At 71.3% G+C, this 56535-nt stretch carries 54 protein-coding genes and 1 pseudogene; 33 read left to right on the top strand and 22 right to left on the bottom strand.

Annotated features, from left to right (window positions below):
- Window positions 1–12 precede the first annotated feature (12 nt).
- A complete protein-coding gene (locus AB0E90_RS46795; RefSeq protein WP_360419344.1) occupies window positions 13–678 on the bottom strand; it encodes a response regulator transcription factor in 666 nt (221 codons plus the stop codon).
- An 83-nt stretch (window positions 679–761) separates the two neighbouring features.
- On the opposite strand from AB0E90_RS46795, the gene AB0E90_RS46790 reads away from it, so the two are divergent.
- Entirely contained in the window at window positions 762–2168 is a 1407-nt protein-coding gene (locus tag AB0E90_RS46790; RefSeq protein ID WP_360419342.1) for a HAMP domain-containing sensor histidine kinase, read from the top strand.
- Window positions 2169–2232: 64 nt separating this feature from the next.
- Here AB0E90_RS46790 and AB0E90_RS46785 read toward each other — a convergent pair whose 3' ends face one another.
- Entirely contained in the window at window positions 2233–2940 is a 708-nt protein-coding gene (locus AB0E90_RS46785) for a phosphatase PAP2 family protein (RefSeq protein WP_360419340.1), read from the bottom strand.
- 96 nt (window positions 2941–3036) lie between these two features.
- Between AB0E90_RS46785 and AB0E90_RS46780 the strand changes: the two genes are divergently transcribed.
- Together AB0E90_RS46780 and AB0E90_RS46775 are read left to right on the top strand one after the other, a co-directional pair.
- Window positions 3037–3402: a BlaI/MecI/CopY family transcriptional regulator gene (locus tag AB0E90_RS46780; protein ID WP_360419338.1), complete on the top strand. Its 366-nt coding sequence runs from the start codon at window positions 3037–3039 to the stop codon at window positions 3400–3402.
- The gene (locus AB0E90_RS46775) at window positions 3399–4286 is read left to right on the top strand and encodes a M48 family metalloprotease (RefSeq protein ID WP_360419336.1); all 888 of its coding nucleotides are present in this window, start codon (window positions 3399–3401) and stop codon (window positions 4284–4286) included. Before AB0E90_RS46780 ends, AB0E90_RS46775 begins: the two co-directional genes overlap by 4 nt.
- On the opposite strand, the gene AB0E90_RS46770 is transcribed toward AB0E90_RS46775, so the two are convergent.
- From AB0E90_RS46770 to AB0E90_RS46760, 3 genes are all read right to left on the bottom strand, one after another.
- Window positions 4287–5105 carry an alkaline phosphatase family protein gene (locus AB0E90_RS46770; protein ID WP_360419334.1) on the bottom strand — a complete coding sequence of 273 codons (819 nt, stop codon included), beginning with the start codon at window positions 5103–5105 and terminating at the stop codon, window positions 4287–4289.
- A gap of 62 nt (window positions 5106–5167) precedes the next feature.
- Window positions 5168–5812, bottom strand: coding sequence for a VTT domain-containing protein (locus AB0E90_RS46765; protein WP_360419332.1), 645 nt, complete (start codon window positions 5810–5812; stop codon window positions 5168–5170).
- 245 nt (window positions 5813–6057) lie between these two features.
- A complete protein-coding gene (locus tag AB0E90_RS46760; protein ID WP_360419330.1) occupies window positions 6058–6321 on the bottom strand; it encodes a three-helix bundle dimerization domain-containing protein in 264 nt (87 codons plus the stop codon).
- Between the two features lie 392 nt (window positions 6322–6713).
- Between AB0E90_RS46760 and AB0E90_RS46755 the strand changes: the two genes are divergently transcribed.
- Window positions 6714–7790, top strand: coding sequence for a M35 family metallo-endopeptidase (locus AB0E90_RS46755; RefSeq protein ID WP_360419328.1), 1077 nt, complete (start codon window positions 6714–6716; stop codon window positions 7788–7790).
- A 314-nt stretch (window positions 7791–8104) separates the two neighbouring features.
- On the opposite strand, the gene AB0E90_RS46750 is transcribed toward AB0E90_RS46755, so the two are convergent.
- Window positions 8105–8557 carry a hypothetical protein gene (locus tag AB0E90_RS46750; protein ID WP_360419326.1) on the bottom strand — a complete coding sequence of 151 codons (453 nt, stop codon included), beginning with the start codon at window positions 8555–8557 and terminating at the stop codon, window positions 8105–8107.
- A 400-nt stretch (window positions 8558–8957) separates the two neighbouring features.
- The gene (locus AB0E90_RS46745; RefSeq protein WP_360419324.1) at window positions 8958–9710 is read right to left on the bottom strand and encodes an ABC transporter permease; all 753 of its coding nucleotides are present in this window, start codon (window positions 9708–9710) and stop codon (window positions 8958–8960) included.
- A gap of 106 nt (window positions 9711–9816) precedes the next feature.
- On the opposite strand from AB0E90_RS46745, the gene AB0E90_RS46740 reads away from it, so the two are divergent.
- From AB0E90_RS46740 to AB0E90_RS46725, 4 genes are all read left to right on the top strand, one after another.
- Complete coding sequence (locus AB0E90_RS46740) at window positions 9817–10197, top strand: hypothetical protein (protein ID WP_360419322.1); 381 nt, start codon at window positions 9817–9819, stop codon at window positions 10195–10197.
- 52 nt (window positions 10198–10249) lie between these two features.
- Window positions 10250–10936 carry a response regulator transcription factor gene (locus AB0E90_RS46735; RefSeq protein WP_360419320.1) on the top strand — a complete coding sequence of 229 codons (687 nt, stop codon included), beginning with the start codon at window positions 10250–10252 and terminating at the stop codon, window positions 10934–10936.
- Entirely contained in the window at window positions 10933–12318 is a 1386-nt protein-coding gene (locus tag AB0E90_RS46730; protein WP_360419318.1) for a HAMP domain-containing sensor histidine kinase, read from the top strand. The genes AB0E90_RS46735 and AB0E90_RS46730 overlap by 4 nt, the downstream gene beginning before the upstream one ends.
- Before the next feature lie 114 nt (window positions 12319–12432).
- Window positions 12433–13659 (top strand): hypothetical protein, encoded by a 1227-nt coding sequence (locus AB0E90_RS46725; RefSeq protein ID WP_360419316.1) that lies wholly within the window; start codon window positions 12433–12435, stop codon window positions 13657–13659.
- Between the two features lie 88 nt (window positions 13660–13747).
- Here the strand turns inward: AB0E90_RS46725 and AB0E90_RS46720 are convergent, their stop codons facing one another.
- From AB0E90_RS46720 to AB0E90_RS46710, 3 genes are all read right to left on the bottom strand, one after another.
- On the bottom strand, window positions 13748–14995 hold the full coding sequence (locus tag AB0E90_RS46720) for a HupE/UreJ family protein (protein WP_360419314.1): 1248 nt from the start codon (window positions 14993–14995) through the stop codon (window positions 13748–13750).
- On the bottom strand, window positions 14992–16113 hold the full coding sequence (locus tag AB0E90_RS46715) for a DUF3500 domain-containing protein (RefSeq protein WP_360419312.1): 1122 nt from the start codon (window positions 16111–16113) through the stop codon (window positions 14992–14994). The genes AB0E90_RS46720 and AB0E90_RS46715 overlap by 4 nt, the downstream gene beginning before the upstream one ends.
- 282 nt (window positions 16114–16395) lie before the next feature.
- Window positions 16396–17106, bottom strand: coding sequence for a hypothetical protein (locus tag AB0E90_RS46710; RefSeq protein WP_360419310.1), 711 nt, complete (start codon window positions 17104–17106; stop codon window positions 16396–16398).
- Between the two features lie 149 nt (window positions 17107–17255).
- Here AB0E90_RS46710 and AB0E90_RS46705 point away from each other — a divergent pair.
- Window positions 17256–17512: pseudogene (locus tag AB0E90_RS46705) on the top strand (Sir2 family NAD-dependent protein deacetylase); the annotation flags it as partial.
- Window positions 17513–17533: 21 nt separating this feature from the next.
- Here the strand turns inward: AB0E90_RS46705 and AB0E90_RS46700 are convergent.
- Window positions 17534–21721, bottom strand: coding sequence for an NACHT domain-containing protein (locus tag AB0E90_RS46700; protein WP_360419308.1), 4188 nt, complete (start codon window positions 21719–21721; stop codon window positions 17534–17536).
- Window positions 21722–21863: 142 nt separating this feature from the next.
- Between AB0E90_RS46700 and AB0E90_RS46695 the strand changes: the two genes are divergently transcribed.
- On the top strand, window positions 21864–23564 hold the full coding sequence (locus AB0E90_RS46695; RefSeq protein ID WP_360419306.1) for a rhamnogalacturonan lyase B N-terminal domain-containing protein: 1701 nt from the start codon (window positions 21864–21866) through the stop codon (window positions 23562–23564).
- A gap of 76 nt (window positions 23565–23640) precedes the next feature.
- Here AB0E90_RS46695 and AB0E90_RS46690 read toward each other — a convergent pair whose 3' ends face one another.
- Together AB0E90_RS46690 and AB0E90_RS46685 are read right to left on the bottom strand one after the other, a co-directional pair.
- The gene (locus tag AB0E90_RS46690; protein ID WP_360419304.1) at window positions 23641–23844 is read right to left on the bottom strand and encodes a hypothetical protein; all 204 of its coding nucleotides are present in this window, start codon (window positions 23842–23844) and stop codon (window positions 23641–23643) included.
- Window positions 23841–24422 carry an alpha/beta fold hydrolase gene (locus tag AB0E90_RS46685; RefSeq protein WP_360419303.1) on the bottom strand — a complete coding sequence of 194 codons (582 nt, stop codon included), beginning with the start codon at window positions 24420–24422 and terminating at the stop codon, window positions 23841–23843. Before AB0E90_RS46685 ends, AB0E90_RS46690 begins: the two co-directional genes overlap by 4 nt.
- Before the next feature lie 98 nt (window positions 24423–24520).
- On the opposite strand from AB0E90_RS46685, the gene AB0E90_RS46680 reads away from it, so the two are divergent.
- Entirely contained in the window at window positions 24521–24910 is a 390-nt protein-coding gene (locus AB0E90_RS46680; RefSeq protein WP_360419301.1) for a helix-turn-helix domain-containing protein, read from the top strand.
- A 17-nt stretch (window positions 24911–24927) separates the two neighbouring features.
- On the opposite strand, the gene AB0E90_RS46675 is transcribed toward AB0E90_RS46680, so the two are convergent.
- The gene (locus AB0E90_RS46675) at window positions 24928–26472 is read right to left on the bottom strand and encodes an ABC transporter family substrate-binding protein (RefSeq protein ID WP_360419299.1); all 1545 of its coding nucleotides are present in this window, start codon (window positions 26470–26472) and stop codon (window positions 24928–24930) included.
- On the opposite strand from AB0E90_RS46675, the gene AB0E90_RS46670 reads away from it, so the two are divergent.
- Window positions 26473–27456, top strand: coding sequence for an ABC transporter permease (locus AB0E90_RS46670; protein ID WP_360419297.1), 984 nt, complete (start codon window positions 26473–26475; stop codon window positions 27454–27456).
- The gene (locus AB0E90_RS46665; protein ID WP_360419294.1) at window positions 27449–30430 is read left to right on the top strand and encodes a dipeptide ABC transporter ATP-binding protein; all 2982 of its coding nucleotides are present in this window, start codon (window positions 27449–27451) and stop codon (window positions 30428–30430) included. The genes AB0E90_RS46670 and AB0E90_RS46665 overlap by 8 nt, the downstream gene beginning before the upstream one ends.
- Here AB0E90_RS46665 and AB0E90_RS46660 read toward each other — a convergent pair.
- Entirely contained in the window at window positions 30427–31560 is a 1134-nt protein-coding gene (locus AB0E90_RS46660) for a glutamate--cysteine ligase (protein WP_360419291.1), read from the bottom strand. The two genes, AB0E90_RS46665 and AB0E90_RS46660, sit on opposite strands and share 4 nt — an antisense overlap.
- 723 nt (window positions 31561–32283) lie before the next feature.
- On the opposite strand from AB0E90_RS46660, the gene AB0E90_RS46655 reads away from it, so the two are divergent.
- Window positions 32284–32505: a hypothetical protein gene (locus AB0E90_RS46655; RefSeq protein WP_360419289.1), complete on the top strand. Its 222-nt coding sequence runs from the start codon at window positions 32284–32286 to the stop codon at window positions 32503–32505.
- Here the strand turns inward: AB0E90_RS46655 and AB0E90_RS46650 are convergent.
- Complete coding sequence (locus AB0E90_RS46650) at window positions 32487–32849, bottom strand: helix-turn-helix domain-containing protein (protein WP_360419287.1); 363 nt, start codon at window positions 32847–32849, stop codon at window positions 32487–32489. The genes AB0E90_RS46655 and AB0E90_RS46650 overlap by 19 nt on opposite strands.
- 109 nt (window positions 32850–32958) lie before the next feature.
- On the opposite strand from AB0E90_RS46650, the gene AB0E90_RS46645 reads away from it, so the two are divergent.
- The 13 genes from AB0E90_RS46645 to AB0E90_RS46585 all read left to right on the top strand — a co-directional run bounded on the left by AB0E90_RS46645 (window position 32959) and on the right by AB0E90_RS46585 (window position 46479).
- Window positions 32959–33798, top strand: a complete 840-nt coding sequence (locus AB0E90_RS46645) for an NAD(P)H-binding protein (protein ID WP_360419285.1) — start codon at window positions 32959–32961, stop codon at window positions 33796–33798.
- A gap of 62 nt (window positions 33799–33860) precedes the next feature.
- Entirely contained in the window at window positions 33861–36179 is a 2319-nt protein-coding gene (locus tag AB0E90_RS46640) for a DUF6493 family protein (RefSeq protein WP_360419283.1), read from the top strand.
- The gene (locus tag AB0E90_RS46635; RefSeq protein WP_360419281.1) at window positions 36176–37351 is read left to right on the top strand and encodes an SWIM zinc finger family protein; all 1176 of its coding nucleotides are present in this window, start codon (window positions 36176–36178) and stop codon (window positions 37349–37351) included. The genes AB0E90_RS46640 and AB0E90_RS46635 overlap by 4 nt, the downstream gene beginning before the upstream one ends.
- Before the next feature lie 65 nt (window positions 37352–37416).
- On the top strand, window positions 37417–37695 hold the full coding sequence (locus AB0E90_RS46630) for a hypothetical protein (protein ID WP_360419279.1): 279 nt from the start codon (window positions 37417–37419) through the stop codon (window positions 37693–37695).
- Between the two features lie 80 nt (window positions 37696–37775).
- Window positions 37776–38543, top strand: coding sequence for a hypothetical protein (locus AB0E90_RS46625; RefSeq protein ID WP_360419276.1), 768 nt, complete (start codon window positions 37776–37778; stop codon window positions 38541–38543).
- Between the two features lie 627 nt (window positions 38544–39170).
- On the top strand, window positions 39171–39959 hold the full coding sequence (locus AB0E90_RS46620) for a phosphatase PAP2 family protein (protein WP_360419274.1): 789 nt from the start codon (window positions 39171–39173) through the stop codon (window positions 39957–39959).
- 25 nt (window positions 39960–39984) lie between these two features.
- Window positions 39985–40401 carry a nitroreductase/quinone reductase family protein gene (locus AB0E90_RS46615; RefSeq protein WP_360419272.1) on the top strand — a complete coding sequence of 139 codons (417 nt, stop codon included), beginning with the start codon at window positions 39985–39987 and terminating at the stop codon, window positions 40399–40401.
- A 65-nt stretch (window positions 40402–40466) separates the two neighbouring features.
- Window positions 40467–40991: a PadR family transcriptional regulator gene (locus tag AB0E90_RS46610; RefSeq protein WP_360419270.1), complete on the top strand. Its 525-nt coding sequence runs from the start codon at window positions 40467–40469 to the stop codon at window positions 40989–40991.
- Window positions 40988–41668: an ABC transporter ATP-binding protein gene (locus AB0E90_RS46605; RefSeq protein ID WP_360419268.1), complete on the top strand. Its 681-nt coding sequence runs from the start codon at window positions 40988–40990 to the stop codon at window positions 41666–41668. The genes AB0E90_RS46610 and AB0E90_RS46605 overlap by 4 nt, the downstream gene beginning before the upstream one ends.
- Entirely contained in the window at window positions 41665–43821 is a 2157-nt protein-coding gene (locus AB0E90_RS46600) for an ABC transporter permease (protein WP_360419266.1), read from the top strand. Before AB0E90_RS46605 ends, AB0E90_RS46600 begins: the two co-directional genes overlap by 4 nt.
- An 8-nt stretch (window positions 43822–43829) precedes the next feature.
- Complete coding sequence (locus AB0E90_RS46595) at window positions 43830–44975, top strand: monooxygenase (protein WP_360419264.1); 1146 nt, start codon at window positions 43830–43832, stop codon at window positions 44973–44975.
- A gap of 111 nt (window positions 44976–45086) precedes the next feature.
- Window positions 45087–46022 carry a LysR family transcriptional regulator gene (locus AB0E90_RS46590; protein WP_360419262.1) on the top strand — a complete coding sequence of 312 codons (936 nt, stop codon included), beginning with the start codon at window positions 45087–45089 and terminating at the stop codon, window positions 46020–46022.
- Between the two features lie 10 nt (window positions 46023–46032).
- Window positions 46033–46479 (top strand): group II truncated hemoglobin, encoded by a 447-nt coding sequence (locus AB0E90_RS46585; RefSeq protein ID WP_360419260.1) that lies wholly within the window; start codon window positions 46033–46035, stop codon window positions 46477–46479.
- A gap of 58 nt (window positions 46480–46537) precedes the next feature.
- On the opposite strand, the gene AB0E90_RS46580 is transcribed toward AB0E90_RS46585, so the two are convergent.
- Both AB0E90_RS46580 and AB0E90_RS46575 read right to left on the bottom strand, forming a co-directional pair.
- Window positions 46538–47329, bottom strand: a complete 792-nt coding sequence (locus AB0E90_RS46580) for an FAD-dependent monooxygenase (RefSeq protein WP_360419258.1) — start codon at window positions 47327–47329, stop codon at window positions 46538–46540.
- Between the two features lie 126 nt (window positions 47330–47455).
- Entirely contained in the window at window positions 47456–48115 is a 660-nt protein-coding gene (locus AB0E90_RS46575) for an ElyC/SanA/YdcF family protein (RefSeq protein ID WP_360419255.1), read from the bottom strand.
- Between the two features lie 171 nt (window positions 48116–48286).
- Here AB0E90_RS46575 and AB0E90_RS46570 point away from each other — a divergent pair, with 171 nt between their 5' ends.
- From AB0E90_RS46570 to AB0E90_RS46560, 3 genes are all read left to right on the top strand, one after another.
- Window positions 48287–48676, top strand: a complete 390-nt coding sequence (locus tag AB0E90_RS46570) for a hypothetical protein (RefSeq protein WP_360419253.1) — start codon at window positions 48287–48289, stop codon at window positions 48674–48676.
- 108 nt (window positions 48677–48784) lie between these two features.
- Window positions 48785–49453: an HAD family hydrolase gene (locus AB0E90_RS46565; protein WP_360419251.1), complete on the top strand. Its 669-nt coding sequence runs from the start codon at window positions 48785–48787 to the stop codon at window positions 49451–49453.
- Window positions 49454–49544: 91 nt separating this feature from the next.
- Complete coding sequence (locus AB0E90_RS46560; protein ID WP_360419249.1) at window positions 49545–50414, top strand: LLM class F420-dependent oxidoreductase; 870 nt, start codon at window positions 49545–49547, stop codon at window positions 50412–50414.
- A 91-nt stretch (window positions 50415–50505) separates the two neighbouring features.
- On the opposite strand, the gene AB0E90_RS46555 is transcribed toward AB0E90_RS46560, so the two are convergent.
- From AB0E90_RS46555 to AB0E90_RS46540, 4 genes are read right to left on the bottom strand one after another with little or no spacing between them, the layout of a single operon-like run.
- On the bottom strand, window positions 50506–51780 hold the full coding sequence (locus tag AB0E90_RS46555) for a TRAP transporter large permease (protein ID WP_360419247.1): 1275 nt from the start codon (window positions 51778–51780) through the stop codon (window positions 50506–50508).
- Complete coding sequence (locus AB0E90_RS46550) at window positions 51777–52280, bottom strand: TRAP transporter small permease (protein WP_360419245.1); 504 nt, start codon at window positions 52278–52280, stop codon at window positions 51777–51779. The genes AB0E90_RS46555 and AB0E90_RS46550 overlap by 4 nt, the downstream gene beginning before the upstream one ends.
- The gene (locus tag AB0E90_RS46545; RefSeq protein WP_360419243.1) at window positions 52277–53266 is read right to left on the bottom strand and encodes a TRAP transporter substrate-binding protein; all 990 of its coding nucleotides are present in this window, start codon (window positions 53264–53266) and stop codon (window positions 52277–52279) included. Before AB0E90_RS46545 ends, AB0E90_RS46550 begins: the two co-directional genes overlap by 4 nt.
- An 18-nt stretch (window positions 53267–53284) precedes the next feature.
- Entirely contained in the window at window positions 53285–54067 is a 783-nt protein-coding gene (locus AB0E90_RS46540; RefSeq protein WP_360419241.1) for an aldolase/citrate lyase family protein, read from the bottom strand.
- A 119-nt stretch (window positions 54068–54186) separates the two neighbouring features.
- Here AB0E90_RS46540 and AB0E90_RS46535 point away from each other — a divergent pair, with 119 nt between their 5' ends.
- From AB0E90_RS46535 to AB0E90_RS46525, 3 genes are all read left to right on the top strand, one after another.
- Entirely contained in the window at window positions 54187–55011 is an 825-nt protein-coding gene (locus AB0E90_RS46535) for an NAD(P)-dependent oxidoreductase (RefSeq protein ID WP_360419239.1), read from the top strand.
- An 11-nt stretch (window positions 55012–55022) separates the two neighbouring features.
- Entirely contained in the window at window positions 55023–56129 is a 1107-nt protein-coding gene (locus AB0E90_RS46530) for a hypothetical protein (RefSeq protein WP_360419237.1), read from the top strand.
- A gap of 174 nt (window positions 56130–56303) precedes the next feature.
- On the top strand, window positions 56304–56535 hold a 232-nt coding region (locus tag AB0E90_RS46525), incomplete at its 3' end, for a pectinesterase family protein (RefSeq protein ID WP_360419235.1).

The raw sequence follows: 56535 nt of genomic DNA, 5'->3' as shown, positions 1-56535 counted from the left end.
ATTACTGAAGGCTCAGCCGGCGATGCGGTAACCGGCGCCGCGGACGGTCTCGATCGCCGCGGTGCCGATCTTCTTGCGCAGGTAGCCGATGTAGACCTCGACGATGTTCGGATCGCCGTTGAAGTTGGCGTCCCAGACGCTCTCCAGGATCGCCGTCTTGGTCATCGCCTGCCCGCGGTGGTGCATCAGGAACTCCAGCATCGCGAACTCACGTGGCGTCACCGCCACCGGCTCGCCCGCCCGGGCCACCCGCCGCTCTCCCGGGTCCAGCGTGAGCTCGCCCGCGGAAAGGACCGCCGGCCGCTCCGGGGCGCCCCGGCGGATGAGCGCCCGCAGCCGCGCGATCAGCACCACGAACGAGAACGGCTTGGTCAGGTAATCGTCGGCGCCCAGATCGAGCGCGTCGGCCTGGTCGTACTCGCCGTCTTTCGCCGTCAGCATCAGGATCGGCGTCCAGACCTCGCGTTTGCGCAGCGTCCGGCAGATCTCGTAACCGCTGAGGCCGGGCAGCATGATGTCCAGCACGAGCACGTCGTACGCACCGTGCGGTGTCTCGGTGGCCTGCCACAACCCGTCGACGCCGTCATGCACCAGGTCGACGGCGAAACCGGCCTCGGTCAGACCGTCCCGGATCGTCTCGGCCAGCCCGATCTCGTCCTCCACCACCAGAACACGCATGCCGTCAAGCCTGCCCGGTCCGAGGCTGAAAATGCGCTGAAGACCGGCCCCGGGTCACTCCTGGCGCGGATACCGTGACGGCCATGCTGGGTCTCCTGCGCCGCCGGCTCGGCGTACGCCTGCGGTCCGCGCTCGCCGCGGCCGTCGTCGTGGCCGTCACCTCGCTGCTGGCCGGCGGGGTGCTCCTGGTCGCGGTGCGCGGCACCCTGCTCGACAACATCAACACCGCCGCCAACGACCGGGCCGCGCAGGTCGCCGCCGCGATCAAGGCCGGCTCGGACCTCACCACGCTGGTGCGCCCGACCGCCCGGGAGCGGACGGTGGTGCAGGTGCTCGACGCGTCCGGCACGGTCGAGGCGTCCTCGGACGCCCTGACCGGCCAGGGCCCGATCTCCGCGCTGCGCCCGGCGGCCGGCAAACAGGTGCGGGAACAACGGCATCTGACCGGTACGGCGGACGAGCCGTTCCGGATCGTCGCGCAGGGCGTGAGCACCGCCTCCGGCACCAAGACCGTGCTGGTCGCGGAGTCGCTCGACACCGTCGGCGACGGCACCGAGGCGATCGTCGTGGCGCTGCTGCTGGGCCTGCCGATGCTCGCGGTGGTGGTGGGGTTCGCGACGTTCCACTTCGTCGGGCGCACCCTGCGGCCGGTCGAGGCGATGCGCCGCCAGGCCACCCTGATCACCTCGCGCAACCTGCACGCCCGGCTGCCGGTGCCGGCGGCCGACGACGAGATCGCCGCGCTGGCCGCCACCATGAACACGATGCTCGACCGGATCGAGCGGGCGTCCGACGCCCAGCGCCGGTTCGTCGGCGACGCCAGCCACGAGCTGCGCAGTCCGCTCGCCACCGTGCAGGCCAACGCCGACCTGCTGGCCGGCGCCGATCTGCCGCCGCCCGCGGCCCGCTCGGCCGCCCGGATCCGGAACGAGAGCGCCCGGATGGCCCGCCTGGTCGAGGACCTGCTGCTGCTGGCCCGGATGGACGACGTCGGCCTGCGGGGCCGCCGACAGGACGTCGACCTGGACGACCTGGCCTACACCGAGCGGGAGCGCCTCAGCCTGGAGTACCCGGCGTTGCAGGTGCGGGCGGCGGTGCAGCCGGTGCGGATCACCGGCGACGCGGACGCGCTGCTGCGGGTCGTGCGCAACCTGGTCGACAACTCGGCCCGGCACGCGGTTTCCGCCGTCACGATCAAGGTCGGCAGCAGCGAGGGGTACGCCGAGATCGTCATCGGCAACGACGGGCCACCGATCCCCGCGGGCGACCGCGAGCGGATCTTCGACCGGTTCGTGCGCCTCGACGACAGCCGCTCGCGCACCGGCGGTGGCACCGGCCTCGGCCTGGCCATCGCCCGCGACATCGTCGCCGCGCACGACGGCACGCTCACCGTCGACGACCTCGCCGAGGGCGCGGCGATGCGGATCCGGCTGCCGTTCAACGAATCTTCAGGGCCGGAGACCTACCTTTCCGCCGATGAGCGTTCTTGACCCGCAGCACCTGATCTCGACGTTCGGCCTGATCGGCATCCTGGCCATCGTCATCGTGGTCGTCTCAGTCCTGCCGATCGCCGTCGAGCTGCTCCGCTCCCGTCGCCGCACCCGGGCGGCCGGCGGCCTGCCCTCGGCGCGGTGACTCGGCGCGGCCCAGGAAATGCCGCAGTGCCAGGCCGATCGCGGGCACCAGCGCCAGCACGAACAGCCAGGCGCCGACGACGTCGGACGGCCAGTGCACGACCAGCGCGACGCGGCTCAGCCCGACCGTGAACGCCCAGGCGCCCGCGCCGAGACACAGCAGGACGCGGCTCCACCGCTGCTTCAGCAGTGGCCAGCAGATCAGCACGAGGATCAGCGCGGCGGCCGCGGAGGCGGTGCTGTGCCCGGACGGGAACGAGAAGCCCGAAGACGCGGCCAGCCGGTCGGCCGGCCGGGGCCGCGCGATGAGGTTGAGCACGACCAGGCGCGCGGCGAGCGTGACGATCATCGCGGTGGCCGCGAACACCGCCTGCCGCCAGCGGCCGAATCTGAGCAGGATCGCGCAGCCGGCCGCGGTCAGCGGGCCGAGGATCGTGGTGCTGCCGGTCGCGGTGACCGCTGCCATGGCGGCCCGCCAGAGCGGATGGGCGAGCGCCGCCGTGTGCGCCGCCCCGCTCACGAGCGCGTCGAAACTGAACAACGGACCGGCATGGCCGATCACCACCAGGGAAAGGGTGACGAAGGCCGCGGCCGCCGCACCGACCAGCCGCACCGGGGAAGCGATCATCCGCCGAGCCTATCTCCTACAGTTTGTAGGTGCTCAGGTGTCGCGGAGCGCGTGCCCGTCCGTGCGGGGTTATCCTGGCCCGGGAGGTCCGCGACGGTGAGAACCAAGGAAGGCCGACGCCCACCCGGGAGCCTGGAGGCCGCGGTGATGGGTGTGCTGTGGGCGGCCGACGCCCCGATGACGGCCACGGAGGTGCAACAGGAGCTGGGCGGCGATCTCGCCTACAACACGGTGCAGACCATCCTGTTCCGGCTGCACGACAAGGGCGCCGTCGAGCGCGACCGGGCCGGGCGGGGCCACGCCTACTGGCCGGCCAAGGACGCCGCCGCCGAGGCCGCTTCGCAGATGCAGGCCGCCCTGGCCGACCGGCCCGACCGGCAGGCGGTGCTCCAGCTGTTCGCCGCCTCGCTCGACAAATCCGACGTGGACCTGCTGCGGCAGCTGCTGGCCGACGACTCATGACGTTCAGCGTCTACCTGCCGCTGCTGCTGGCCCTGCCCCTCGCGCTGGCGGCCCCGCGGATCGCGGCGCGCGGCGCGCCCGGTCCGGCGGCCTGGACGCTGAGCGTCGCCGCCGCGGTCGTGGCCATCTGCTCGACCTGGTCGCTGACCATGCTGGCGCTGACCATGCTCGACGACGTCCCGCCGCTGGCCACGCTCGACAACCACGCCTCGCTCGAACTGCCCGAGCCGGTGCCCGGGCTGATCGCGCTGGTCGCCGGCCTGGCGCTGCTCGCCGGCGGCGTCCGGCTCGTCCGCGACGCCGGGCGCCGGATCACCACCAACCGGCGGCTGCGGGCGGTCGGCGACCCGGCCCAGCAGGAGATGGTCGTCGCCGACTGGACCCTGCCGATGGCGGTCGCCGTGCCGGGCACCGCCCGCCGCCGCGGGCATCTGCTGGTCACCACCGGAATCCTGCGACTGCTCAGCGCCGGGGAGCGGGAGGTCGTGCTCGCCCACGAGCGCGCCCACCTCGCCCACCGGCACCACCGGCTCACCGCGGTCGCCGCCGCGGCGGCCGCGGTCAACCCGCTGCTGATCCCGGTGCGCCGGGCGGTCGAGTTCCTGGTCGAGCGGTGGGCCGACGAGGACGCCGCGGCCGACGTCGGCGACCGCGACCTGACCGCCCGCGCGGTGGCCCGGGCCGCCCTCGCCGCCGCCGGCCCCGGCACCGCCCTGGGCATCGACGGCGGCGTCGCGGTGCAGCGGGTGCGCGCGCTGACCCGGCCCACTCCCGCCCCGCTGCTGCGGCGCCTGATCGGCCCGGCCCTGCTCAGTGTCGCCATCGTGGCGGTCGCCGCAGCGGCCACCGACTCGTTCGTCCACCTCGCCCGCGCCTGGCTCTGACTACTGCCAGATAGACGGCATGCCGGCACGGCGCTGGGCGAAGCCGGTCAGCGGCAGGCCGTAGATCTTCTGCAGCGTGTGCAGCAGGTCGTAGTGGTCGACCCGGGCGGAGTAACCGTCCGGCCGCACGCCCGCGCCGGCCACGATGGTCGCGATGCGGTTGCCGCCGGTCCGGTTGTCCTCGTCGAAGGTCAGCACGAACAGGCTGTGGTGCGTCTTTGCCCAGGCGACGTACGGCGCGAACTCCCTCCGCAGCCAGGCGTCGCCCTCCGCCTTGGGGCAGTCGTGCATGTCGTGGCACAGGTTCGGGATCACGAAGCTGACGGTGGGCAGTCGGCGATAGTCCGGCGGGAACGCGGTGTACGGCTGGTTCGCCGCGGCCGGGACGTTGCTGAAGTTCACCCACGGGTTGTGCCGGCGCACGTAACCCCGATCCCCGCAGCCCCGCCACCCGGCTCCGGGCAGATCCTCCGAGTAGCCGGTGAACGTGTAGCCGGCGTCGATCAGCTGCCGCCCGAGGTTCGGCCGGGCGCCGAGGTCGTGCGGGCAGTTGTTGTCGGTGACGCCCTGCGCCGAGCCGGAGAAGAGCGCGAGGTAGTTCGGCTGACTGGGGTGCGTCTCGGCGTGGAACTGGAGCATGTTCGCCGAGCCGGCGGCCAGCGACGTGATCCACGGGGTCCGCGGATCACCGACGACCGCGTCGTACCGCTTGTTCTCAAGCACCACGATCACCACGTGGTCCGGTCGCGGCGGGACGGTCGGGGCGGCGTACGCCGCGGTGCTCAGAAGGGTCGCGACGGCGACCGCTGCTGCCAGCATGGTTTACTCCCGCTATCGGTTGAATGTCGGCTTGCTCCTACATGATGTAGGAGCAAGCCGACTCAGCCCTGCGGGAAACGCCGTTCGGATTTTCTCGATCGCGAGCGCAGCAGCTCGATGCCGATCGGAATCACCGAGAGGACCACGATGCCGATCAGGATCAGCTCGATGTTCGACTTCACGAACGCGACCTGCCCGAGGAAGTAACCCAGGATCGTCACGCCGCTCCCCCAGGCCGCCCCGCCGATGACGTTGTAGAGCAGGAAGGTGCGATAGTGCATGTGGCTCGCGCCGGCCACGATCGGGGTGAACGTCCGCACGATCGGCACGAAGCGGGCGAGCACGATCGACCGCGCGCCGTACTTCGCGAAGAATTCCCGCGCCCGGGTCAGGTTCTCCTGCTTGAACAGGCGCGAGTCCGGGCGGCGGAACAACGACGGCCCGAACCGGCGGCCGAACAGGTAACCGAACTGGTCGCCGGCGATCGCGGCGACCGACACCAGCAGGCACATCAGCCACAGCGGCTGATGCAGATAGGTGCCGTCGGCCACCAGCAGCCCGGCCGTGAACAGCAGCGAGTCACCCGGCAGGAAGAAGCCGATCAGCAGCCCGGACTCGGCGAACACGATGGCGAGGATGCCGACCAGGCCGAACGTGGAGATCAGCCACTCCGGGTCGAGGAACGAGGGCCCCAGGGCCGATGTCATCACGCCGCCTCCAATGCCCGACCGCCGAGGCGGTAAACCTACATACTGTAGGAGGTAGGCGGATGGGCCCCCTCAGGCGTGTACGGGATGTGAAGCAGCAGGAATTCACCGTCGGCGCCGCCGTCGTGTGCGCGGCGGCGCTCGGGGTCGTGCTCACCTACGTGGCCACGGCGCTGCTCTCCGGCGTACGGCTGGAATTGTTCGAAGCCGTCACCTCCCTGCTCAGCCTGCCGGTCATCTCGGATTTAATGGTCCGGAACCGGATCGTCGCTGCGAACGTGGACGGTCTCGCCGCTGCGGCGCAGATCCTCGGTGACCTGTTTCTCGGTCACTGCGACCAGGTGGGAGTCGATGCTCGCCTCCTCCTTCAGGCGCGCGTAGGTGTCGTGGACACGGTCGTCGAGCTCGGCGCGGTCGACATCGGGGAAACGCTGGCCAAGGGCCTCGGCCTGGCGTTGCAAGGCAATCTCCGGGTCGACGAGACCACCGGTGGCGGCAGGTTCAGTCATCGCACACCTCATTCGTCGTCGTACAGCTTCTCCGTGTTCGACTTCCCCGTACGCTCGGCGGTCACGCCGTCGTTCGCGCAATGTTCACGTTTCCACGCACATCTGGGTGTGGCCGGAGCCGGGCAGTGTGTAGGCGGCGATGAGCCGGAACGCGTCCGGGCTGAAGGTGTCGTAGGCCCACAGTTGCTGCCAGCCCGGGTTGCAGCCCCAGATCTGCAGCGACGCGCTCGAGTCGAATCGGCGTCAAGGTATGACCCACCAGGGATGCGGAAGCCCATTGATCCGCAATGACGGTCATATAAATTGATGCACGTGATTCTAACGCATTGATCCCCGTCGTTGGCTCTAACGGGCAGGCGGCAACGGGATCGATGCCCGGGAAAGGAAACCACGTGCGCAACTCTCGACGTCCACTCTGGGCGGCGTGCCTCGCCGTCGGAATCGCGGTCCCGACCGCAGTCGCCGCCGGGGCGAACGCAGCGGCGGCCGGCACCCCCTCCGGTCTCACGACGACCGTCCAGATCGGCCAGGCGACCAGCGACGCCCTCACCGTGCGATTCACGGTGCGCAACACGTCGGCGGCACCGGTCAGCGTGCTCTCCCGTGACCTGCCGCAGGCGCACGACTCCGGAGCGATCCTGGCCGTGACCAGGAACGGTACGCCGGTGGCCTACCAGGGCAAGCTGGTGAAGCCGGCGGCGCCGACCGCGGCCGACTACACCAGCATTCCCGCCGGTGGCACCTACACCGCGACCATGGACCTGGCCGACGAGTATGACCTGTCGCAGCCGGGAACCTTCACGGTCGCGCTGGCTTCGACCCAGGTGCGTGCCTCCGCGGGCACGCTGCGGGTCAACGCCGGTCGCGCCACCGTGCGCACCAGCGCCGGCATCCGGGGTGCCGCCAAGGTGTCCAGTGCCGCGCCGACAGCCACCGAGCAGGTGAACGTCGGCGCCGCCGCGGCAGCGGTCACCCTCACCTACCGTGGTTGCACCACGAGTGAGAAGACCACGCTGAAGACGGCCATCAGCAACGCCACGACGTTCTCGCAGAAGTCCCAGACCTGGCTGGCGGCGAACCCCTCCGGCGGAGGCGCCTACACCACCTGGTTCGGCACGTACAGCTCGTCGCGGTTCTCCCGGGTGACCTCTGCCTACAGCAAAATCACCAGCGAGCTGACCAGCAAGACCGTGACGCTCGACTGCACCAGCGACGAGGACTACTACGCCTACGTATACCCGGACGAGCCGTACATCATCTACCTCTGCAACGCGTTCTGGTCGGCGCCGGCCACCGGTACCGATTCGAAGGCCGGAACACTGATCCACGAGTCGAGCCACTTCACTGTCAACGGCGGTACCGACGACCACGTTTACGGTCAGACCGCGGCCAAGCAACTCGCCGTGTCGAGCCCGGCCAACGCGGTCGACAACGCCGACAACTACGAGTACTTCGCCGAAAGCCGCTGATCCAGCCGTCAGCTCCCCCTTCTGACCGCTGTCCGTTTCCGTGTTCTTCGGACACCCCCGGTGAGTGCCGCACTCGCCGGGGCGGGAGCGAGCTGCCGCCGGGGATCGGCCAGAGCGTCCCGCCGGCTCAGGGCCGGCGGGACGCCGAATTAGGCGTCCAGCGCCGGCGTAGCCCTAGTGGTCGCCACCACGACTTACGGCTAGCCAAGATCACGTATCCGGATCTGCCGCCGATAGTTGCGCGGCAAGGGACTACCTGCAACGCCGGTTGACGACCGGCCGGGGCGTTGGCACGCACCCGAGTAATTCCTCGATCAGGGAGTGTCTCGTGGATCAGCTCGGCGTCCGCGGCGCAGGGACCGCCAGCCTTCGACGACGGCCACGAAGACGCCGAGTAGCGCCAAGACTGCGAGTGCGCCAGGAGCAGAGGTCCACACCGGGGTCGCGTAGCCGTCCTCGGTCGCGATCAGTTCCGGGTTCGTCCGGTCGGCATAGACAGTCAACTGCTGGCCCTCGCGGACCTTGTCCATGATCCAGGGGTGGCGGAGGTTCGCGCTGTGCTGCTCGCCCTGGACGGCGTAACTGACCGTGAACCAGTGGTCGATCTCGTCGTCGTGGTCGCTGATGACGACCGCTTGCGTGCGGGTGCCGTGCTCAACGACGTCCTTGCGGAGCTTGTCGTCGACGAAGAAGACGCCGGCCGCCAGCAGCCCGAAGACAACCGCGCCAAGCAACCCCCACTTCACCAGCGGCCGGTTGAAGATCATGTGCCATGCCCCCGCCGAATTGTGGTCGATGTGCTCGACCGTAGGACATCGGCGCTCCCAGCCACGCGCTGACGCATAACAGCCGACTTTAGAGATCACAAACCCTTCCTGATCTGCCGCGGATAACGCCCGCATCGCCGTTCCCCGGTTTCGCTTCCACCTCGCCCATGACGCGATCGCTCTCGGCGTACACGTAGAACTCGGTGATTTTCGAGCCCTCGTTGCTGATCGAAGAGATCGAGGTCCCGGCGGCCGCTCAGGTGGTGTCGTCGGCGCGCACCCGCACCGCGCCGCCAGCTTTTTCGCCTCCGGCGGAGGAACAAGCGGCGGCAGCCAGGACGACCACGATCAATTGAGGGGTACGCATGGGAAGCGAGCTCCTCGAGCAAGGAGGAATCTCCTACAACTTGTAGGTGTTAGTCAACCTCTCCCGCGCGATCAGCTCGATCGTCACCGCGATGGCGATCGCCTCCACCGCCAGCAGCGCCACCAGGACCAGCAGCTGGGTGGCGCCGGCCTGCAGCGCCGAACCACCGCCGAGCAGCACGCCGACGAAGGCCCCGGGCAGCGACACCAGACCGACCGTGCGGGTCTGATCCAGCGCCGGCACCAGGGCGTGCCCGGCGGTCGGGCGGACCACCTCGAGTGCGGCCTCGCGCGGCAGGAAACCCAGGGCCAGCGCTGCCTCGTACTCGCCGTGGCGGTTGCGCAGTTCGTCGAGCGCGCGCCGGCCGGCGAGCGAGGTCGCGGTCATCGCGCCGCCGATCAGGATGCCGGCGATCGGCAGCACCGCCACCTCGGTCAGCGGCACCGTCCCGCCGGCCACGACCACCACGCCGGCCGGCACGGCGCCGGCCGCGATCGGCAGGATCGCGAAGCGGGCCAGCCGCCACGAGCCGATCCGCCGGCCCGAGGTCGCGGCCGCGACCAGCAGCATCAGGGTGATGAACGCCGCGGTCGCCCACCAGGACCGGAGCACCGCCGCGATCAGCAGCGACACCACTCCCAGCTGGGCCACCGCCCGCAGCGACGCCGTCACGACCGCGCGGCTCACCCCCAACCGGCCGGCCAGCGCCGCCGCGACGGCGAGAAGAACCAGCACCGCCAGTACGGCCGCGAAGACCGGGCCAACCTCGACTGCCGCCTGGGCCACGTCGACAACTCCTTACGAATCTCTTATTCGCGCACCGTCACCGCATTTAGGAACCGCCCGCAGTCTTGTCTGCACACCCCGAGAAGCAGCTGAAAAGGAATAGATCATGAACGAGCCCACCCCGGAGGCCACGCCCGCCCCCATCGCCGAGCCCGCGGCGTTCACAGCGGCCCCGGCTCCACGCCGCTGGCGGCGCATCGGCGGGATCCCGGCCCTGGTGATCGCCGGCACTCTGCTGATCGGTGGTCTGGCCGGTGGCGGCGCGGCTGTCGCCGTGTTCGCGCTGGCCGATCAGGGCGACGGCGGCCACTCGGCCGGGCGCGGCGAATCCGGGCACGACGGCCGCGGCGACAAGAGCGACGGCAAGGGCGGCAGGAGCGGCGACCGGGACGGCGGCCGATCGGACGACGACCGGAATGGCTCGACGCCGTCGACATCGCCCAGCAGCTCCGCCCCCGTCGCCACGCCGTCGGCCTCGGCCTCCTGAACCGCTGACGGTTCCCGCCGGACGCACGGCCGCGGTACGAGAGGGTAGTTGCATGCGAGTACTGGTGGTTGACGACGACACGGCCGTCCGCGATTCCCTCGCGCGCACGCTGCGCTTCGAAGGGCACGACGTGGACACCGCGGCCGACGGCAGCGAGGCACTCGACGCCGTCCGCGGCAACGCGCCCGACGCCGTGATCCTCGACGTCAGCATGCCGGTGCTGGACGGCCTGGAGACCTGCCGGCGGATGCGCGCCGACGGCATCCTCGTCCCGGTGCTCATGCTCACCGCCCGCGACGATGTCGGCGACCGGGTCGCGGGCCTGGACGCCGGCGCCGACGACTACCTGGCCAAACCGTTCGCCCTGCAGGAGCTTCTCGCCCGGCTGCGGGCGCTGATGCGCCGCTCGCTGATCGCCGCGGCGCCCGCGCCGGAACACCTCACCTATGCCGACCTGCGGCTGGACCCGAATACCCGGGAGGTCTGGCGCGGCGCCCGGCCGCTGCGGCTGACCCGCACCGAGTTCGCCATCCTCGAGACGTTCCTGCGCCACCCGAAGCAGGTGCTCACCCGGACCGCGCTGTTCGAGCAGGTCTGGGGCTACGACTTCGGCGAGGAGTCGAACAGCATCGCGGTCTACCTCGGCTACCTGCGCCGCAAGCTCGAGGCCGAGGGCGAGCCGCGGCTGCTGCACACCGTGCGCGGGGTCGGTTTCGTGCTGCGCGAGGAAGCCTGGTGAGCGGCTGGTGGCGCCGCCGGACCCTGCACGGCCGGGTGGCGCTGCTGGTTACCGCGGCGGTGTCGGCGTCGCTGATCGCGCTGTCCACCGGGGCGTGGTTCGCGGTTGCCGAGATCCAGCACCACCAGACGCAGTCGCAGCTGACCGCGGACGCCGACGCCATCGCCGCGCAACCGGACCAGTGGCTCTCCTCCCCCGGCACGCTGCCCGACGCCGGGCATCGGCACGGTCCGCATCAGCTCGGCCCGCGCTGGCAGATCCTCGACGCCGCCGGCGCGGTCATCAGCGACACCGACAATCCGCTGCCGGTTACCACGCGGGCCCGGCAGGTCGCGGCCGGCCGCAACCGTGCCGCGGAGGAGGAGGTCGGCGACTATCTGATGCTGACCGTGCCGGCCACCGGCGGCGGCGCCGTGCAGGTCGCGTTCAGCCAGGAGCAGGACGACGACGTAGTCACCCTGTTCGGTTTCCTGCTCGCCGGCGGATGCCTGGTCGGCGCGGCCGGGGCGGCCCTGCTCGGCCGGTTGGTCGCCCGTTCCGGGCTGGCCCCGGTGCAGCACCTCACGGCCGCGGTGGAGAACGTCGCGGTCACCATGGACCTCGACCAACCCCTCACGGTCGAGGGCACCGACGAGATCGCCCGGCTCGGCGCCGGCGTCAACACCCTTCTCGAGGCGATCGACACGGCCCGGCGCGCTCAGCGCACGCTCATCGAGGACGCCAGCCACGAATTGCGTACGCCGCTGACCAGCATCCGCACCAACATCGAACTGTTGTTACGCATCGAACGCCACCCCGAGCTCGCCGATCGCCTGCCGTCCCAGGAACGCGAGAGCCTGCTCGCCGACCTCGACGCGCAGATCCGCGAGCTGACCACCCTCACCAGCGAACTCGTCGAGCTGGCCCGGGCCGAGTCGACCCGGGAGACGCCGGAGCCGGTCGACCTCGCCGAGATCACCGAGGCCGCGCTGGGCCGGGTCCGGATGCGCGCACCCGGCATCCAATTCGAGGCCGACCTGAACCCGGCGGTCGTGCACGGCCGGCCCGGCGAGCTGGAACGCATGATCGTCAACGTCCTCGACAATGCCGCCAAATGGAGTCCGCCTGGCTCCGCCGTACACCTCAAGCTGGTCAAGGACGACGCGAGCGGAACGTGCGCGCTCAGGGTGGCCGACACCGGGCCGGGCATCGACGAGGCCGACCGGCCGCATGTGTTCGAGCGTTTCTACCGGGCGACCGCGGCCCGCTCGATGCCCGGCTCGGGGCTCGGCCTGGCGATCGTGGCCCAGACCGTGGGCCAGCACGGCGGCGCCGTCGTCGCCGAACCCAACACCCCGAACGGGACGGTCGTCACGATCCGGCTCCCGTTCACCGAATCTTAAGGTCGCCGCCGAGACTCACTCGAACGTGATCTTCAGCGAGAATTCAGCCTCGCCTCGCCATCGTGGTGCCGGCGTCGGCCGCAACCCGCGGCCCCGGCACAGGCAGGAGACACGATGGGGTACCGCGGCTGGCTGACGAAGGTTCCGGCGATCACCGCCACCTTCTGGGTCATCAAGGTGTTGTCGACCACCGTCGGCGAGACGTTCGCCGACTACCTGACCGTGAACGTGGGACTCGGCCCGGTGGTCACCGACACCATGATGATCACCGTCCTCGCCGTCGCGCTGGTCATCCAGTTCCGGACCCGGCGCTACACCCCGTGGATCTACTGGTTGTGCGTGGTGCTGGTCAGCATCGTCGGCACCCAGATCACCGACTTCCTCACCGACACCCTGGGCGTCAGCCTCTACGTGAGCACCGGGGTGTTCGCGGTCGTCCTCGCCGTCGTGTTCCTCGCCTGGCACCGCCAGGAGGGCACGCTCGCCATCGCCTCGATCGACACGCCCCGCCGCGAAGCCTTCTACTGGGGCGCGATCCTCACCACGTTCGCGCTCGGCACCGCCGCCGGCGACCTCGCCACCGAGGCGCTCAGCCTGGGCTTCCGCACCGGCACGATCATCTTCGCGAGCCTCATCCTGCTCACCTGGCTCGCCCGCCGCGCCGGCGCCGGCCTGGTGCTGACGTTCTGGATCGCGTACGTCCTGACCCGCCCGCTCGGCGCCTCGCTCGGCGACCTGCTCACCCAGTCAAAGGACTTCGGCGGCCTCGACCTCGGCGCCAGCACGACCAGCCTGCTCTTCTTCGGCGTCATCCTGATCCTGGTCGCCCGCGAGCAGTTCCTGGCCAATCGGCACGGCGTGTCACGCAAGGGTGACGGACCACTCGGCGGCCGGCGCGGCGACTACACGTGGGCCGCGGCCGGCGCCGCGGTCATCGCGATCACCGGCGGGCTCCTCGGCGCGACGCAGCAGAACACCACGAGCACCCAGGCCGTGGAGCAGATCGCGATCACGACCAGCGAACCGGCGGCCACCCGGCAGATCCACCCCACCACGCGGCTGGGCAACCTGACCAGGTTCTCGGTCATCACCACCGACGTCCAGGCGAAGGTCGCCCGCAACGACCTGGCCGGCGGCAAGACCCGCGTCAAGGACCTCGAGGTCAGCTGGGACGACGCCGAGGCCGGCCTCAAACCCCGCGACTCGGCCAAGTGGCACCAGCTCGACGACGAGATCGACGCGGTGCTGACGTCGCTGCGCTCCGGCAGCCCGAGCCAGGCCGACTGCGCAGCCAGCCTGACCGCCCTGAACAAGACCCTCAACCAGTTCGACGGCGTGTAACTCCCCCGCACCCGGCTGCCGGAGTTTCCTTGCTGTCGGGGCCACAAAGCGAAACGAGACCCCGGCTTCAAGGAAATGCGGGCGGCAGTCAGCGGGCCGGGTCGGGGGTTGCGGGGTTCAGGGTGGCTCGCAGGCGGGGGACGGCGACGCTGGTTGCGGCGGTTGCGGCCAGCAGCGCAGCGATGACGAACGGGTGGGCGACCAACTGGTTCGCGACGCCGTCGAGAGGGTTCGTGGCTATCAAGGTGGTGCGTTCGGCGAACCAGGCGGTGGCCAGCACCGCGCCGGTGGCGGCCAGGCCGAGGCGGATCCAGGGGTAGGCGCGGGTGCGGGCCAGGACCAGTAGTGACGGCATTACCAGGGCTACCACGATGAGTTGGGTGAGTTCGATGCCCAGGTTGAAGCCGAGCAGGTTCGTGAGCAGGGAGCCCTGGGTCAGGCCGAGGCCGCCGATCAGGGTGGCGAAGGCGAAACCGTGCATGAGACCGAACCCGGCGGCGATCCAGGCCTCCCCGCCGGGGACCAGCGGGCGGATCGCGTGCACGGCCGAGACCAGCACGGACAATGCGATCAGCGCCTCGACCGGGCGGGCCGGCACCGAGAGGTAACCGAGGGCGGCCAGCGCCAGGGTGATCGAGTGGCCGACCGCGAACGCCGTCACCACGTGCGCCACGCGCAGGCCCTGGCGGCGCAGGTCACCGCCGGGGACCCAGCGCCGGCGGCGGGCGAGCAGGGGCGCCGGGAGCAGCAGCATGATCAGGAACAGCAGGTGGTCGGCGCCCTGGGAGATGTGCCGGACGCCCAGACGGAGTGCGGCCACGAAGCCGGTGCCGGCGCTCGCCGGGGCGGCGACCGGGACCGTGACGGTGTGCGTGCGCCAGTCGAGGATCCCGATCGTGGTGTAGTCACCCTGCCCGACCGGGCGCGCGGCCACGAACACCTGGTGGGACACGATTTTGTGGAGGATGGCGTCGTACGTCAGCTCGAGGTTCGTCGTCTTGTCATTTACCAGGGTGATGTCGAAGACCAGGTGATCGACGTTGTCGACCTTCTGCACGCGGCCGCCGGTGAGGCCGACGGTCCAGGTGCCGGCCGAGGTGTGGGCGAGGACGTACCGGCGCAGCTCTTCGAGTTTCGCCGACTGCAGGACAGTCGTCGCGGTGAGCGGCTCGGCGAGGGCCACCTCGAGGCGGTCGATCGGCAGTTCGACCACTCCGGTCACCCGGTCCGGGGCGGTGTCGAGCAGGATCGCGGTGGTGCTCATCGGATGCGCCGACGCGGGCGAGGCCGGAAGGAGAACGATGAGCACGCTCGCGATCAGCAGCACCAACCTCATGACGGCTTGGTGCTGCCGTAGTCGTTGGTCTTGTCCCGGTAGACCGAGTGGTAGTGGATGTTCGGGGTGCTGCGGCTGCGGGTGTTGATGAACTCGATCCACACGCTCGGCCCGTCGATGCGCAGATAGCTGCTCTCGTCCTCGGGCCCGGTGTTGTTGGCCCAGGCGATCTTGGTCGAGTCGAGTTCGGCCTCGTACTCGGCGAGGAGCTTCGCGGCCGCGTCGTCGGCCAGATCATCGACGTACGGCGTGATCGCGGCCAGCACCAGCTTCTTCTGCGCGGCGGTCAGCCCCGAGACGGCGAGCCCCTCGGACGCCGGGTACACCCCGTCGTCGTGGGTCGGGCCCATCATCAGGTCGTCATAGGTGCCCGAGGACAGCTTCGCGGCCGACTTCTCACTGTCGGACAGCGACGCGAACAGCGCGAACATCGCGGTCGACTCGTCCTTGACCGGCGCGACAGTCTGGCCGCCGCTGGTGAACGAGGTCGGCTCCGAGCCGACGAACTGCGGGGTCTCGCTGACCTTGGCGCCGTTGTAGGTCAGGTTGCGAGCCAGGTGATGCCCGCCGAACTGGAGCATGAACGGATCCGTGGCCGACGGGGCGCCGTAGACCGCCACGTAGTAGTCGACCAGGTTGCCGAAGCCGTCGGCGCCCTGACCGCCGAGGCTGTTGAGATAGTCGTCGGCCTTCTGGATGTTCAGCACCTGCTGGAATCCGTCGGCGCTCAGCGCCACCTTCATCATCGCCAGGGCGGCGGCCCGCTGCGCCTCACTGAGGTCCTTGAGCGCGACCCCCTTGCGGGCGACCGTGCTGGCCGGATAGTTCGACCAGGTCTGCCGGGACTGGTTGTCGGTGAAGGCCAGGTTGATCTTCGCCTTGAGGGTGTCATCCAGGGTGGCCAGGAACGCCTGCGCGGCGGTCACCACCGCGGCAGTGTTCGCGCCACCGGGGCTGGCCCCGTCGGTGTTGAGGTTGACCGCGGTGAACGTCTGCAGGTTGCCCATCCCACCGCCCGGGCCACCCTGCCCACCGCCCTGCGACGACGAGCCGGGCGTAGCCGTGCCGGTGCTGCTCGAGTCACTGCTGCATCCCGCCGCCGCCAGGAGGGTCGCCACGACCACTCCGGACACCGCCCTCGAGTTCTTCAACATGTATCGACTGCCTCTCTGTCGTCGCCAGCATTTTCGAGCATCTAGTACATGCGGCAACAAAGGCGGCTTAACCGCCGGCTATCAGCCCTCCGCGCCGCAAAGCATGCCCACCTTGCGGACTCGGCGAAATGGCCGGGCGGCAATTCTTACTGCTTTCTTAAATAGCATTGATCGGAAATGCACAGCCTTCGGAAAGGCCATTCATAGAATGGGCGTCCGGTCTGCGGCGGATCGGCTGCCAGGCCGTCACGCGTGGTCGAGCGTGGTGAAATAGGCCTTGAGACTTCCGCAGCCGTCCGCCGCCGCACCGCCGGCCCTGATCGTCGTGGAGGCGTTCGCGGCGATCGTGGTGACGCCGACCGGGATGACGATGCGGGCCTGTTGCGACTGGCCGGCCGGCGGCTGGTCCCAGAGGATGCAGACCACCCCGGCCGTCACCTTCTTCGGGTTGGGGTTGGTGAGCTCGACCGACCAGAACGGCCCGTACTTCGACGTCGGCTCCCCGGCGGCGTCGACCGCCTGCACCACCACTTCCTGCGGCGCGACCGGGAACTCCACCGTGGCCGAGGCGAGGACGGTCACCCGGACATCCGCCACCTTCGGCGCGTCGCCACCGGTGAAGGCGAGAACGTCGAGGGAGATCGTCTGAGCCGCAGCGAGCAGCCGGCCCTCGTCGCTTCCGTAGGCCGTGCTCACATGGACGCCCGCCACCGCCGCGCCGGAACTGTCGACGGGCACGATTTCCAACCTCGGAACCACGGCCGACGAACCGGCGTTGAGGATCTCCAAAGTCTGATCCATCCGGCCGGACCCGTTGTGCTGGTGGTAGGCGAACGTCAGCGACCCCTGCGGCCCATTCGACGCCGCCCTCAACACGGTGACCAGCAAGAACACGGCGACGAGCGCGAACGCGGCGACGGCGGCGAGGACACGCAGGGCGGGGTGGTAGAGGAACACGGCTCGGAGTATTACAGAACACCGGCCGCGGTGCGGGGCGCGTGAATCGCAGCGGCAGGAAGGCCTCGGGCCGGCGCCGATGCGCCTCGAAGGAGCGCGACCGGGGAATTGCGTGGCGGCCCGGTTCGGCGCGCTGCCAGACTCGCCGCATGACAGGCATGGACGAGGCCGCGGCGATGCTCGCAGCTGCCGAACGGGTGGTGGTCTTCACCGGCGCAGGTATTCCGCCGAGAGCGGCATTCCCACCTTTCGCGACGCGCTGACCGGTCTCTGGGCGCAATTCGACGCCCGGCAGCTCGCCACGCCGGATGCGTTCCGTGCGGATCCCGACCTGGTCTGGGGCTGGTACGAGTGGCGCCGTGCGGCCGTCCGGCGAGTCGAGCCGAACGCCGGTCATCGCGCGGTCGCGGCCATCGGGCGGTGCGTCTCAGGCGGCGCCCCGCTCCTGGCAGATCTTGCGGTACGGCACGGTGGGCACCAGGTCGATCCAGCGGGCCCGGGTCAGCGGCGGGCCGGCCCGGTCGCATGCCTCGCGCCACGGGTCGGCCGCCTCGGCGACCGGCGGCCGGCCGATCGGCCAGCTGGTGAGAAGCGGCTGCGGCGTCTTCGTGTAGACGGAGCGGTCGTCCGGCGTGCCGTGCCAGAACAGGCCCCAGCTGCTGCCGCTGCCGCCCAGCTCGACGGCGGAGATGGCCGGGCCCAGCCGTACCGTCTCGGAGATCTGCCCGGCGTTGGTCAGCCGCCACATCATCGATTCGCCGCCAGGCACCGCCGCGACCGCGGCTCCGTCGCCGAAGGCGCCGGTCCAGTCGCCGCCGTCGGGCACGGAGAGCCGCAGTGGCACCGGCCGGTCGGTGCCCAGGTGCCACAGGTAGGGCGACCCGCCGACGGCGTCCACGAACGCCCAGGCCTCGTCGCCGGAGACGCCGGCGGATCCGACGAACTGGCGAGGGCTGTAGTAGTAGTGCAGGTTGTACGCGGGCCCATCGGCGACGGCACGGATCCCGCGGTCGATGCTCCACAGCCGGCCGGTGCCGTTCGACCGGTTGACCATGGCCCACCGGCCGGTGATCCAGGAGCGCAACGGGTCCACGCCGGTGCCGGCATCACGCACCACCGGCGCCGCACCGGTGAGGTCGACCAGGTGCGCCCGGCCGTCCGTGGTGACGACGAGCGCGGCCTGGTAATCGGGTCCGAAATGGGCCGCGGCGACATCGGCCACGAGGGTGGTCACCTCGTCCGGGTGCTCCAGGTCGACCAGATCCATCCGGCGGCCGTCGAATCGCAACAGGTGGTTCTGGCCGACCAGCCGGACAACGCACTGCCCCTCGGAGGACGTGGTGCAGCGCTGCCTCAGGTCGAAGTCGCGGGTGGCCGAGTCCGCGGGTCGCAGGGCCGTGAACTCGCCGAAGAAATCGTCGCCGGCCAGGAGCCAGTCACCACGCGCGCCGACGATGCCGCCGAAGAACGGGCCGCTCATCGCACCCGCCGGCGCGTCGAGCGGGCCGCGCAGGTCCCAGACCGACATCCGGCCCGCCTCGGTTCTGCTCAGCACCCAGTTCTCGTCCGGATCGAACGAGATCGTCCGGACCCCGGGCCCGAGCGAGATGGCGGCCGCGGGCCGGGTGAGGTCCCACAGCCGGCCGGTGCCGTCGGCGCCGTGCATGGCCAGCCACCGGTTGCCCACCGCGGCGAGGCTGCCGTCGGGCAGCCGCACGTCCACCCGCTCCGGCGTGCCGGTGAGCCGCCACACCTGGAGGCCGGCCCGCGAGCGCAGGACCACGAAGGTGTCGCTGCCGCCGGCGATCTCGGTGACGCCGGTGGCCAGCACGCGGGGCCGCCGGTCGGCCGAGGACAGGTCCCAAGCCACCGCGACGTGGTCGGGCCGCAGCACGACCCGCCACCGGCCCACCTCAGCGCTGTCCCCGACACGGGCCCAGGCGACGGCGGGCGACGTCGCACGCATCCGCAGGAACGTGGCGAGCTCCGCACGCGAGCTGCTGTCCGGGTCGATCTCGGCGGCCGCGATCCGCAACCGCCACGCGTCCGCCGACCGGTCCTCCGCCAGCCGGTCGGCTCGCAGCAGCAGCTGAGCGGCCAGTTCGCTGCGCCGGTCCAGACGATCGTTTAACACGTCCTCCCCGAACGGCTGCCCGCCGAGCAGGACCAGCCCGGCCACGACGATCACGATGATCACCGTGACATAGCCGGTCGTCTCGTTGGCCACCATCGCCCGCACCCGCTCGGAATGCTGCCGCTCGGCCGCGTCGCCGAACGTGCGCGCCTCGGGCCGCAGCCGGCGACCGGCCGGGGCCGGGCCGGCGAGGTGCTCCTCGAGGCGGTCGTGCCGGAACTGGTAGACCGGGCCGACCTGCCGCAGGATCTGTCGCGTCGCGTGTGCGTCCTCCAGGAACCCGACGATGTTCCACGGCAACCGACCCCAGGCCGCGAGCCAGCCGCCGGCCAGCGCGTACGCCACCGACGGCGAGCCACCGCCGAACAGCACCGCGGCGAACGCGGCGAACGCCAGCCAGGCCGGCCCGTCCCACCGGCCCGAGCTGTGCTCGCCGACCCGGAGCAGGCCCGGCGCGTACAGCACGAAGGCCGCCGCGCCCGCGCCCGCCGAGACCGCGGCGCTCACCGCGACGAGCAGAGCGATGACGCGGTCGGTGCGCAGCGCCGACCGCGGGCTCACCGGCACCTGGTCGTCCAGTGGCGTGGCCAGCCACCGGCCGATCCCGATCGGCAGGGCCAGCGCCGCCGTGATCGCGAGCGCAACCAGCAGGGCCGGGGTGAGCCCGGCCGCCAGCACCCCGGCCCACTCCGCGATCGGGTCGGCCGGGTCGTAGTCGCGCAGGCCGATGACCAGGCCGATGACCAGGCCGAGCGGCAGACCGTAGGCCAGGCCCGTGCCCACCCCGCGCAGCAGCGCGACGGGCAGCCGGGACAGCCGCCACGACGGCTGGGCCGGCAGCGACCCGCGCCAGCCACCGAGCACGTTGTTGACCAGGCTGAACGCCGCGGCGATGCCGGCCGCCACCAGCGCGGTGTTCTGATAGGTGAGCGCGTTCCAGCGGACGCCGTCGTCGGCCAGGTCGATCACGAAGCCGGCGGCCGTCAGGGTGGCGGCCGCCGCGCAGACGTCCCGGATCATGGTGGCCGGCATCAGCAGGGTCCGGGCGAGCCGGCCGCCGCCGGGCCGGGTGCGCGTTCCCCGGGCCGCGCCCAGAGCCGCCACGACGCCGACCGCCAGGGACAGCATCAGACCCATTTCGACGTTGACCCGCACACCGCCGGCGAACGGCCGCAGCACCGCGCAGGAGAGCGCGCCACCGGCGGCCACCACGGTGGCGACCAGCAGCATGAGCACCGCGGACGGCACCGCGGTGGACAGCGCCCACCAGGTGAGGTTGGGACTGAACAGCCGGTGCCGCAGGTGCCGGGCGAGGGTGGCCAGGTGGCGTTCCGACCGGCGGTCCGGATAGGCGCCGGCCAGGAACCGGTCGAGCAGATGCCGCTCGACCGCCTCCCGGGAGTCGAGCGCCAGCAGCTCGTCCGGCGAGGTCCGCCGCGGCTGGAACGCCGCCCGCGCCAGCGCGATCATCAGCGGCGTGGACAGGGCCCGGGCGAGCGGCCCCTGGTGATCGGCCCGCAGGACGGTGGCGACGCCGTCCCAGCGCACGGCGTCCGCGGGGTCCTCACCGCCGGCCAGGAAGGCCACGGCGTCGTCGACGCCGACCGGCTCGATGGTCACCTCGGCCGCCATCGGCAGCCGGCCCACCTCCTGCACGATCTTGTCGTAGTCGCCGCTGCGGCAGGTGATCACCGTGGCCGTCGCCACGCCGCTCAGCTGCCGGACGGCCGGGGCGGCGAGCGACGGCGCCATCTCGTCCATCCCGTCCAGGATCAGCAGGACACGGTCCTGGGCGAGCAGCTCGCGCGGCGCGTCCGGGCCGTACTTCGCCGGATTGGCCAGCTCCGGGTAGCTCTCCTCGATCCACTCCGCCGCCCACGCGGCCAGCGGCTGCAGGTCGGGCCGCCAGCCGGCCAGCGGCAACAGCACCGGCACCCGGTCGTGCTCGGCCAGCGCCGCCACCAGGAACAGCGCCGCGACCGTGCTCTTGCCCGAGCCCGGCTCGCCCCGGATCACCAGCTGCGGCGTCCTGAGCCGGCGGAACTGCCGCACCAGCTCGCCGGCCGGCTCACGCCCGGACGGATCGATCAGGAGGCGTCCGTCCCGGACAGCCGGACGGGTCACCGCCGCCGGGCGGCCGGTCAGGCGCCAGGTGAGCCGCAGCGGCGCCGGCTGCCGCAGCCGGCGCGCCAGCAGCTCCGCGGTCCAGTCCCGGCGCACGCCCGCGCGCAGCGCCGCGGCCGCGGCGTCCAGGGCGTCTTCCGGCGCCTCCGGCGGCCGTCCGCGGAGCAGCACCACCGAGAGCACCAGCGACGCCGCACCGATCAGACCGGACGCGACGCTGGCGAGCGAGTCGGCGGTCTGCAGGACGTCGCCGGCCTGGGCCAGCAGCGAGGCGAACGCGACCACCGCGACCAGGAAGCAGCCGACGGCGAACCAGACCCGGCGCGCGGACGATCGAACGCGACGCTGGCCCGGCATGGCAGCAGGCTAGGGCACCGGATCGCGCCGGCCCGGGTCCCACGCCTGGCAGTCACCCGAGAGGAGGCGCCGTTTTCTGTTGTCGGCGGACGCCTTCGGCATCAACAAGTTCGTAGTGGGTCGCGTCCGAAGGAGTGTCCGCATGTCCCTGTCCCCCGAACCCCCGCCACGTCCGCACCACCTGAGCCGCCGCCGGCTGATCAAAACCGGCGGCATCGGTGGGCTGGTCATCGGCGCCGCCGGGCTGATCGAGTCGTTCGCGCCCGACGCGCACGCCGCCTCGGCGGCCAGTTACACCGACGACGGCACCAACTACGTGGTGAACACCGGCGCGAACCTGGTCTTCAAGGTCAACCACAGCAACGGCGACCTCGTCTCGCTGGTTTACCGCGGCGTCGAGTACCAGGGCTACAACGGCAAGAACTCGCAGGTCGAGATCGGCCTGGGCGCCTCGGCGGTGACGATCAAGGCCACCTCGTCGGTCATCGTGATCAAAGTCGTGCACGGCACGCTGGTGCACTACTACGTGGCCCGCGCCGGGGAGAACAACATCTACCTGTTCTCCTACAAGGACGCCGGCTCGACGACCATGCAGCGGTTCATCGTGCGCCTCAAGCCCGGCCTGCTGAACTTCACCGGCGGCGACGCCTGGGACGCTTCGGTCAGCACCATCGAGTCCGCGGACATCTTCAAAGAGCCCGACGGCACCACCCACGCAAAGCACTATTCCGGCGTACGCGTCAAGGACTACGACTACATCGGCGCCACCAACAGCGCGAAGACCGTCGGGGTGTTCATGGTCCGCAGCAACCACGAGAAGGCCTCGGGCGGCCCGTTCTACCGCTCGCTGCTGCGCACCGGCAGCACCGGCTCGCCGGACCTCTACGAGATCGTCTGGTACGGCATGGCCCAGACCGAGGCGCAGCGATGGGGCCTGCACGGCCCGTACGTCCTGTCGTTCACCGACGGCGGCGCGCCGGCCACCTCGCTCTACGCCCGCAACCGCGACACCACCTGGGTCGACTCGCTGGGCCTGCAGGGCTGGACCGGCGCCGCCGGGCGCGGCCGGGTGACCGGCGTCGGCATCAACGGGCGGGACAGCTCCAACCCGTACACCGTCGGCTTCGCCAGCACCGCCGCGCAGTACTGGGCCGGAGCCGACGCGACCACCGGCTACTTCAGCTGCCCCGGGATGCTTCCCGGCGTCTACACGATGACCATCTACAAGAGCGAACTGGCCGTCTGGGCCGGCTCGGTCACGGTCACCGCCGGCGGCGTCACTGCGCTGAACACCATCACGATCACCAACGACCCGGAAAGTGCCGCCGCGATCTGGCGCATCGGCAGCTGGAACGGCACGCCCGGCGGCTTCAAGAACGCCACCCTGATGACCTACGCCCACCCCTCGGACGCCCGCGCGGCCGCCTGGACCGAGAACTTCATCGTCGGCACGTCGGTGGCGGCCGACTTCCCGTGCTACCAGTGGAACGACATCAACAACGGCCTGATCGTCTACTTCAAGCTCACCGCCGCGCAGGCCGCCGCCGCGCACAGTCTGCGGATCGGGATCACCGCCAGCTACATCAGCGGCCGCCCGCAGGTCAGCGTGAACAGCTGGACCTCGGCCGCGCCCGCCGCCCCGGCCAGCGCCAAGACCCGCAACCTGACCGTCGGCACCTACCGCGAGTGGAACACCACCTTCACCTATTCGATCCCGGCCAGCGCCTTCCAGACCGACGTCACCCAGTGGAACCAGCTGAAGCTGAACATCATCAGCGGCTCCGCCGGCGACGGCTACCTCAGCCCCGGCGTCTCCTACGACTGCCTCGACCTGCTCTCCTGACCTACCGTCTACACCGCCTCCCTCTCGAGCTGACCTGCCCCGACCAGCGGCCCGGCCCGGGAACTCCCGGCCGGGCCTACAGGTGCGCGAGCAACGCCCGCGGGCGATCCAGCGGCACGATGTGGCCGCACTCGGGAATGAGATGCCCCTCGAGATCGTCGGCGATCGGCCACAACTGCCGGTACAACGCGTCGCCGACCGGCCGGGCGCCGATCGCCGTCACCGGCATCAGCAGGCGCCGAGGCGCCTCCGACGCGATCTGGCCGGCGGTCACGCTCATCGCGCGATAGTGCGCGAAGGCGCAGCGCAGGTTTCCCGGCCGGTGTACGCCGTGACGAACGCATCCCGAATATCACTCGGGACGCCCGACCCGTCGAACGTGCCGGCCCGCAGGAAGAAATCGAGGTATTCGCCCTCGTGACCGATCAGGACGTTCTCGGCCAGGCCGGGGACGTGGTGGAAGCCGAACCACCACGGCGGCGTGAAGCCCTCGGCGCCGCCGAGCACCGCCTCCATCACCACCAGCCGCGACACCCGCTCCGGATGACGCAACGCCAGCAGCACCGCCGGCGGCACCCCCAGGTCGAGGGCCACCACCTCGGCAGCGGGGACGTCCAGGGCGTCGAGCAGCGCCCGGGCGTCCTCCGCGAGCGTGCCCGCGTCGTACCCGCCGGATGCCCGCGTGGTGCCGCCGAGGCCGCGCAGGTCCGGCGCGATCACCCGCCGGGTGCGGGCCAGCTCGGGGATGACCGCGGACCAGACCTGCCAGGTGTGCGGAAACCCGTGCAGCAGCAGGATCGCCGGGCCCGCACCGGCGACCGTCGCGTTGATCTCGATGCCGTTGGCGGCGACGCGCATGTCACTCCCGGGGTGGTAACCATCAGTTACCTGATCACCGTAGGAAAGACTAGAGTCGGCCGGAAGAACGCACTTCGCCGAAAGGTGGTAACCCCGTGGTGCCTGCCCGACGGGGCGATCTCTTCGATCCGGCCTGCCCCACCCGGCGGCTGCTCGACCGGGTCGGCGGCAAGTGGGTCGCGATGATCGTGAAGGTGCTGGCCGAGGCCGAGCCGGCCGAGCTGGGTTTCGCCGAGCTCCGGCGCCGTGTCCCCGGCATCTCGCACAAGATGCTGGCCCAGACCCTGCGCTCGCTGACCGCCGACGGTCTGGCCGGCCGGCGGGTGGAGCCCGCCACCCCACCACGGGTGTATTACCGGCTCACCGATCTGGGCCGCTCGCTCGACGAGCCGCTGGCCGCCCTGCGTGAGTGGGCCGAACGGCACATGCCGGACATCGACGACTTCGCCCGGCGGGCCGGCGCCCCCTCGGAAGGGGGCGCCGGTTAGCCGGCGATGTCGAGCGGCTACTTGAGGTAGCCGACCTCGACGTACTGCCGGTCGTCACGCAGGCCGAACGCGCCGAAGTTGGCCAGGCCGTCGCGCACCGCCAGGATCTGCGGTGTCTGGAACAGCGCGATCGAGTGCTCCTCCTGCCAGAGCAGCACGTCGATCTGGTTGAGCAGGGGGATCTGCTTGGGGTGGTCGGTCTCGGCGGCGGCCTGGCCGATCAGCTTGTCGATCTCGGGCGAGCCGATCCGGCCGTAGTTCTGCTCGCCGTTGCTGAGGAAGACCGGGTAGGACAGCGACGGGAAGACCTGGTCGACGTTGCGGAACGAGACCAGGTCGAACGAGCCGGTGTTGACGTACTTCTCGAAGAAGTCGTTGCCGGGCACCTTGCGCAGCTCGATCGTGATGCCGGCCTGGGCCAGCATGTTCTGGATCAGCTGCGGGACGGTCGAGGTGCTGCTGGCGCTCACGACGTACGTCAGCTTCAGTGGTTTCCCGGCGTAGCCGGCCTGTTCCAGCAGTGACTTGGCGCGGGCGAGATCGAGTTTGCCGTACTCGGCGGCGTTGTCGGCGTAGCCGTCCTGGCTCGGCATGAGGAAGTGGTTGCCGACGGTGTGCACGGCGAACGGGAGCCCGGAGGACTGCGCCTTGGCGATCGCGTCGCGGTCGATCGCGGCGCCGATCGCCTGACGCACCCGCACGTCGGCGAGTGGGCCCTTGCTACCCAGGGTCAGGACGGTGAGGTCCCAGCGGCCGCCACTGCGAATCTTGGTGCGGGCCGCTCCGGCGAGCCGCTTGTAGTCGTCCGGCTGCCGGCCGGGTGCCTGGTCGATCTCGCTGTTGAGGTACGCGTCGGTGATCGCCGCCGAGTCCAGCGCCCGGAACACCACCGAGTCGAGCACCGGCTTGACGCCCCAGTAGCCGGGGTTGGGGACGAGCGTGATGGTCTGCGCCGTCTTGTCGGCCGTCCCGATCTTCCACGGGCCGCCCCAGACCGGCACCTTCTCGATCCACCCGGTGTTGAACTCTGCCGGCGTGTCCAGCGCGGTGCCCGGCAACAGCGGATCGAAGAGCGACTGCCAATCGGCGTACGGCTCCCGGAAGGTGACCTTGACCTCGCGTTCGTCGGCGCCCTTCTCGACATTCGCGATGACGTCGTAGCCGGTGCTGCCGGAGATCTGGAAGCGTTTGTCGGCGCCGTTGCGGGTCTTCCACTGGGTGGCGAAGTCCTGCCAGGTGATCGGCGTCTGATCGGACCAGATCGCGGCGGGGTTCAGCTTGTACGTCACCACCTGCGGATTCGTGCCGGTCACCGCGGCCGCGGCCAGCACGTCCGGGTTGGGTGACGGTTTCGCGCTCTCGTCCAGGAACCACAGCCGTGGCTGGGTCATCGCCAGGATCGCCTGCGCGTCGCCCTGGGTGCCGTCGACCTGCCCGACGTTGTATTGGCTGATCCACTGCTGGATCGACAGGTTCAGCGTGCCACCGGTCTTCAGCGCGCTGCGCGGTTGCTCGTTGATGTCGGTGCTACCGGTCCTCGGCGCCGCCGACTGGCTGACCACGTGCTGGCCTACCTGATCCGACGGCTGGCGTACTTCACGGGGCTCATGCTGGTGGCGGCGTTCCTGTCGTACGTGCTGGCCGCCACCGCACTCTCGCCGCGGGCCTACTTCGAGGCCCGGCAACCGCCTCCGCCGGCGGCGCAGGTCGACGCCCAGCTCGCCACCATCGGGCTCGACCCGTCGCAACCCGTCCTCGTCCGCTTCGGGCACTGGGCCGCGCACGCCGTCCGGGGCGATCTCGGCCGCAGCATCCGGGGCGGCCCGATCGACGACGAGTTCGGCCGGCGGATCGGGGTCAGCCTGCGGCTGCTGGTGCTGGGCACGGCGATCGGCACCGGCCTCGGCGTGCTGATCGGCATGTGGAGCGCGGTCCGGCAGTACCGGCTGTCCGACCGGGCCATGACCCTGATCGCGTTCGTGCTGCTGTCCACGCCGACGTTCCTGCTCGCGCTGCTGCTGAAGATCGGCGCGCTCGCCCTCAACCAGGGCACCGGGCGGCAACTCATCTCGTTCACCGGCGAGGGGACCCCGGGGCTCACCGAACCGTTCGGGGCGGTGTTCGCCGACCGGGCCGTCCACCTGTTGCTCCCGACGCTGTCCATCGGGCTGGCCACGCTCGCCTCGTACAGCCGCTATCAGCGCAGCGCCATGCTCGACGTGCTCGGCGCCGACTACCTGCGCACCGCCGAGGCCAAGGGCCTGTCCCGCCGCCGGGTGCTGATCAAACACGGCCTGCGAACGGCGCTGATCCCGATGTCGACGTTCTTCTCGTTCGGCTTCCTCGGCGTCCTCACCGGCGCCACCTTCACCGAGAAGATCTTCGGCTGGCACGGCATGGGCGAGTGGTTCATCGACTCGATCAACAACAACGACGTCAACGCGGTGGTGGCGGTCAACCTGTTCGCGGCCGGCACGGTGCTGCTCTCCGGGCTGCTCGCCGACCTGCTGCACGCCGCCCTCGACCCGCGGGTGCGCCATGGTTGAGCTGCTCGCCGAAGCGGCCGACACCGCCCGCCGCGCTCCCACCGGGCGGCTGCGGGTCGTCGCCGCCCGGCTGGCCCGCCACCCGGGCGCGCTGACCGGCCTGGCCGTCGTCGTTGTGCTCTTCCTGCTTGCCTTCGCCGGGCCCTATCTGACGCACTGGTCCTACCGCGACATCGACTACACCGCCCTGCGCGCGGCGCCGTCGCCACAGCACTGGTGGGGCACCAACGGCATCGGCCAGGACGTCTACGCGCAGACCCTGCGCGGGCTGCAGAAGTCGCTGCTGATCGGGCTGGCCGTGGCCGTCTCCACCACGGTGATGGCCGCGCTGGCCGGCGCGGTCGCCGGCTACTTCGGCGGTCGGCTCGAACGCCTCCTGCTGTTCGTCGTCGACCTGCTGCTCATCTTCCCGGCGTTCCTGATCATCTCGATCATCTCGCCGCGGTTGCGCAGCGGCGGCTGGGTGGCGTTCATCGGGCTGCTCGCGGTCTTCGGCTGGATGATCTCGGCCCGGGTCGTGCGCACCCTGACGATCTCCCTCAAACAGCGGCAGTTCGTGCTGGCCGCCCAGTTCATGGGGGTGCGGCCGCTGACCATCGTCTTCCGGCACATCCTGCCGAGCACCGCGTCGTTCCTGATCGTCGACGCCACCATCGCGGTCGGCGGCGCGGTGATGACCGAGACGTCGCTGTCCTACTTCGGGTTCGGCGTCCAGCCGCCGGACGTGTCGCTCGGCACCCTCATCGCCGACGGCACCGCGTCCGCCGTGACGTACCCCTGGATCTTCTTCTTCCCGGCGATTCTGCTGGTCGTCTTCGTGGTGGCGGTCAATCTCGTCGGCGACGGCCTGCGCGACGCGATCGACCCGACCTCGGCCTCGAACCGGGCGGCCGCGCGGGCGACCGGCCGCACCGTGGCCGCGCCCCGCCCGCCGGTCGCCGACGACGTCGTGCTGGCCGTGCACGACCTGCACGTGTCGTTCCCGTCGGCGGACGGCCCGGTGCCGGTGCTGCGCGGCGTCGACCTGGTCGTGCGCCGCGGCGAGGTGCTCGGCATCGTCGGCGAGTCCGGCTCGGGCAAGTCGGTCACCGCCCTCGCCACGCTCGGCCTGCTGCCGGCCGAGGCCACCGTGACCGGCTCGATCAGCGTCACCGGCCAGGAGGTGATCGGGGCGTCCCGGCGGACCCTCGCCACGGTGCGCGGCGCCCGGGCGGCCATCGTCTTCCAGGACTCGCTGTCCGCGTTCACGCCGATCTACCGGATCGGCGACCAGATCGCCGAGGCGATCCGGGCGCACCACGACATCGACCGGGCCGCCGCCCGCCGGCGCGCGGTGGAACTGCTCGACCTGGTCGGCATCCCCGATCCGGCGGTGCGCGCCGACGCCTTCCCGGAGGAGTTCTCCGGCGGCATGCGGCAGCGCGCGATGATCGCGATGGCCATCGCCAACGATCCCGACCTCATCCTCGCCGACGAGCCGACCACCGCCCTGGACGTGACGGTCCAGGCGCAGATCCTCGACGTGCTGCGCACCGCCCAGCGGGAGACCGGCGCCGCGCTCGTGCTGATCAGCCACGACCTGGGGGTGATCGCCCGGATGGCCGACCGGGTCGCGGTCATGTACGCCGGCCGGGTGGTCGAGTCGGCGCCGGCCGGCGACCTGTTCGCCCGCCCGCTGATGCCCTACACACTCGGCCTGATCGGCGCCCTGCCCACCCTCGCCACCGGCCGGGACCGCCGTCTGGTGCCGATCCCGGGCCGCCCGCCGAGCCCGCGGCAGCACACCGGCTGCCCCTTCGCCGACCGCTGCCCGATGGTCGAACCGGCCTGCCGCCTGGCCGAACCGGCACTCGAGGACACCGCCGGTCACGCCGTCGCCTGCCGCCGTTCCGCCGAGATCGCCGACCGATCGATGACGCCGGCCGAGATCTACGGCATCGCCGCCACCGCGCCGCCCGCGGAGCCGGCCGCCGGGGAGACGGTGCTGGACGTGCGCGGGCTGGTGAAGACGTTCGCGCAGTACCGCGGCAAGGTCTTCAAGCGCCGCACCGGCAGCGTTTTCGCGGTGGACGGTGTCGACCTGCACATCCGGCGCGGCGAGACACTCGCGCTGGTCGGCGAGTCGGGCTGCGGCAAGACCACGACGCTGCACGAGATCCTCGGCCTGACCCCGCCCGAGGCCGGCCAGGTCACGTTGTTCGGCCGGCCGGTGGACGCCACCCTCGGGCCGGCCGAGCGGGCCGCGTTACGCGGCCACGTCCAGCTGGTCTTCCAGGATCCGATGGCCAGCCTCGACCCGCGCCTGACCGTCGGCGACATCATCGGCGAACCGATGCGCGCCCAGCATGCGCCGCCGCCCACGATCGGCCTCCGGGTGGCCGAGGTGCTCCGCCTGGTCGGCCTGGAACCGGAGCACGCGCGGCGGTTCCCGCACGAGTTCTCCGGCGGCCAGCGGCAGCGGATCGCGATCGCCCGGGCGCTGAGCGTCGAGCCGGCGCTGCTCGTCCTGGACGAGCCGGTGTCCGCCCTCGACGTGTCCGTCCAGGCCGGCATCCTCAACCTGCTGCGCGACCTGAAGGCACGGCTGGGCCTGGCCTACCTGTTCGTCACCCACGATCTCGCCGTGGTCGCCACGATCGCCGACCGGGTCAGCGTCATGTACCTCGGGCGGATCGTCGAGACCGGCGACGTCGACGCGGTGTTCGGTGCGCCACGGCACCCGTACACCCGGGCGTTGCTGTCGGCCGTGCCGGTGCCCGACCCGGCGGTGGAACGGGCCCGCGAGCGGATCCTGCTGACCGGCGACCCGCCGGGCGCCGGTGTCCGGAGCACCGGCTGCCGGTTCCGGGCGCGCTGCCCCCTCTTCGCCCGGCTGCCCGAGTCGCAGCGGGCCCGCTGTGCCGACCAGGAACCGCGGCTCGCCGGCGACGAGCGCCGGCAAGCCGCCTGCCACTATCCGGACGACTGGGCCTAGGTCGAGATGCCCTCGTGCAGTTCTCGCGCCAGCGCGGACACGACCGCCTTGAGGCTTCCGTGGCTGGCCCCGGCCACCCGCAGCTGGCGCTGATAGCTCGCCCCGCGCTCGACGATGTCTCGGCACTGCTCCAGCTCGGCCGCGCAGTCGAGCGAATCCGCGATCGGGGCCAGGGCCGGCAGCAGCTCGTCGAGATCCTCGGTCACGAGCCGCTCGTCACCGGCGGCGTTGCGGATGATGATCGCCTCCATGCCGTACCGGGCCGCTCGCCACTTGTTCTCCCGGACGAACCACGGCTGCATCCTCGGCACCTCCCGGCCGGCGTCCAGCTCCCGGGAGAAGTGCTCGACCAGGCACTGGGTCAGGGCGGCGAGCGCGCCGATCTCCCGGGCGGTGGGAATGCCGTCGAACGTACGCACCTCGATCGTGCCCCACTTCGGCGACGGCCGGATGTCCCAGCGCAGCTCGTTCAACTCCTCGATGACGCCGATGTGCTGGAGATCGGCAACCATCGACTCGTACTGCGCCCACTCGGTGAACTGCGGTGGCAGGCCGGCCGTCGGGAGCTGCTGGAACATCAGCGCCCGGTTGGAGGCGTAACCGGTGTTCTCCCCCGCCCAGAACGGGCTCGACGCGCTGAGCGCCTGGAAGTGCGGCAGATAGGTGAGCAGGCCGTCGATGATCGGCAGCACCTTGCGGCGGTCCTCGACCGCGACGTGGACGTGCACCCCCCAGATCATCATCTGCCGGCCCCACCAGCGGGTGCGGTCGATGAGCGTGTCGTAGCGCGGCTTGCCCGGCGTCACCTGCTGCTGGAACCACTGGCTGAACGGGTGCGTTCCGGACGAGAGGAGGTCGATGCCCATCGGTTCGGCGATCGCGCTCACCCGCTCGACGAGCCCGGTGAGGTCGGCGACGGCGTCCCGGGCCCGGTGATGCGGCGCGCTGACGATCTCGATGGTGTTGGTCAGCAGCTCGTTCGTGACGTGCGGGAACCCGTCCGCGGAGCCGAGCCGGGCAAGCAGCTCCGGGCCCGCGGGGGCAAGCTCACCGCTGCGCCGGTCGACGCACGCGATCTCCCACTCGATCCCCAGGCGCGATCTCAGCGACGGGGCGAAATCAATGCCCACGGATCAAACGGGCCGTACGACGATCATGCCGACCACACTATCCCGATAGCTCCGGGCCGGTACGGGCGACACGACATCGCGCCGATCACGGGTGGCGCTGCTGCAGGCCGAAGGCGCTGCGGTGGAAGACCAGCGGCAGCGAGTGGTCGGCGTGCTCGACCGCGTGCAGCTGCAGCAGCACGATGGTGTGGTCGCCCGCGCGAACTCCCGCGCGAGTACAAGCCGCCCAGGACGCCCGGCGACCGAGCGATGGCCGACGGCCGTGGCGTCGCATGCGTGATCACGCTCGCGGCCGGCGTCCTCGTCGCCGTCTACGCCACCCGCTCGCCGACGGCGGTGAGCGGTGGGCCTCCTGGCGCGGCGCGCTGCGCACCGAGGGCTACGTCCTCCTGCTGACGAGCGTGACCTTGCTGCTCGGCGCGCTGTTGCACGCCCCGCTCGCGATCCGCCGCGGCGCTCGCATGCGGGCCGGCTGGCTGGCGGCGGCCGGGCTGTTCGCGTACACCATGGTCGTCGGCCTGCTGGCCGTCCCGCTTGCCGGCATCGCCCCGCAGGAGTCGCCCGAATTCGTCCGCGACGACCCCGGCGCCCTGTACGCATACTTCCTGGGCACAGTCCTCATCGGACCGGCTCTGCTCGCCGCCCTCGGCGGACTGTTCCTACGGCCCGAGGCGTCTCGGCGGCCGGGGCTGCGCGACAACCGCCCGGAGGACGCCGTCGATCGTGGTCCCCGCGGTCATGAGCCGGCTGCAGGACGTCCGGCTCTGGGGCGAGGCGCCCCCAGGCCTGCTGGCGGCGGGCGCCCGCACGGCGCTCATCGCGCAGCTGACCCGCTTCGCGCACCCGGACCTGGTTGGTTTCGCCACGATCCTGGTGGTGCCCCCGGCTTATATGTACGTCCTGCGCCGCGTCGCCCGATCGAGGAGTCAACGCCCCGCGTCGTAGGCCTGCCGTGCCCGCTCCACCGCGCTGAGGTTGGTGTCGGCCCAGGTGGTCAGGTTAGCGAAGAGCGGGCCGAGGCTGGCGCCGAGCTCGGTGATCTCGTATTCCACCCGGGGCGGCACCTCGGCGTGATAGGTGCGTGAGACGAGCCCGTCCCGTTCGAGCTGGCGAAGCCGCTGGGTGAGCACTTTCGGCGTGATACTGGTCAGCCGCCGCTCCAGCTCGACGAAGCGCTGACGGCCGTACTCATGAAGGGCCCACAGGATGGGCGTGGTCCATCGGCTGAACACGATGTCGACGACCGGCGTGACCGGGCACGCCAGCTCGGAATCGGCCGACCGCTCCACGTGCCCTCCGTCACAGTCCCATTACTATCCTCTAGGTACCTACTATATCGACGCTACTAACGTCTCCTCCAGCCGGCGCGAACGACGCGGGCGAACGGGAGATACAGGCATGTTTGTCGTGGTAGGAGCAACCGGGAACGTCGGCCGCACGCTGACGTCGATCCTCGCGGCGTCGGGTGCCGCGGTGACGGCCGTGTCCCGTGGGCAACGGCCAGTCGTCGTCCCCCACACGGTCCACGTCCACCGCGCGGACCTCACGCAGCCGGCGAGCCTGCGTCCGGCGCTCACCGGAGCCGAAGCGCTGTTCCTGCTGGTGGAGGGCGCCGGGGCGAACCTCGACATGGCCGAGATCCTGCGGGTCGTCACGGCCGCCGGCGTGAAGCGCATCGTGCTGCAGTCCTCGCAGGCGGTCGGCACGCGCCCAGGAGCGGGATCGCACGCGCCGCTGCAGGCCATCGAGGACCTGGTGCGCCGGTCCGGCCTCGGCTGGACGGTCCTGCGTCCCGGCGGCTTCGCCTCCAACGCCTTCGCCTGGGCCGAGCCGATCCGGGCCGAGCGGAGGGTGGCCGCACCGTTCGGCGACGTCGGCCTGCCCGTGGTCGACCCGGACGACATCGCCGAGGTCGCCGCCGCCGCGCTCCGCGACACCGCGCACGACGGCCGCACCTACGAGCTGACCGGCCCGGCCCTGAGCACGCCGCGCGAACGGGTCGCCGATCTCGCCGCCGCGCTGGGCGAGCCGATCGGCTTCGCCGGGCAGACACCGGACGAGGCCCGCGAACAGATGCTGCGGTTCATGCCGCCACCGGCGGTCGAGGGCACGCTGGCGATCATCGGCGCGCCGACCGAACGGGAGCAACGGATCAGCCCCGACGTGGCCGAGGTTCTGGGCCGCTCACCCCGACCGTTCCGCGCCTGGGCGACACGCAACATCGACGCTTTCCGCTGAGGCGCCGGGCCGGATCCCAGCAGCGACAGTAAATGCGATCCGGGATCCGGCAGAATCTGATCATGGCCTCTGTCGACGAGATCGTCGCCGCGCTCGCGGACACCCCGGCTGCGGAGCGCGTCGGCTGGCAGTTCGCGGACGAGCTGAGCCGTCTCGACGATCCGGTGCGGCCGCCGGAGAAGCCGGTCCCGGACTGGTTCCGGCAAGGTGTCGAACACGCGGTCGGCTGGCTCGCGACGACGTGGCCGCAGCGGCCGCTGTTCCGGCCGATCCGGGCGCTGGACCGGGCGAGGATCGTCCCGCTGCCGCATGACGACGCGTACATCCTCGCGATGGTGTCGGCGCTCGGCGATCGCGGGGACGCGGCCTACCGGCTCGACGCGATCCGCGCCGACGACGAGCTGCGTGCCGACCTGCTCTGGCGGGTGTTCGAGGTCGAGGGCGGCGGCGAGGTCAGCCTCACGAACGTCGACAAGTTCAGCATGCCGGGATGCGGGTGGGCGGACGCGTTCCGGACCCTGGTCGCGGACGGCACGCTCCCCCGCGACCGGGTGCTGTCCGCGTGCCTGGCCGCACTGGGGCGCGACTTCAGCACCTACCGGGCCGGCTTCTTCGCCCGGCTGTTCGACTCGCTGACGCCGGCCACCGGCGAACTCCTGGCCGCGCAGACCCGGCTGCTGCGGCTGCTGTCCTCGACGGTTCCGGCGACCGTCAGCTTCGCGGTCCGGCACCTGGCCACGATCGACCGGGACGACGACGCGTTCCTCGACGCCTGCCCGCCCGCCCTGGTGGTGCCGGCCAAGAACACCCCGCTGATCGTCCTGCGGCTGGTCGAAGCGGCCGCGAAACACCATCCGGAGCGGGCCGCGGAGGTCGCCGCCACCGCATTGGAGCACCGGCATCGCGACGTACAGAAAGCCGCTCTGTCGCTTTTGCATAACCTGAACGCCGGCGACCTCGTGGCCGCCCGGCTCGACCTGCTCGAGCCTTCGGTGGCCCGGCAGGCGACCGCCTGGTTCGGCTTCACCCGCGACGACGAAAACCCGGCGCCTGCGGCGATTCCAGAGACCAGAACCAGCGGGCGTACGGCGGGAGAACGCGCCGCCGCTCTACTCGCCGGGGACACCGACCCGTGGGAGATCGAACAGTTCCTGGCCGAGGTCGCCGCCGGCCGGGCCGCCGTCGAACTGCGCAAGCCCGCCCGCCGCGCGCTGCAGTACCGGGGCGAGTTGCGGCACGTGGTCGCCGCACTGCTTCTCGGCGAGCAGCCACATATCTACGGGGCCCGGTTCCTGGCCGCCCGGATCGGCGAGATCCAGGCCCGCTCCGGCCCGTGCACCCTGCTCGCCACCCCGACCGATCCGACCGGATGGCTGGATCCGGCGGAATTCCTGCGCCGCCTGTCCGGCACACCCGAGCCGATGCGGCACGACCTGATCGCCGCCCTGCTCCGGCTGCACCCGGACGGTCGCGCCGAGGCCCTGCACACCGCCCGCACCCGGCCCGGCGACGCGGGCGCCGCCATCCGGTACGCGCTCGGCGGCGCCCCGGCCGAGATCGGCGACCCGGCCATCTGGGTGGCCGCCGCCCGCACCCGCGCCCCGCTCGACGACGACCCGAACCTGATCGCGGCCGGTCTCACCGGCGCCGGCCGGGGCCACGCCGCCCGCCTGACCCTCCGGCTGACCTCGAAGTCCTGGAGTTATCAGGCCGCGACCGGCAACCGCACGGTCGTCGTCTGGGAACCGCACATCGACGTCGAACCTCCGGTCACCCCCAGCGCCGACCAGCCGACCGTGCCCGTCACGGACGGGTCGGCCGGCTTCGTCCGATGGCAGGCGCAGACCTGGCCGCACGACGCGGAAACGTTCCTGACGGCCGAGATCGACCCGGCGATGTCGGCCGCTTACGGCGAGAACGACGGCCGGACCCCGGACCGCCTCGACGCCCTGCTCACCCACCCCGGCCGGCTGGGGCCGATGGCCGCGTCGGTGCTGGCCGCGGCCCTTACCGCGCAGGACACCGGCTGCCGCATCCGGGCCGCCGAGGCACTCACGACGCTCGTTCCACATCGGATCCCGGCGCCGGTGATGGCCGGCGCGATGGCACAGCTCGCCGGGCACGCCACCGCGAACCGGTGGGCGGGCGCGCTGCGTAACACCGGACAACCGGGCACGGTGATCGCGGTCCTCGGCGCGCTGCTGCCGCAGCTCCCGCACGATCATCCCGGCCTGAGCGCGCTGCTGGAGGCGTTGCTCGAGGAGAGCGTACGGATGTCCGCCGTACCGTCCGCCGCTCTTCGCCCTTGGCTTCTCGGGTTCGCCGGGTCGTCGAAAGCCGCCCGGACCGCCCGCGACCTGCTGCGGCTGGACGCGGCGTGACCGTAGAGCAGCTCTACCGCTACCGGCATCCGTCCATCCTGGACACCGACGGCCTGCGGCTGGCCACCTCCGGCGGGCCGGCTGACCACCCGTACTTCTTCGATGGTCTGATCGAACGCCCGCCGATCGTCGCCGCCGGTCTTCTCGCCGTGGCCCGGGTCGCCCGCACCCGCTTCTACACACCGCCGAGCATGGTCGCCGCGATCCTGCGCGCCGCCGACCCGATCGTGACCAGCGACGGCGCGAAGCTGCGGTTCGAGAGCTTCTCCGCGGACTGCGGGGTCTACGCCCGGCTGGACGTGCTGCCCGACGGCCTGGACACGGCACCGCACGCGCGGGGAACGACCAATGTGGACTTCAACGGCCCGATGCGGGACGCCCTCGCCGGCCTGTCCGGCCACGACCCGATGCATCTGGCCGTCGGCGACGACGAGGTCCGGGTACGCACCCTGGACGCCGAAGCGGTCGAACGCCGGGTGCCGCTGCCCGGCCGCTGGGTGCGCAGCCTCGCCGAACTGAACGTGATCGCCCGCGCCATGCAACCGGCCGCCACCTATCCGGCCGCACACCTGCGCCGCCTGCTGCAGACCCAGCCCCGCGGCCCGCGCAACGCCGGCGTCCTGCACGTCACCCCCGGCCCCGGCGGCCCGCGGCTCGCCACCCGCCCGGCAGCCGGCAGCGTCGCCGTCGCCGGCCTCGACCGGCTGCGCGTGGTCGAACCGCTGCTACGCCATGCGACGACGGTGCGCACCTTCGGCCTGAACACCGGCAGCGCCTGGTTGCTCGAGATGCCCACGGCTCGCCTGACCGTGCTGCTCAGCCCGGCCGTCAGCCGCGGCTTCTCCGGCGAGGGCGGCCTGCTGGAAACCGGCCCCGACCACGACGCCGGCTACGACCTGGCCGACGGCAGCACGTTCGACCGCGAACTGCCGCTGGATGCCCGCGCCGTCTACGCCGACCAGCCCCGGCTGCGCGACGCCCGGGCACTGGTCGAGGCCGGCGCGGTGAAACCGGGCCCGGCCCACACGATCGTCGAGAGCGGCGGCACCGCCTACACCGTGCGCCGCACCCCGGACGGCGAACGCTGTACCTGCGCCTGGTTCGCCACCCACGGCCTCGGCCGGGGCCCCTGCAAACACATCCTCGCGACCCGCCTGCCCAGAGCCCGATGACCGGTTCGGTGGTACGCCGGAGTGGCGCACCGGCTTCGAGGCGGGAAACCCGCTACCGTGCACTCATGGTGACCGAGCGACTGCGCAGAGTGCTGCTGCGGTCGTTGCCGTACCTTCTTGCGGTCCTACTGACGCTGGTCGCCGCGCCGCCGCAGTCAGCCGTGGCGCCTCGGGCCGTGGCCGGCGTGCCGGCCGTCGCGACTTCGCCGGCCGAGCCGGCCGACTCCCCCGTCGTGGAGCCGGCCGGCGCGGAGCCCGCACCGGCGGACCACGCCCCGGCCCTGCTCGCTCAGTTCACCGCGGGTGTCCGCGGTTCCCGCGCGCCGCCGGCCGCGTCCGTCTGATCACCGTTCCGGGCGCGTCGGCGCCGCCGGTGGTCGCAGCTCCCCAGACGAACGAACCACCTGAGCGGACGGGCCCTGCCATGAACGTTGTCGCCGAAATGCTGCTGACCGAACCCACGCCGATCGCCATCTGGGCCACGCTGATCCTGCTGACTCTCCCGGCAGTGCTGATGCTGGGCAGCCCGGACGGCCTGCGCCACCCGCGGCAGACCGCGCGCGAGCTGGTGCGACTGCTGCTCGAACCACGGCAGCAGCGACGCCGGCAGGCCGGCGAGGCCGTGCGGGCGCTCCGGTACGCCGACGAGGTCCGCACCGCCGCCGACCAGGCAGCCGCGGGCGCGCGGCGCTGGCAGGAACGGTGGGAACAGTCCGGCGAGGAGCTCAACGCCGCGTGGCAGGCATGGCTCGACGCCGACGCCCGGGTGCGGGACGCTCTCGCCGCCGCGGCATGGGGCACGCCGCGGTCGGCGCGCACCTGCGAGGAGTACGCCGCCCGGGAGCGACACCTGCACCGTGCGGTGGCGGCCGCCGTCGACCGCGGCGAACTCCCCGCCCCGGCGCTGGCCGAGGTGCTCGAGGGTCACCCCGACTGGGACGCTCGCCTGCACCCCCTCGAGCAGGACCTGATGATCGCGCGCGCCTCGGCGGCGTGGCTGCGGCAGCGCCACCAGCAGACCGTGATCGCCGAGCGCGTCGCCTGGCACGACGCCGGGCTGGCCGCCCGCGCCGCCACCAGCCTGCGCGACGAGGAGCGGGCCGCCGCCGTCCAGGCCCTTCAGCTCGGCGGCCCGGCGCGGACCGGTACGACCAAGCGGACCGCCGGCCGGCCGGTGGCGGTCCCGGCATAACGAGCGCTAAGGGGCGGGCGCCGACGTCATCGAACGCATCACGACCAACGCGGTGACGAAGGCGGCAAACGCCACCACGACCGCCACCACGGCAGCGGTGACGGCCGTGGGACTCACGCCGCCGTCCTCGTACGGCAATATCCGACGGCATCGCACGACTGCCGCCGCCACCATCGCCCTGGCGCGAGCGGGAAGACCCACGCCGGCACGGCGGCGGCTCCGGCGCCGTCGCTCGGTAGCCCGCCTGGCGGTAGGGGCGGCGGGTGGCCGGCTCCGACGGTCGTAGGGGACGGACCGGGGCGGATGATCGACCGCCGGCTCCGCCTGCTCCTCGGGTGCGGGCGGCCGGTACGAATCGACCCAGCCGCCGACCCGGAGATGACTGTCGTTGCGTGCAGACATAGCGACTCCCGCTGGCAATTCCCTGGTCCGGCCGCCGTTCACGCCGCTGTGGATCAGCTGTGTGTGAACGAACACACATTATGGCGAGGCCGACCGCAAGGTCAACAGCAACGTCTACGGTCGCGCACGAAGACGCCCCTTACGGGGTGCGCGGCCGCGGAATTCAGGGTGACGTCGGAGTTGATGCCGGATGGCCCGGCGGACGCTGACGACCAGGCTCGATGCATGGCGGTCATCGGGGGGACGCGGCTGCGGTCGCGAGTAGACAGTGTCGAGCGGGTGCGGCTGCTGCCGCAGGTGGCGGTCATGGTTGCGGCCGTCGCGGCGTACTTCTTGGTTCGGGGCGCCACCCAGGCGGCCACCGCCGAGGCGGTGCGTAACGCGCATTCCGTGGTCGATCTGGAACGTGCGCTCGGGCTCTTTCACGAGCCCGGGTGGCAGGCCGCGGTGATGAACATGCCGTTCTTGCGTACGGTGCTGAACGACATCTACATCTGGGGTCATTGGCCGGTCATCGCGGTGACTCTGATCTGGCTGGCGCGGCGGCATCCCGCCGTCTATCTGCGGGCCCGCGACACGATGCTGCTGTCCGGCGGGATCGGCCTGCTCATCTTCGCGACGTTTCCGGTGGCGCCGCCGCGGCTCGCCGGTCTCGGCATGGCCGACACCGTCACGGCCGGGGCGCACGCCTACCGGGTGTTGCAGCCGGCGATGTTCACCAACCAGTACGCCGCCATGCCGAGCCTGCACGTCGGCTGGGACCTGGTCATGGGGCTGGCCATCGCGGCCGCCTCCCGGCACGTGCTGCTGCGGCTGATCGCGGTCACCCTGCCGGTGGCCATGGTGATCACCGTGCTGTGCACCGCGAACCACTACCTGGTCGACGCGATCGCCGGCGCGGCCCTGACCAGCCTGTGCTGGCTGATCGTCGGATCGGCACGCCGGGCCGGCCGGACCGAACCGCTGCCACGGGAGAGTTTCGACCGGCCGCCGGCCCTGGTCGGCCAACGCTGACGCCGCCGCGCACTAACCTGCGGACATGGCCTCTTTCAACGACACCGTGATCGAGAACTTCCGCGCCAATCAGGGTGTGCTCGGCGGGCACTGGGAGGGCAAGACGACCCTCCTGCTGCACACACCCGGCCGAAAGTCCGGCAAGAACTTCATCAATCCGCTGGTCGCGGCGCCCGACGGCGACTCGTTCATCGTCTGCGGCAGCGCGGGCGGGGCGCCCGACGACCCGCAGTGGGTGGCCAATCTGGAGGCCGTCGACGGGCCGGTGACCATCGAACTGGGTGCGGACACCGTGGAGGCCGGCCACCGGGTGGTCCGGCCCGGCCGCGACGACGACTGGGACCGGCTGTACGGGGTGTGGCGGGCGTACTGGCCGGACGCTGCCGACTACGAGACGAAGACCGACCGCAAGTTCCCGGTCGCCGTGATCACGGTGCGCTGACCGGTCCGACTCCGGCTACACCGAGGGTATATACGCGAGGTATACCCTCGGTGTAGTCTTCCGGCATGAGCGTTCCTCTGACCCTTCTCGGGCTGCTCGAACGAGAGTCCAGCCACGGCTACGACCTCAAGCGCGAATACGACACCTACTTCGGCCGGGGCAAGCCGCTGCCGTTCGGCCAGGTCTACTCGACCCTGAGCCGCCTCGCCCGCGACGGCAAGGTGGTGATCAGCGAGGTGGGCCCCGGCGAGGGGCCGGACCGCAAGCGCTACATCATCACCGACCTGGGCGCGACCGAGGTCGAGCAGTGGCTGACCCAGCCGGTCGATCCGGAGCCGCACCTGCAGACCGTGCTGTTCGCCAAGGTGGTGCTCGCGCTGATGCTGGAGCGCCCGGCCGAGCAGTACCTCGACACCCAGCGCCACGCCCACCTGGAGCGGATGCGTGAGCTGACCGAGATCAAGCGCACCGGCGGCCTGGTCGACGGCCTGCTCGCCGACCACGGGCTCTACCACCTCGAGGCCGACCTGCGGTGGATCGAGATGACCGGCGCCCGGCTCGACGCCCTGACGAAGATGGTGCGGCCATGACGATTGCGATCGAGGCGCGCGATGTCACCTTCTCCTTCGGCACGACGCCGGCGCTGCGGGGCGCCAACCTCGCGGTGGAGGCCGGTGAGGTCCTGGCCATCATGGGGCCCAGCGGCTCCGGCAAGTCCACGTTGCTGCACTGCCTGGCCGGCATCCTGGTGCCCGACTCCGGCGAGATCCTGATCGACGGGGTGCGGATCGACACCATGACCGAGGCCCGGCGCAGCAGCATGCGCCGCGACCGGTTCGGGTTCGTGTTCCAGTTCGGCCAGCTCGTCCCCGAGCTCACCGCCGCCGAGAACGTGGCGCTGCCGCTGCTGCTCAGCGGGGTCCGGCGGAGCGAGGCGCTGGGTAAGGCGTACGCCTGGTTCGAGCGCCTGGGTCTGGCCGGGATGGAGGATCGCCGGTCCGGTGAGCTGTCCGGCGGGCAGGCCCAGCGCGTCGCGCTGGCCCGTGGCCTGGTCGCCGGGCCCGATGTGCTGTTCGCCGACGAGCCGACCGGCGCGCTCGACTCGCTCACCGGTGAGCAGGTGATGGACCTGATGGTCGACGCGGCCGGCGAGCAGGGCACCACGGTCGTCCTGGTCACGCACGAGCCACGGGTCGCCGCGTACGCGGGGCGCGAGGTCATCGTCCGCGACGGTCGCGTGAACGCTCCGGACCGGATCCCGTCATGATCGGCTTCGGGCTCCGGCTCGCGGTGAGCGGCGGGCGCGAGGCGATCACCCGCCTGGTCGTCATCGCCGCCGCGGTTGCCGTCGGCGCCGGGCTGCTGCTCGCCACCTTCGCCGGGGTCAACGCCGTCAATGCGCAGCTCACCCGGGTGGCATCGCTCTATCCCGATCCCTCGGCCGGCGGCAGTGACGCGGATCCGCTGTGGTGGACCTCGCGCGAGGACTATTTCCACGGCTCGCTGATCACGCGGGTCGACGTCGCCGCCACCGGCGCCTCGTCGCCCACCCCGGTCGGCATCCCGAGGACACCGGGCGAGGGAGAGTTCTACGCCTCGCCGGCCATGCAGCGGCTGCTGGCCGCCACCGCGCCCGATCAGCTCGGCGCCCGCTACCCCGGGCGTGACCTGGGCACGATCGGTGACGCGGCGCTGACCTCGCCGGACTCGCTGGTGGTCATCATCGGCGGCGCCGCGGACCAGGTCGGCAAGCTTCCGCACGCCGTGCGGCTCACCAGCACCGGCGACAACACCCCCGCGCTCCCCGAGACGGTCGTGGATCTCATCATGAGCGTGATCGTCGCCGGGCTGCTCTTCCCGGTGCTGATCTTCATCGGCACCGCCACCCGGCTCAGCGCCGCCCGCCGGGAGCAGCGGTTCGCGGCGATGCGACTGGTCGGCGCCACCCCCCGGCAGATCTCGGTGATCGCCGCGATCGAGGCGGCCGCCGCCGCCCTCGCCGGCACCGCCCTCGGCTTCGTGCTGTTCTTCCTGTTCCGCGGCTCGCTCGCCGCGGTGCCGTTCACCGGCGACCCGTTCTTCCCCAGCGACCTGTCCCTGGGCGTGCTGAACGTCCTGCTGGTCGCCGTGGGCGTGCCGGCCGGCGCCGCGGTGGCGGCCGCCGTCTCGCTGCACCGCGTGCGGGTCTCCCCGCTCGGCGTCACCCGGCGGGCCACCCCCCGCGCGCCGCGCTGGTACCGGCTGCTTCCGCTCCTGCTGGGCCTGGCCGAGCTGGCGTTCTTCCTGGTCGGGCCGAAGCCCGAGACCTCGGACGGCCAGGCGGCGGTGTTCCTGCCGGGGCTCCTGCTCGTGATGACCGGTCTGCTGCTCGCCGGCCCCCTGCTGACCATGGCGGGCGCCCGGCTGATGGCCCGGCGCGCCACCCGGCCGGCCACGCTCATCGCCGCGCGGCGCCTCGCCGACAACCCCAAGGCCGGCTTCCGGGCGATCAGCGGCATCATGCTCGCGCTGTTCATCACGAGCGTGGCGACCGGCGTGATCACCTCCATCGTCGCGAACCGCGGGCCCGCGGTGGTCGGCTCGATCGAGGCCGCCACCCTGTCCGTCAACGCCAATGACAGCCCGCCCACGGTGGCCGGCCCGGTGCTGGCCGGCCTGCGCCCGATCCGGGGCGTAAGCTCCACCACCATCCTGCGGAAGAATCCGGTCAAGTACGCCGACGCCCTGGTGGCCTGCGCCGACATCCCCGCGGTCTACGGCCGCTGCGAGGCCGGTGCGACCGTCGCCGCGGTGGCGAGCGGCTTCGTCCCGTACCGTCAAACCGTCGAATCCTCGCGGGTCTGGCCCGCCGCCCCGGTGTCCGTCGATGCCCTGCCGCAGTTGCCGGTGGAGTCGGTCGTCGTGGGGACGGACGGCTCGGCCGACGCGATCGAGAAGGCGCGCACCGTCCTGGAGCTGACCTTCCCGGCGTACTACGTGGGCGCGAACGTGCCCGGCGACTTCGAGTCGGAGTTCGCCAACACCCTGCGGGGCTGGCAGCAGCTCGCCAACGTCACGATCATCGCCAGCCTGGCCCTCGCCGGCTGCAGCCTCGCGGTCAGCGTGGTCGGCGGCCTGGTCGAGCGCAAACGCCCGTTCAGTCTTCTCCGGCTCAGCGGCGCGCCGGTCCGGGTCCTGCGCCGGGTGGTCGCGCTCGAGAGCGCCGTGCCGATGCTCACGGTTGCCGTCGTCGCGGTCGGGATCGGCCTGCTCGCCGCACAGCTCTTCCTAGGAGCTCAGATGCACTACACACTCGAACCGCCGGGCGCGGAGTTCTACCTCGTCGTCGGCGCCGGGCTCGCGGTCTGCCTCGCCGTCATCGCCTCCACGCTGCCGTTGCTGGAGCGCATCACCGGACCCGAAACCGCACGCAGCGAATGAGGGGCATCATGAAACGTCCACTGCGGATTTTCGTCCTGGCCGGGGCGTTGGCGCTGGCCGCGTGTGCATCAAGCGCCCCGCCCCAGGCGATTCACACCGGCCACGGCGGCGGCTCGCCCGCCCCGCCCCAGCCGTTGCGCGCCGGCGAGCGGTTCCTCGACCTCGCCATGCCGGAGCCCTATGCGCCGGCCGCGCCGCACGGCGGCACCGACGAATACCGCTGCCTGCTGATCGACCCCCATCTGACCAAAACGGCGTTCCTGACCGGGACCAGGTTCGAGCCGCAGAACGTGCCGATCGTGCACCACGCCATCGTCTTCGCCGTCCCGCCGGAGGCCGCGGCGGCCGCCCACCACGCGGACGCCGAGACCCCCGGGCAGGGTTGGACCTGCTTCGGCGACGGCAGCGTGGACGACAACCACCCGTCCGCGTGGGTCGGGACCTGGACGCCGAACGGCACCGAGACCGTCCTGCAGCAGGACGCCGGGTTCCGCCTGCCGGCGGGCAGCCTGATCGTCCTGCAGATCCACTACAACCTGCTCGCCCTCGACGGCAAGACCGGCGCGACCGACCGGTCCGGCGTCCGGTTGCGGCTGACCGACGGCACCGCGGCCACCAAGCCGCTGGAAACGGTGCCGCTGGAGGCGCCGATCGAGCTGCCCTGCACGAGCGAGGAGTCCGGCCCGCTGTGCGATCGGGCCGCCGCGGTCGCGGACGTGACCGCCCGCTTCGGCCCGGGCGTCGGGCACACCGAGGCTCACCTGGTGAACGACTGCAGCCAGGGCACGCCGGTGCCCGGCAACACCCAGCACTGCGACAACACGGTGCCGCAACCCATGACGGTGTACGCCGCGATGGGCCACATGCACCTGCTGGGCCGCTCGATCAGGATCGAGGTCAATCCCGGCACCGCCACCGCACAGACCCTGCTCGACGTCCCGCAGTTCAACTTCGACGACCAGAAACTCACGCCGCTGCCGGCGCCGGTCCACCTCAAAACCGGCGATAAGGTACGCGTCACCTGCACCCACGACGCCACCCTGCGCCGGCTGCTGCCCCAGTTGCGCACCCTCCCGCCGCGCTACGTGGTCTGGGGCGACGGCACCAGCGACGAGATGTGCCTGGGCCTGCTGACCGCCACCGTCGGCGAGTAGCCGTGCTCTCAGGTCAGCGGACCCGGCCACCGTGCCTCCGCACGGATGGGCAGTGCTGACCCACGCCACCCCACGATGATCCGGCGGCCGCGGCGCGGCAGTATGGACCGGGTGGAACTGGACCTGGCACAGGTGCGCGCCTTCGTGGCCACCGCCGACCGGCGCAGCATGAGTCAGGCCGCGGTCGCGCTGCACCTGTCCCAGCAGGCGCTGTCGAAGCGCATCCGGCGCCTGGAGAACACGGTCGGCACGCTGTTCGAGCGCGGCGCCGCCGGCGTCGTGCTGACCCCGGCCGGGGCCCGGTTCCTGCCGGCCGCCCGCCATCTGCTCGACACCGCCGAGGCCGCGCTGGCGGCCGCCCGGGCAGAGCCGCTCGCCCCGTTGCGGGTTGACGTCTGGGGGCACCTGCACGAGCCGTTGCGCCTGGTCCGCCGTTTCGCCGACACCTATGCGGACGCCACCGTCGAACTGAGCATGCGGCGAAACCTTCCGCAGGCGCTCGACTCGCTCCAGCGGCGCGAGCTGGACCTGGCGTTCGGTGACGTCCTCGATCTGCCCGGCCCGCTGCCCACCGGTCTGCTTGCCGAACTGGTCGCGGTCTCACCGCTGGCCGCCCTGGTCAACCGGACCGGCCCACTCGGCCGGGCAACACTGCTGCGCCCGGCCGACCTCGCCGCGTGCCGCCTCTGGACGCCGTTCGGCGGCAGCAGCCCGGAACTCGCCACCTTCGTCCGCCGATACGCCGCCGAACTGGCCGTGCCCCTCGACACCGGTGGCGCCAACCTGGGTGTCGACGTCCTGGTCGCCCACGTCGCCGCGAACCCCGGGGCGGTCACGCTCTACGACCCGGCCTGGGGCGTCCCGGCCGACGAACGGGTACGGCTCGTCCCGCTCGATCCCGCTCCGCGATTCCCCTGGTACGCGGTGTGGACCGCTGATCCGCTGCACCCGTGGCTGAAGCGGCTGCTGGACTTCCTGCCCCGCATACAACCATCGGTTGTGGCCGGCGACCAACGGCTGTTGGACGACCAGGTGAATCCCGCGTAGGCAGGTATGCATGGAAACTCTCTACGACCACGCGGGCGGCACGGAGGCGCTGGGTCGCTTCGTCGCCGTCTTCTACCGCAGCGTGCTGGACGATCCGATCCTCCAGCAGCTTTTCGGCGCCGGCCGGCCCGAGCACGTCGCCCACCTGGCCGCCTTCGACGCGGAGTCGTTCGGCGGCCCGGACGGCTTCTCCCGGACCATGGGTTTCCCGGCGCTGATCGACGCCCACCGAGGCTTGCGGATCACCGAGCAACAGCGCCGGCGTTTCGTGGAGCTCTACCTGCACGCCGCGGACACGGCCGGCCTGCCCGCCGACGAGCCGTTCCGGCAGGCGCTGCGCGAACACGTCGAGTTCGGCTCCCAGGTGGCGAAACAGAACTCACACGCCACCACCGACGCCGACCTGCATCCACTGCGCGAAGTACCCCACTGGCAGTGGCCGGCATCCCACCGGTAGCCCGTGCCGGAACGGCGTGTCGGCGGGCGCGGGCCGGCGCCCCGCCCTTAGCGTGTGGTCATGCCGTAGCGGGCCGGCCGAGGATCGCGGTCAGGGCGTCGCGCAGGGCCTGCTGCGGGTCGTCGGCGAGCCGCGCCGAACGCCAGCCGATGTGCTTGTCCGGGCGGACCAGCAGGGCGCCGGCCTCCTCGACCGCACGCACCCGGGCCCGGTCGTAGTAGAGGTCGGTCACTTCGCGGCCCGGCCCGATCACCACGGCCGCCAGCGGTACGCCGAGCTCCTGGCCGACCTGTTCGGCGGCGGCCGCCCACGATTCGCCGGCGATGCCGGTGAACAGCGTGAACCGGGTCATCGGAGCGAGGTCGAGGGTGGAGACGCGATGCCGGGCGTCGCCCACCCAGACATGCGGCAGGCGCGAGCCGGGGACGGTCGACGGCTCGTAGTACAGCTCGGGGTCGCGGGCCGGGGCCGGCCGGGTGCTGCCGTCCGGGACGATCGCCGCCGACTCGTAGAACTGGCCGAGGTCGACGCCGTGCGCGTTGAACTCGTAGTGCTTGAGTTCCATCGCCGACACCAGCGCGGCGCGCTTGGCCGCGCCGGCGGGAGTGTTGGCCTTGCGCTCCTCGATCCGCTCGGCCATCTCCGCCTCGTCCTTGGCGTCCAGCAGCCCGAGCACCTCGAAGAACTGGACGAACTCGCGGCTGGACCGGTTGGCCCGCTTGACGATCTGCTCGGCCACCGGGGCGCGCTCGGTGGTGTAGGTGTCCAGCAGCGACGACGCGGCCTGACCGCGCAGGACCGCGGCGAGCTCCGTCGCCGGCGGGTTCAGTGTGGCGGCCCGCCCGGGCACCCGGGCAGGTCCCCACGCCGTAACAGGGCGGAAGCAGGTCTCCGGGCGGCGTCAGGCGACCAGGGCGTACGCCGCTCCGGCCACCACGGTCACCGCCGTCGCGATCACCAGCGCGAGGCTCATGCGTCAGCGACGTCGGCCGGCTGCCTTCACGATGCGCCAGACCAGGTTGGCCCGCGAGGTGGCGCGGTCGACGGCAGCCGACGGATCTTTGGGCAGAGCAACCACGATCAGCAGGCTGGCAAGTGTCGCGGCCCAGGGCTCCGACCGCGGCAGCCGCTGCGGCACGACCACTCCGAGGTAAGGGCGGCGCAGGGTGCGCGGCGCGATGACCGACAGGATCCGCCGTAGGTGGTCCGCCTGCGCGACGATGGCCACCGGTCGCTGATCTCCGAAGTAGCCGCCGTTCTCAGCGTGCAGGAAGTTCGTCACGGTCTCGATCGAACTGCACTCCGCATCGACCGCCGCGGCCGGCACACCCATGCTGACCAGCTGCCGTCTCATCAGCTCACCCTCGGGCATGCCGTTGAACACCCGGTACGGCGGCTCGCCGGAACGCCACGGGGTCCCGGCGTCGTCGTTCGGCGATTTGTAGCCCGCACAGACGATGCGCCCCGACGCCGGCCCAGCGATCTGATCGTAGAGTTCCCGCGCCACGGCGAGCCGATCGAGCGCCGCGGCGCTGAGACCGAACCCGGACGGATCCCGCCCACGGCCAGGCACCATCAGATGGGCCACGTCGCCGAGCTGCAGACCCTTCGTTCCCGGCGCGGTTGCGAACTCCATACCTCCATGGTCGCCGACCCAGCCAGCCAGGAGCGTGTGCCGCAGCTTAACCGGGTAACTAACAACCAACTTTATTGTAAAAAGACTTTATAACCGGATCATCCGTTTATGTCACGAGCGTTCGGTCAATGTCCTCCTGACGAACCAATCGACCACATAGGAGGATCACTGATGAAGTCCCGAGCAATGAGCGCTGCCCTCGCCCTCGCCGGCGCGGCCGGCCTCACCCTGGCCGCTGTCTCGCCCGCCGCCGCCGCCACTCCGTGCGTGCAGAAGATCTCCGTCGTCAACAACGGCGGCTTCGTGATCAACTACCAGATCACCACCCGCGACGGGCAGCTGTCCGCCCCCACCGACGACTACCCGATCAACCAGTTCCGGGTCACCGACCTCAACTCGACGCCCATCGCCGAAGGCGCGGACGTCCGCCCGCTGGTGCACGCCCAGGCCGGAAACACGGTTGCCGGCAACGTGTTCGTCTCGTTCTGCAACAACGGCCAGACGGCGACCTACACGGCCAGCGGCACCACCCTGAACTACTCGGTCACCCTGCTGAGCTGACCCGAGGTGCGGGCCCTCGTCCCGGCAGCACCGGGACGAGGGCCACCTTGACTGCCGAGGAAGCGCGCCGGAGTGGTTCGCGGCTCTGATCCGGGGTATTCGGCTCGTATGAGATCCGGCGTCCTCTTCGACGTCGACGGCACACTCGTCGACACCACATATCTGCACACCGTTGCCTGGTGGGAGGCGCTGCGCCAGCGGGGCGCGGACGTCCCGATGGCGAAAATCCACCGCGCCATCGGGATGGGCTCGGACAAGCTGCTCGATCATCTGCTGGGTCCGGACCGCGACCGGGATCAGGACGAGGAGGCCTCCACCGCCCACGACGTCCTCTACGGCGCCTGGTGGGAGCGGCTGCGCCCGCTCCCGGGAGCATCCGAGCTGCTGCGGACCGTCGCCGGGCGCGGCCCCGCCGTCGTTCTCGCCTCGTCGGCCAAGGAGCCGGAGCTGAAGCTGCTGCGCCAGGTGATCGACGCGGACGACGTCATTACCGCGGCGACATCGTCCTCCGACGCCGAGCAGAGCAAGCCGGCGCCCGACATCCTCCAGGCCGCCCTGGACCAGTCCGACGTCGATCCGCGTGCTGCCGTCTTCGTCGGCGACTCGGTCTGGGACGTGCAGGCTGCCGCCCGCCTGGACATTCCCTGCATCGGCCTGGCCTGTGGCGGCACCTCGGCCGGCGAGTTGACCGAAGCCGGCGCTGTCGCGGTTTACGACGACCCGGCCGCCCTGCTGGCCGCCCTCGACGATTCCGCGATCTCGTCCCTGTTCGCATAGGGGCCCCGATCGGAGGTATACCGCGCCTGCGACGCGACGACGACCCGGCGGCCAAGATCTCGGGTCAGTCGCCGGGTCGTAGGGTTTCGGTATGGCTCAACGACTCGTCAGCGTCTGGCAACCGTTCTTCCTCGGCGCCGAAGATCAGAAAGCGGCCGTCGACGCCGCGCTCGAGCTGGAGGAGCTCGGTTACTCCCGGATCTGGTTCTCCGCCGGTTTCGGCCAGGACGTCCCGCAGCGCTTCCGCGACATCCTCGACGGGACCGAGCGCATCGGGGTCGCCCCGGGGATCGTGTCGATCTGGCATTCGTCCCCGGCCGAGGTGGCAGCATTCACCCAGGACGCCCAGCAGGCCCACCCCGGCCGGTTCCTGCTCGGCCTGGGCGCCAGCCACGCCGTACTCGTCGAAGGCGACGGCGACGGCACCCGATACCGCAAGCCGTACTCGAAGATGGTCGACTACCTCGACGCCCTCGACGCGGCCGGGCTCGCCCCCGAGCAACGCATCCTGGCCGCTCTGGGCCCCCGCATGCTGGAGCTCTCCCGCGACCGTGCGGCCGGCGCCCACCCGTACTTCATTCCCGCCGAACACACCGCCGAGGCCCGCACCGCGCTCGGCCCCGACCGGCTGCTCTCCCCCGAGGTGGCCGTCGTCCTCGACGCCGACCCGGCCACCGCGCGGGCCACCGCGCGGCAATACACCAGCGGCTACCTCACCCTGCCGAATTACACCAACAACCTGCGCCGCTTCGGCTGGACCGACGACGATTTCGCCGACGGCGGCAGTGACCGCCTCGTCGACGCCGTCATTCCATGGGGTACGCCCGAGCAGGTCGCGGCCGGCATCGAGGCGCACTACCGGGCCGGCGCCGACGAGGTGGCGATCCAGGTGCTCAACGGTGGCGTCAACACCGTCTTCCCGGCGGACGCCTTCCGCGACCTGGCCGCCGCTCTGATCTGACCGGGAGGGTCCGCGTGGAGGTTGCCGTCGAGCCGTTCCGCCTGTTGCCGAAGGTGGAGCTGCACTGCCATCCGGCGGGTGAGGCGCCGCCTTATCGGACCAGCGACGGCAGCCACTCGGAGAAGGCCGGGACGTAGGCCAGCAGCAGGATGGTCGCGAACATGACCGCCATGAACGGCAGCATCGGGCGGATCAGGTCGACCACCCGGATCTTCGCCAGGCCGGTGACGATGAAGCTGGCCGAGCCGAGCGGTGGCGTGACCAGAGAGATGCCGAACACCGCCAGGCTGAAGATGGCGAAGTGCAGCTCCCCCATGCCGGCCTGGGCGGCCAGCGGCAGGAACAGCGGGATCAGCACGACCAGGGCGGGGATGCCGTCGAGCAGGGCGCCGAGAATCCAGAAGATGAACATGAGGATGGTGACGAAGACCAGGTAGTTGCCGGTGAACTGGCTGGTCCACCGGGCCAGTTCGTCACCGACCTGGTCGTAGGCCAGCATGAAGGCCAGCAGTTGCGCCACGCCGACCAGGGACAGCACCACCCCGCTGATCCGCCCGGCGTTGACCAGGATGGTCTGCCAGTCGGCTCGGGACACGCTGCGGTAGCCGATCGCCAGCAGCGTGGCGTAGAGAACGGCGACGGCGGCGGCCTCGGTGGCGGTGAAGATGCCGGCCAGGATGCCGCCGAGAATGATCACCGGGGCGCCGAGCGGCAGCATTGCGGACAGCGCGGCGCGGCCGAGCGCGGAGGGGGTGACCTCGACCCGTTCGCCGGTCGGCTCGACGTACTTGGCGTAGAAGAAGATGACCACGCCCTTGGCCAGCGCGACGACGGTCGCCGGGATGAGCGCCGCGAGGAAGAGGTCGCGGATCGAGATCTGCGCGACCGTGCCCAGCACGATCATGGTGATCGAGGGCGGGATGAGGATGCCGGTGCCGGATGCGGCCGCCACGATCGCCGCGGCCCACGGCCGCCGGTAGCCGGCCTTGGCCATCGGCGGAATCATGGTGGCGCCGATCGCCGCCGCGTCGGCGTTGACCGAGCCGGAGAGGCCGGAGAAGAGCATCGTGGAGGCGACCACGCTCATCCCCAGGCCGCCGGGCAGCCAGCCGACCAGCATGGTGACGAAGCGGACCAGGCGTTCGGCGGCGCCGGAGCGGTGCAGGATCTCGCCGGTGAGCACGAACAGCGGGATGGCCAGCAGCGTGAAACTGTCCAGGCCGTGATAGACCGACTGCGCCGCCGCGGACAGCGGCAGGCCGTCCCACCAGGCCTGCGCCAATCCGACCGTGCCCAGGGCGGCCACCACCGGGACGCCGAGCAGGATGAGCACGACGATGCCGGCGAAGCCGGCGGCGAGGATCACGCGCCACCCCCGATCAGCTCGACCTCGTCACTGACCTCGTCGGGCACCGGCTGCGGGGCGATGAGCTCGACGACGGCGTGCAGCGCGCCGAGCGCCGAGCCGAGCGGAATGGCGAGCAGGATGGTCCACAGCGGAAGCCCGGCGGGCGTGGTGACGTCGCGCTGCTCGCTGATGTATTGCACGGTGCCGGTGCCGAGCGCGACCAGGACGCCGCCGAGGAAGACGAGCTCGACGGAGCGGACGACGCGGCGCCCGTGGTCGGACAGCCGGCGTTCGTACAGGTTCAGGGTGACGTGGGCGTTGTCCCGCACCCCGATCGCGAAGCCGACGAACGCCACGTAGAGCAGCAGCCCGGTGGCCACCTCGGTCGACCACGAGAGCGGCTGCGACAACACGTACCGGAAGAAGACCTGGGCCAGGATCACCGTGACGATGCCGATGAGCAGCAGCCCGATGAGGATGTTCTCGGCGATCGCGATCCCCCGCAGTACCGCTTTCATGCGATCGGGAGCAGCTTCATCAGGTCGCCGAACGTCGGCCGGTACTTGTCGAAGACCGGCTTCAAGGCGGCCTGCATGGACGCCACGTCGACGTCGTCGTTGGAGGTGGCGCCGGCGTCCTGGGCCTTCTTCACGAAGACGTCGGTCTGCGCGTTCCAGAGCTCGCGTTCGTGATCCTGGGTCAGCTTGCCCGCCTGCACCAGCGCGTCCTGCACATCGGCCGGCTGGGCGGCGAAGAACTTCTTGCTTACCATGAGCACGTCGACGCCGAGTTGATGACGCGTCCAGGACCAGTGCTTCGCCTCTTCGACCTGCTTGCTGGAGACGTAGTAGATCGGGTTGTTCTCCGCGCCGTCGATCACCCCCTGCTGCAGCGCCGAGTAGATCTCGGTGGCCGGCAGCGGGGTGGCCTGCGCGCCGAGGGCGTTGAACGAGTCGACGGTCACCGGGTTCTGCGGCACGCGAAGACGCAGGCCCTTCAGGTCGGCGGCGCCGCGTACCGGCCGCTTGGTGTTGTAGACGTTTCGGGTGCCGGTGTAGAACCACGACAGCACGGTCAGGCCGACGCCGTCGAGGATCTTCTTGCACTCGTCACCGAGCGGGCCGGACAGCGCGGTGAAGCCGTCCTCCGGCTTCGGGAAGGCGTAGGGCAGGGAGAGCACGCCGAGCCGTTTGTCGAACGCGGTGAGGTTGCTGAACAGCGATTTCGCCATCTGCAGGGTGCCGCTGCGGACCTGCTCGTTCATCCGGTTCGAGTCGCCCAGGGTGGCGTTCGGGAAGACCTTCACCTCGTACTTGCCGCCGGTCAGCGACTTCACCTGGTCGCCGAACCAGCGTTCTGCCGCGATCTCCGGGTTGTCCTCGGCCACGTCGTCGCCGAGCCGGATCGTGGTGGCGCCACCGCCACCGCCCTTGGGCCGGCTGCAAGCGCCCAGACCGGCGGCGCCGACGGCCAACGAGAGCGACAGCACGCTTCTTCTGTTCATGACTCTCTCCTCAAAGACTCAGCGGCGCAGATTCGCCAGCGCGGTGGACGCTGTCCGGGCGAGCAGGGAGGCGTCCGACCCGACGCCGACGAACCGGAACCCGAGGGCGCCGTAGCCGGCGGCCTGGCTCTCGTCACCGGCGAGGATGCCGGCGGCGATGCCGGCGTTGTTCGCGGCGGCGAGCACCCGGTCGAGCGCCTTACGGAAGTCGGGATGATCGAACTGGCCGGGGCAGCCGAGATCGGTCGATAGATCCCGGGGGCCGACGAAGAGCACGTCCACGCCGGCGACGGCGGCGATCCCGTCCACCACCGACAGCGCCCGGCGGCTCTCCACCTGCACGATGCCGACGACGCGGTCGTTGGCCGTGGTGAGACCCTCCGGGCGCAGGCCGAAGTCGTAGACCCGGTTGTAGGTGGCGACGCCACGGTCGCCCTGGGGCGGGTATCGCGTGTGCCGGACCGCTTCCCGGACCTCCTCGACCGAGTCCAGGCGCGGAAACATGATGCCGTTCACGCCCGCGTCGAGCAGCCGGCCGGTGCGGATGCGTTCGGCCGACTCGACCCGGGCGAACATCGGCACGCCGCGCGCCTCGGCGACCACTTGCTGATGCAGCAGCGTGTGCTCGCCGCCGCCGCCGTGCTCGAGGTCGGCCAGCAGCCAGTCGAACCCGGCGACCGCGCACGCCTCGGTGGCCAGCGCCGAGCCGAGGCCGAGAAACGTTCCGTAGAGCGTCTCGCCGGCGGCAAGCCGACCGCGCAACACGTCTACATATGTGGACGACGTCTCTCCTGAGGACATGAATGCCAACGTAGAGACATACCTCGATCCGGTCAAGTACAAGTATGTGGACATGATCTAGGTGGAAAGATTGGTGCTAGGCTCTGCGCCGTTCGATCCGGACGCAGCGGGAGGCATCGATGGCGCAGCGCATCCTCATCACCGGCGGCGCGGGAAAGGTGGCCACCTCGCTCCGCCCTCGCCTGGCGGCCCCCGGCCGGACCCTGCGACTCCTGGACATCGTCGCGCCGCCGGCCGTCGCCGGGACCGGCGACGAGGAGATCGTGGTCGCCTCGCTCGACGATGCCGAGGCCGTGCGGGCCGCGTGCGACGGCGTCGACGCCATCGTCCACCTGGGCGGGCAGAGCACCGAGGCGGAGGCGCAGGAGGTGCTGCGCGTCAACGCCTTCGGGACGTACAACCTGCTGGAGGCCGCTCGCCGGCACGACCTCCGGCGGATCATGCTGGCCTCCTCGACGCACGCGGCCGGCTTCCACGTACGGGATGACGCGGCCTTCCCCGACGGTTTGCCGGCCGATCTCCCGCCGCGTCCGGACACGCTCTACGGCTGGAGCAAGGCGACCATCGAAGCGCTCGCCCACCTTTATGTGGACCGGTTCGGGCTCGACATCATCTGCGTACGGATCGGGTTGTGGTTCCCGACGCCACCGCAGAACCGCGGCCTCGCGACGTGGCTGTCCCCCGACGACGGCGCCCGCCTGGTCGAGGCCTGCCTCAGTGCGCCCAGCCCCGGCTTCCGGATCGTCTGGGGCGTCAGCCGCAACACCCGGCGGTGGTGGTCCCTGGCCGAGGGCGAGGCGATCGGCTATTTCCCCAAGGACGATGCCGAGGTGTACGCGGCCGAGCGCATCGCCGAATTCGGGGAACCCGACTTCCGGAAGGATCCGGAGCTCAACCGCGTCGGCGGCTGGTGGTGCGACTGGCCACTGGGCCGGCGCATGTAGACAGGAGACACATGCTGAACGGGCACGCGTACCCCTGGGATGTGGTCGGTGATCCCGCCTTTCTGGACCGGGCCACCGAGACGGTCACGCTGGCCGCCGCCTACCACTCCACCCGGGCGGCCACCCCGCTGCACCCGGCCCATCAGATCGTCGACGCCCGGCACGCGGCGCTGTACCGCCCGGTGCGCGCCGACGCGTGGAAGGGCCACGGCCTGACCCCGCACCCGGCCGGCTGGATGAGCGTCCCGGACCCCTTCGCCGAGGCAGCCACGCTGCTGAAACAAGCCGGCCGGCGGGTCAACGCGTGGATCGTGCTCACCCACAACACCCGGCTGGGCACCGAACGACCGGACGTCGCGGTGGTCAACTGCTTCGGCGAGACCTACCCGTACGCCCTGTGCCCGGCACACGCCGAGGTCCGCGACTACGCCGCCACCCTCGCCGCCGAGGCCGTCCGGGACACCGACGTCGACGGCATCTCCCTGGAGGCGTGCGGTCAGCTGGGCATCGCCCACCTCGGCCACCACGAGAAGACCGACGGCGCCTGGACGCCGCGGACCGCTGAGCTGCTGTCCATCTGCTGCTGCGCGGCCTGCCGGGCCGCCTGGCGGAACGACGGACTCGAGCCGGACGAGGTCGTCGCGGCACTGCGCGAGGCCGTCCGCGGTCCGGGCGCGGAACCGGCCGCCCCGATGCTCGCCGCGCTGCTCGCGGTCCGCCACCGGCACACCGATCAGCTGCGCCGGCAGGTCCTCGACGGACTCCCCCGGGTCCCGGTGACTCTGCACGCCCACCCCGATCCGTGGGTCACCGGGCCCTCGCCGGGCCTGACCCCGACCGCCGCCGGCGACGTCGACGCGCTGCTGGTGCCGTCCTGGCCGACCACCGAGGCCACCGCCGAGCTGGTGCGCCGGGCGGCCGCCACCGGGCTGCCGATCGACGCGTACGTCACCGTCCTGGCCCCGGTCGACCCGGACGCGCTGGCGGCGCACGCGCAACGGCTGCGGGAGGCCGGCGCCGGCCGATTCAGCATCTACCACCTGGGCCTCGCCCCCGCCTGGCGCCAGGAGCTTTTGCATTTATTTGCATCGATTGACCGGGTACCGGGGCAGTCGTAGGGTTTTGGTGCTCGACCGGCACTCCGCCGTCCTGAGGGACGGCACTCCTCGACCGGTGCCGGCCTGCCGATACCGCCGTGTGGCGGTGCCTCGCGATCCACCGCCGCGAGGCACGGCTGATGCAACGGCGGTAGCGCGCTTGCCCGCTTCCGCACCAGCTCGAGGAGATCCGCCTTGCTCAGAATCGTGAAATGGTCGGCCGCGCTCGTCGCGGTCGTCAGCGGCACCGCCGCCGTCCTCGGCGTGACCGCGCTGTCCTCCGAGGCAGCGACCACGCTGACCGTCGCTGCCGACGGCACCGGGCAGTACAAGACCGTGCAGGCCGCGGTCAACGCGGTCGCTACCAACAACGCCAGCCGGGCCACCATCAACATCAAGGCCGGCACCTACCGGGAGATCGTCAGCA

The sequence above is a fragment of the Actinoplanes sp. NPDC026619 genome (genome assembly GCF_040638295.1).
In the GTDB taxonomy this organism is placed as follows: domain Bacteria; phylum Actinomycetota; class Actinomycetes; order Mycobacteriales; family Micromonosporaceae; genus Actinoplanes.
Note: the sequence above shows the minus strand (reverse complement) of the source record. Positions and strands in the feature narration are given on the sequence as shown.

Excerpts from the sequence above, each read along its gene's own strand:
- AB0E90_RS46795 (WP_360419344.1), bottom strand. The coding sequence starts at position 678 with ATGCGTGTTCTGGTGGTGGAGGACGAGATCGGGCTGGCCGAGACGATC.
- AB0E90_RS46790 (WP_360419342.1), top strand. The coding sequence starts at position 762 with ATGCTGGGTCTCCTGCGCCGCCGGCTCGGCGTACGCCTGCGGTCCGCG.
- AB0E90_RS46785 (WP_360419340.1), bottom strand. The coding sequence starts at position 2,940 with ATGATCGCTTCCCCGGTGCGGCTGGTCGGTGCGGCGGCCGCGGCCTTC.
- AB0E90_RS46775 (WP_360419336.1), top strand. The coding sequence starts at position 3,399 with ATGACGTTCAGCGTCTACCTGCCGCTGCTGCTGGCCCTGCCCCTCGCG.
- AB0E90_RS46770 (WP_360419334.1), bottom strand. The coding sequence starts at position 5,105 with ATGCTGGCAGCAGCGGTCGCCGTCGCGACCCTTCTGAGCACCGCGGCG.
- AB0E90_RS46765 (WP_360419332.1), bottom strand. The coding sequence starts at position 5,812 with ATGACATCGGCCCTGGGGCCCTCGTTCCTCGACCCGGAGTGGCTGATC.
- AB0E90_RS46760 (WP_360419330.1), bottom strand. The coding sequence starts at position 6,321 with ATGACTGAACCTGCCGCCACCGGTGGTCTCGTCGACCCGGAGATTGCC.
- AB0E90_RS46750 (WP_360419326.1), bottom strand. The coding sequence starts at position 8,557 with ATGATCTTCAACCGGCCGCTGGTGAAGTGGGGGTTGCTTGGCGCGGTT.
- AB0E90_RS46740 (WP_360419322.1), top strand. The coding sequence starts at position 9,817 with ATGAACGAGCCCACCCCGGAGGCCACGCCCGCCCCCATCGCCGAGCCC.
- AB0E90_RS46735 (WP_360419320.1), top strand. The coding sequence starts at position 10,250 with ATGCGAGTACTGGTGGTTGACGACGACACGGCCGTCCGCGATTCCCTC.
- AB0E90_RS46725 (WP_360419316.1), top strand. The coding sequence starts at position 12,433 with ATGGGGTACCGCGGCTGGCTGACGAAGGTTCCGGCGATCACCGCCACC.
- AB0E90_RS46720 (WP_360419314.1), bottom strand. The coding sequence starts at position 14,995 with ATGAGGTTGGTGCTGCTGATCGCGAGCGTGCTCATCGTTCTCCTTCCG.
- AB0E90_RS46700 (WP_360419308.1), bottom strand. The coding sequence starts at position 21,721 with ATGCCGGGCCAGCGTCGCGTTCGATCGTCCGCGCGCCGGGTCTGGTTC.
- AB0E90_RS46695 (WP_360419306.1), top strand. The coding sequence starts at position 21,864 with ATGTCCCTGTCCCCCGAACCCCCGCCACGTCCGCACCACCTGAGCCGC.
- AB0E90_RS46690 (WP_360419304.1), bottom strand. The coding sequence starts at position 23,844 with ATGAGCGTGACCGCCGGCCAGATCGCGTCGGAGGCGCCTCGGCGCCTG.
- AB0E90_RS46685 (WP_360419303.1), bottom strand. The coding sequence starts at position 24,422 with ATGCGCGTCGCCGCCAACGGCATCGAGATCAACGCGACGGTCGCCGGT.
- AB0E90_RS46665 (WP_360419294.1), top strand. The coding sequence starts at position 27,449 with ATGGTTGAGCTGCTCGCCGAAGCGGCCGACACCGCCCGCCGCGCTCCC.
- AB0E90_RS46645 (WP_360419285.1), top strand. The coding sequence starts at position 32,959 with ATGTTTGTCGTGGTAGGAGCAACCGGGAACGTCGGCCGCACGCTGACG.
- AB0E90_RS46640 (WP_360419283.1), top strand. The coding sequence starts at position 33,861 with ATGGCCTCTGTCGACGAGATCGTCGCCGCGCTCGCGGACACCCCGGCT.
- AB0E90_RS46630 (WP_360419279.1), top strand. The coding sequence starts at position 37,417 with ATGGTGACCGAGCGACTGCGCAGAGTGCTGCTGCGGTCGTTGCCGTAC.
- AB0E90_RS46625 (WP_360419276.1), top strand. The coding sequence starts at position 37,776 with ATGAACGTTGTCGCCGAAATGCTGCTGACCGAACCCACGCCGATCGCC.
- AB0E90_RS46620 (WP_360419274.1), top strand. The coding sequence starts at position 39,171 with ATGGCGGTCATCGGGGGGACGCGGCTGCGGTCGCGAGTAGACAGTGTC.
- AB0E90_RS46615 (WP_360419272.1), top strand. The coding sequence starts at position 39,985 with ATGGCCTCTTTCAACGACACCGTGATCGAGAACTTCCGCGCCAATCAG.
- AB0E90_RS46610 (WP_360419270.1), top strand. The coding sequence starts at position 40,467 with ATGAGCGTTCCTCTGACCCTTCTCGGGCTGCTCGAACGAGAGTCCAGC.
- AB0E90_RS46605 (WP_360419268.1), top strand. The coding sequence starts at position 40,988 with ATGACGATTGCGATCGAGGCGCGCGATGTCACCTTCTCCTTCGGCACG.
- AB0E90_RS46600 (WP_360419266.1), top strand. The coding sequence starts at position 41,665 with ATGATCGGCTTCGGGCTCCGGCTCGCGGTGAGCGGCGGGCGCGAGGCG.
- AB0E90_RS46595 (WP_360419264.1), top strand. The coding sequence starts at position 43,830 with ATGAAACGTCCACTGCGGATTTTCGTCCTGGCCGGGGCGTTGGCGCTG.
- AB0E90_RS46585 (WP_360419260.1), top strand. The coding sequence starts at position 46,033 with ATGGAAACTCTCTACGACCACGCGGGCGGCACGGAGGCGCTGGGTCGC.
- AB0E90_RS46575 (WP_360419255.1), bottom strand. The coding sequence starts at position 48,115 with ATGGAGTTCGCAACCGCGCCGGGAACGAAGGGTCTGCAGCTCGGCGAC.
- AB0E90_RS46570 (WP_360419253.1), top strand. The coding sequence starts at position 48,287 with ATGAAGTCCCGAGCAATGAGCGCTGCCCTCGCCCTCGCCGGCGCGGCC.
- AB0E90_RS46565 (WP_360419251.1), top strand. The coding sequence starts at position 48,785 with ATGAGATCCGGCGTCCTCTTCGACGTCGACGGCACACTCGTCGACACC.
- AB0E90_RS46560 (WP_360419249.1), top strand. The coding sequence starts at position 49,545 with ATGGCTCAACGACTCGTCAGCGTCTGGCAACCGTTCTTCCTCGGCGCC.
- AB0E90_RS46550 (WP_360419245.1), bottom strand. The coding sequence starts at position 52,280 with ATGAAAGCGGTACTGCGGGGGATCGCGATCGCCGAGAACATCCTCATC.
- AB0E90_RS46545 (WP_360419243.1), bottom strand. The coding sequence starts at position 53,266 with ATGAACAGAAGAAGCGTGCTGTCGCTCTCGTTGGCCGTCGGCGCCGCC.
- AB0E90_RS46540 (WP_360419241.1), bottom strand. The coding sequence starts at position 54,067 with ATGTCCTCAGGAGAGACGTCGTCCACATATGTAGACGTGTTGCGCGGT.
- AB0E90_RS46535 (WP_360419239.1), top strand. The coding sequence starts at position 54,187 with ATGGCGCAGCGCATCCTCATCACCGGCGGCGCGGGAAAGGTGGCCACC.
- AB0E90_RS46530 (WP_360419237.1), top strand. The coding sequence starts at position 55,023 with ATGCTGAACGGGCACGCGTACCCCTGGGATGTGGTCGGTGATCCCGCC.